Origin of the sequence: Kribbella yunnanensis, from assembly GCF_039529655.1 — a bacterium.
Classification (GTDB): domain Bacteria; phylum Actinomycetota; class Actinomycetes; order Propionibacteriales; family Kribbellaceae; genus Kribbella; species Kribbella yunnanensis.
In genome coordinates this window covers 1-51,804 of record NZ_BAAANF010000025.1, presented here as the reverse complement: position 1 = coordinate 51,804, position 51,804 = coordinate 1, and the positions used below count along the sequence as shown (strand labels likewise).

Annotated in this window: 50 protein-coding genes; 32 read left to right on the top strand and 18 right to left on the bottom strand. The window is 67.6% G+C overall.

The features are described from left to right. The first annotated feature begins 196 nt into the window (after nt 1–196). Nucleotides 197–3,094 carry a M36 family metallopeptidase gene (locus ABD231_RS36310; RefSeq protein WP_344162866.1) on the top strand — a complete coding sequence of 966 codons (2,898 nt, stop codon included), beginning with the start codon at nt 197–199 and terminating at the stop codon, nt 3,092–3,094. 275 nt (nt 3,095–3,369) lie between these two features. Here the strand turns inward: ABD231_RS36310 and ABD231_RS36305 are convergent, their stop codons facing one another. Beyond that, complete coding sequence (locus tag ABD231_RS36305) at nt 3,370–4,374, bottom strand: LacI family DNA-binding transcriptional regulator (RefSeq protein ID WP_344162863.1); 1,005 nt, start codon at nt 4,372–4,374, stop codon at nt 3,370–3,372. Nucleotides 4,375–4,493: 119 nt separating this feature from the next. Here ABD231_RS36305 and ABD231_RS36300 point away from each other — a divergent pair, with 119 nt between their 5' ends. Further along, a complete protein-coding gene (locus ABD231_RS36300) occupies nt 4,494–5,411 on the top strand; it encodes an amidohydrolase family protein (RefSeq protein ID WP_344162860.1) in 918 nt (305 codons plus the stop codon). Beyond that, nucleotides 5,408–5,968: a cysteine dioxygenase gene (locus ABD231_RS36295; RefSeq protein ID WP_132405787.1), complete on the top strand. Its 561-nt coding sequence runs from the start codon at nt 5,408–5,410 to the stop codon at nt 5,966–5,968. Before ABD231_RS36300 ends, ABD231_RS36295 begins: the two co-directional genes overlap by 4 nt. Here ABD231_RS36295 and ABD231_RS36290 read toward each other — a convergent pair. From ABD231_RS36290 to ABD231_RS36275, 4 genes are all read right to left on the bottom strand, one after another. After that, nucleotides 5,938–6,933, bottom strand: a complete 996-nt coding sequence (locus tag ABD231_RS36290) for a GlxA family transcriptional regulator (RefSeq protein ID WP_344162856.1) — start codon at nt 6,931–6,933, stop codon at nt 5,938–5,940. The two genes, ABD231_RS36295 and ABD231_RS36290, sit on opposite strands and share 31 nt — an antisense overlap. A 149-nt stretch (nt 6,934–7,082) precedes the next feature. Beyond that, nucleotides 7,083–7,712 (bottom strand): class I SAM-dependent methyltransferase, encoded by a 630-nt coding sequence (locus ABD231_RS36285; protein ID WP_344162854.1) that lies wholly within the window; start codon nt 7,710–7,712, stop codon nt 7,083–7,085. 55 nt (nt 7,713–7,767) lie between these two features. After that, entirely contained in the window at nt 7,768–8,454 is a 687-nt protein-coding gene (locus tag ABD231_RS36280) for a hypothetical protein (RefSeq protein ID WP_344162851.1), read from the bottom strand. A 66-nt stretch (nt 8,455–8,520) separates the two neighbouring features. Then, nucleotides 8,521–9,144 carry a hypothetical protein gene (locus tag ABD231_RS36275; RefSeq protein ID WP_344162848.1) on the bottom strand — a complete coding sequence of 208 codons (624 nt, stop codon included), beginning with the start codon at nt 9,142–9,144 and terminating at the stop codon, nt 8,521–8,523. 238 nt (nt 9,145–9,382) lie between these two features. Between ABD231_RS36275 and kdpF the strand changes: the two genes are divergently transcribed. From kdpF to ABD231_RS36235, 8 genes are read left to right on the top strand one after another with little or no spacing between them, the layout of a single operon-like run. Continuing rightward, nucleotides 9,383–9,472 (top strand): K(+)-transporting ATPase subunit F, encoded by a 90-nt coding sequence (kdpF, locus tag ABD231_RS36270; protein ID WP_131363646.1) that lies wholly within the window; start codon nt 9,383–9,385, stop codon nt 9,470–9,472. Continuing rightward, a complete protein-coding gene (gene kdpA, locus ABD231_RS36265) occupies nt 9,472–11,106 on the top strand; it encodes a potassium-transporting ATPase subunit KdpA (protein WP_344162839.1) in 1,635 nt (544 codons plus the stop codon). Before kdpF ends, kdpA begins: the two co-directional genes overlap by 1 nt. A gap of 5 nt (nt 11,107–11,111) precedes the next feature. Then, the gene (gene kdpB, locus ABD231_RS36260; protein WP_344162836.1) at nt 11,112–13,184 is read left to right on the top strand and encodes a potassium-transporting ATPase subunit KdpB; all 2,073 of its coding nucleotides are present in this window, start codon (nt 11,112–11,114) and stop codon (nt 13,182–13,184) included. An 8-nt stretch (nt 13,185–13,192) separates the two neighbouring features. After that, nucleotides 13,193–13,747, top strand: coding sequence for a potassium-transporting ATPase subunit KdpC (kdpC, locus tag ABD231_RS36255; protein WP_344162833.1), 555 nt, complete (start codon nt 13,193–13,195; stop codon nt 13,745–13,747). Nucleotides 13,748–13,754: 7 nt separating this feature from the next. Beyond that, complete coding sequence (locus ABD231_RS36250; protein WP_344162830.1) at nt 13,755–16,316, top strand: sensor histidine kinase; 2,562 nt, start codon at nt 13,755–13,757, stop codon at nt 16,314–16,316. Next, nucleotides 16,309–16,986, top strand: a complete 678-nt coding sequence (locus tag ABD231_RS36245) for a response regulator (RefSeq protein WP_344162827.1) — start codon at nt 16,309–16,311, stop codon at nt 16,984–16,986. Before ABD231_RS36250 ends, ABD231_RS36245 begins: the two co-directional genes overlap by 8 nt. After that, nucleotides 16,983–17,741, top strand: coding sequence for a class I SAM-dependent methyltransferase (locus tag ABD231_RS36240; protein ID WP_344162824.1), 759 nt, complete (start codon nt 16,983–16,985; stop codon nt 17,739–17,741). Before ABD231_RS36245 ends, ABD231_RS36240 begins: the two co-directional genes overlap by 4 nt. Before the next feature lie 52 nt (nt 17,742–17,793). Next, entirely contained in the window at nt 17,794–18,636 is an 843-nt protein-coding gene (locus ABD231_RS36235) for a hypothetical protein (RefSeq protein ID WP_344162821.1), read from the top strand. Here the strand turns inward: ABD231_RS36235 and ABD231_RS36230 are convergent. Continuing rightward, nucleotides 18,621–19,601, bottom strand: a complete 981-nt coding sequence (locus tag ABD231_RS36230) for an ArsR/SmtB family transcription factor (RefSeq protein ID WP_344162818.1) — start codon at nt 19,599–19,601, stop codon at nt 18,621–18,623. The two genes, ABD231_RS36235 and ABD231_RS36230, sit on opposite strands and share 16 nt — an antisense overlap. Before the next feature lie 57 nt (nt 19,602–19,658). Between ABD231_RS36230 and ABD231_RS36225 the strand changes: the two genes are divergently transcribed. Beyond that, nucleotides 19,659–20,633 (top strand): NADP-dependent oxidoreductase, encoded by a 975-nt coding sequence (locus ABD231_RS36225; protein ID WP_344162815.1) that lies wholly within the window; start codon nt 19,659–19,661, stop codon nt 20,631–20,633. Between the two features lie 85 nt (nt 20,634–20,718). On the opposite strand, the gene ABD231_RS36220 is transcribed toward ABD231_RS36225, so the two are convergent. From ABD231_RS36220 to ABD231_RS36210, 3 genes are all read right to left on the bottom strand, one after another. After that, nucleotides 20,719–22,140 (bottom strand): aromatic amino acid lyase, encoded by a 1,422-nt coding sequence (locus ABD231_RS36220; RefSeq protein WP_344162812.1) that lies wholly within the window; start codon nt 22,138–22,140, stop codon nt 20,719–20,721. Between the two features lie 135 nt (nt 22,141–22,275). Further along, nucleotides 22,276–22,521, bottom strand: a complete 246-nt coding sequence (locus tag ABD231_RS36215) for a type B 50S ribosomal protein L31 (protein WP_344162809.1) — start codon at nt 22,519–22,521, stop codon at nt 22,276–22,278. Further along, nucleotides 22,518–23,621, bottom strand: coding sequence for a CobW family GTP-binding protein (locus ABD231_RS36210; protein ID WP_344162806.1), 1,104 nt, complete (start codon nt 23,619–23,621; stop codon nt 22,518–22,520). The genes ABD231_RS36215 and ABD231_RS36210 overlap by 4 nt, the downstream gene beginning before the upstream one ends. 68 nt (nt 23,622–23,689) lie before the next feature. Between ABD231_RS36210 and rpmG the strand changes: the two genes are divergently transcribed. After that, nucleotides 23,690–23,857, top strand: coding sequence for a 50S ribosomal protein L33 (gene rpmG, locus ABD231_RS36205; RefSeq protein WP_132405751.1), 168 nt, complete (start codon nt 23,690–23,692; stop codon nt 23,855–23,857). Continuing rightward, entirely contained in the window at nt 23,857–24,162 is a 306-nt protein-coding gene (gene rpsN / locus ABD231_RS36200; protein ID WP_344162799.1) for a 30S ribosomal protein S14, read from the top strand. The genes rpmG and rpsN overlap by 1 nt, the downstream gene beginning before the upstream one ends. Nucleotides 24,163–24,345: 183 nt before the next feature. On the opposite strand, the gene ABD231_RS36195 is transcribed toward rpsN, so the two are convergent. The 3 genes from ABD231_RS36195 to ABD231_RS36185 are packed head-to-tail and all read right to left on the bottom strand — an operon-like array spanning nt 24,346 to nt 26,212. Then, nucleotides 24,346–25,104 carry an IclR family transcriptional regulator gene (locus ABD231_RS36195; RefSeq protein ID WP_344162797.1) on the bottom strand — a complete coding sequence of 253 codons (759 nt, stop codon included), beginning with the start codon at nt 25,102–25,104 and terminating at the stop codon, nt 24,346–24,348. A 23-nt stretch (nt 25,105–25,127) separates the two neighbouring features. Then, the gene (locus ABD231_RS36190; protein WP_344162794.1) at nt 25,128–25,325 is read right to left on the bottom strand and encodes a hypothetical protein; all 198 of its coding nucleotides are present in this window, start codon (nt 25,323–25,325) and stop codon (nt 25,128–25,130) included. Continuing rightward, nucleotides 25,322–26,212 (bottom strand): GNAT family N-acetyltransferase, encoded by an 891-nt coding sequence (locus ABD231_RS36185; RefSeq protein ID WP_344162791.1) that lies wholly within the window; start codon nt 26,210–26,212, stop codon nt 25,322–25,324. The genes ABD231_RS36190 and ABD231_RS36185 overlap by 4 nt, the downstream gene beginning before the upstream one ends. 252 nt (nt 26,213–26,464) lie before the next feature. On the opposite strand from ABD231_RS36185, the gene hutH reads away from it, so the two are divergent. From hutH to hutI, 9 genes are all read left to right on the top strand, one after another. Further along, nucleotides 26,465–28,015 (top strand): histidine ammonia-lyase, encoded by a 1,551-nt coding sequence (gene hutH, locus ABD231_RS36180; protein WP_344162788.1) that lies wholly within the window; start codon nt 26,465–26,467, stop codon nt 28,013–28,015. Between the two features lie 12 nt (nt 28,016–28,027). Further along, nucleotides 28,028–29,686: a urocanate hydratase gene (hutU, locus tag ABD231_RS36175; protein ID WP_344162785.1), complete on the top strand. Its 1,659-nt coding sequence runs from the start codon at nt 28,028–28,030 to the stop codon at nt 29,684–29,686. A gap of 138 nt (nt 29,687–29,824) precedes the next feature. After that, nucleotides 29,825–30,826 (top strand): ABC transporter ATP-binding protein, encoded by a 1,002-nt coding sequence (locus ABD231_RS36170; RefSeq protein ID WP_344162782.1) that lies wholly within the window; start codon nt 29,825–29,827, stop codon nt 30,824–30,826. Next, nucleotides 30,823–31,482, top strand: a complete 660-nt coding sequence (locus ABD231_RS36165) for an ABC transporter permease (RefSeq protein ID WP_344162779.1) — start codon at nt 30,823–30,825, stop codon at nt 31,480–31,482. The genes ABD231_RS36170 and ABD231_RS36165 overlap by 4 nt, the downstream gene beginning before the upstream one ends. Beyond that, nucleotides 31,479–32,189 carry an ABC transporter permease gene (locus ABD231_RS36160; RefSeq protein ID WP_344162776.1) on the top strand — a complete coding sequence of 237 codons (711 nt, stop codon included), beginning with the start codon at nt 31,479–31,481 and terminating at the stop codon, nt 32,187–32,189. The genes ABD231_RS36165 and ABD231_RS36160 overlap by 4 nt, the downstream gene beginning before the upstream one ends. A 19-nt stretch (nt 32,190–32,208) precedes the next feature. Then, a complete protein-coding gene (locus ABD231_RS36155; RefSeq protein WP_344162773.1) occupies nt 32,209–33,147 on the top strand; it encodes an ABC transporter substrate-binding protein in 939 nt (312 codons plus the stop codon). Continuing rightward, nucleotides 33,144–34,331, top strand: a complete 1,188-nt coding sequence (locus ABD231_RS36150) for an allantoate amidohydrolase (RefSeq protein WP_344162770.1) — start codon at nt 33,144–33,146, stop codon at nt 34,329–34,331. The genes ABD231_RS36155 and ABD231_RS36150 overlap by 4 nt, the downstream gene beginning before the upstream one ends. Next, a complete protein-coding gene (locus ABD231_RS36145; protein ID WP_344162768.1) occupies nt 34,328–35,638 on the top strand; it encodes a formimidoylglutamate deiminase in 1,311 nt (436 codons plus the stop codon). The genes ABD231_RS36150 and ABD231_RS36145 overlap by 4 nt, the downstream gene beginning before the upstream one ends. Nucleotides 35,639–35,687: 49 nt before the next feature. Beyond that, nucleotides 35,688–36,851, top strand: coding sequence for an imidazolonepropionase (gene hutI, locus ABD231_RS36140; RefSeq protein ID WP_344162765.1), 1,164 nt, complete (start codon nt 35,688–35,690; stop codon nt 36,849–36,851). A 62-nt stretch (nt 36,852–36,913) separates the two neighbouring features. On the opposite strand, the gene ABD231_RS36135 is transcribed toward hutI, so the two are convergent. Continuing rightward, entirely contained in the window at nt 36,914–37,786 is an 873-nt protein-coding gene (locus tag ABD231_RS36135) for a DUF559 domain-containing protein (protein ID WP_344162762.1), read from the bottom strand. A gap of 344 nt (nt 37,787–38,130) precedes the next feature. Between ABD231_RS36135 and ABD231_RS36130 the strand changes: the two genes are divergently transcribed. Continuing rightward, nucleotides 38,131–38,520 (top strand): phosphoribosyltransferase family protein, encoded by a 390-nt coding sequence (locus tag ABD231_RS36130; RefSeq protein WP_344162759.1) that lies wholly within the window; start codon nt 38,131–38,133, stop codon nt 38,518–38,520. A gap of 59 nt (nt 38,521–38,579) precedes the next feature. Here ABD231_RS36130 and ABD231_RS36125 read toward each other — a convergent pair whose 3' ends face one another. The 3 genes from ABD231_RS36125 to ABD231_RS36115 form a co-directional block, all read right to left on the bottom strand. Continuing rightward, entirely contained in the window at nt 38,580–39,215 is a 636-nt protein-coding gene (locus ABD231_RS36125) for a hypothetical protein (RefSeq protein ID WP_344162756.1), read from the bottom strand. Nucleotides 39,216–39,238: 23 nt separating this feature from the next. Next, a complete protein-coding gene (locus ABD231_RS36120; protein WP_344162753.1) occupies nt 39,239–39,775 on the bottom strand; it encodes a hypothetical protein in 537 nt (178 codons plus the stop codon). Nucleotides 39,776–39,903: 128 nt separating this feature from the next. Further along, complete coding sequence (locus ABD231_RS36115) at nt 39,904–40,383, bottom strand: GNAT family N-acetyltransferase (protein WP_344162750.1); 480 nt, start codon at nt 40,381–40,383, stop codon at nt 39,904–39,906. Nucleotides 40,384–40,597: 214 nt separating this feature from the next. Here ABD231_RS36115 and dnaK point away from each other — a divergent pair, with 214 nt between their 5' ends. The 5 genes from dnaK (at nt 40,598) to ABD231_RS36090 (ending at nt 45,563) form a co-directional block, all read left to right on the top strand. Then, nucleotides 40,598–42,466 carry a molecular chaperone DnaK gene (gene dnaK / locus ABD231_RS36110; protein WP_344162747.1) on the top strand — a complete coding sequence of 623 codons (1,869 nt, stop codon included), beginning with the start codon at nt 40,598–40,600 and terminating at the stop codon, nt 42,464–42,466. Then, entirely contained in the window at nt 42,463–43,116 is a 654-nt protein-coding gene (gene grpE / locus ABD231_RS36105; protein ID WP_344162744.1) for a nucleotide exchange factor GrpE, read from the top strand. The genes dnaK and grpE overlap by 4 nt, the downstream gene beginning before the upstream one ends. Nucleotides 43,117–43,134: 18 nt before the next feature. Next, nucleotides 43,135–44,313: a molecular chaperone DnaJ gene (gene dnaJ, locus ABD231_RS36100; RefSeq protein ID WP_344162742.1), complete on the top strand. Its 1,179-nt coding sequence runs from the start codon at nt 43,135–43,137 to the stop codon at nt 44,311–44,313. 1 nt (nt 44,314) lies between these two features. Next, nucleotides 44,315–44,770 carry a heat shock protein transcriptional repressor HspR gene (locus ABD231_RS36095; RefSeq protein ID WP_344162739.1) on the top strand — a complete coding sequence of 152 codons (456 nt, stop codon included), beginning with the start codon at nt 44,315–44,317 and terminating at the stop codon, nt 44,768–44,770. Between the two features lie 256 nt (nt 44,771–45,026). Then, nucleotides 45,027–45,563, top strand: a complete 537-nt coding sequence (locus ABD231_RS36090) for a GNAT family N-acetyltransferase (protein ID WP_344162736.1) — start codon at nt 45,027–45,029, stop codon at nt 45,561–45,563. On the opposite strand, the gene ABD231_RS36085 is transcribed toward ABD231_RS36090, so the two are convergent. Then, on the bottom strand, nt 45,509–46,651 hold the full coding sequence (locus ABD231_RS36085) for a glycosyltransferase 87 family protein (protein ID WP_344162734.1): 1,143 nt from the start codon (nt 46,649–46,651) through the stop codon (nt 45,509–45,511). The two genes, ABD231_RS36090 and ABD231_RS36085, sit on opposite strands and share 55 nt — an antisense overlap. Continuing rightward, entirely contained in the window at nt 46,648–47,838 is a 1,191-nt protein-coding gene (locus tag ABD231_RS36080; protein ID WP_344162731.1) for a glycosyltransferase 87 family protein, read from the bottom strand. The genes ABD231_RS36085 and ABD231_RS36080 overlap by 4 nt, the downstream gene beginning before the upstream one ends. Before the next feature lie 143 nt (nt 47,839–47,981). Here ABD231_RS36080 and ABD231_RS36075 point away from each other — a divergent pair, with 143 nt between their 5' ends. The 3 genes from ABD231_RS36075 to ABD231_RS36065 all read left to right on the top strand — a co-directional run bounded on the left by ABD231_RS36075 (nt 47,982) and on the right by ABD231_RS36065 (nt 51,783). Next, a complete protein-coding gene (locus tag ABD231_RS36075; protein ID WP_344162728.1) occupies nt 47,982–49,814 on the top strand; it encodes a sensor histidine kinase in 1,833 nt (610 codons plus the stop codon). After that, nucleotides 49,811–50,473 (top strand): response regulator, encoded by a 663-nt coding sequence (locus ABD231_RS36070; RefSeq protein ID WP_344162724.1) that lies wholly within the window; start codon nt 49,811–49,813, stop codon nt 50,471–50,473. Before ABD231_RS36075 ends, ABD231_RS36070 begins: the two co-directional genes overlap by 4 nt. 74 nt (nt 50,474–50,547) lie before the next feature. Then, a complete protein-coding gene (locus ABD231_RS36065) occupies nt 50,548–51,783 on the top strand; it encodes a right-handed parallel beta-helix repeat-containing protein (protein ID WP_344162722.1) in 1,236 nt (411 codons plus the stop codon). The last annotated feature ends 21 nt before the right edge of the window (nt 51,784–51,804 follow it).

The following is a 51,804-nucleotide window of genomic DNA, read 5'->3' as shown; positions in this document are numbered from 1 at the left end:
ACCGCGATGGGGACCCGGCCGCTCGGTTACGTCCCTTTGCGCGTTGCTTTTAGTAATGTGCCGAGCACGAAGGACAACCCTCGTCTCCGCGCCATTCCGGGGAGTTCTCTTCCCCGGCACCGCATCCAGGCTTAAGGTCGGGCGCGGACGGGTCGCGGAGGGCGATCCGCGCAGGTGACTTTTCTGGAGTATCGCTGTGACCACATCACGCAGGCGACGGGGGCTTCTCGCCATCTCCGCCGTCTCCGCCGTCAGTCTGCTGGCCGTCTCGATGGCCAACGGCGCGACGGCCGCCCAGACCGCCGGCCCCGGCGAAGGCAAGGCCGCGAAGTCCGAGGGCATCGCGAGCAAGGAGCGCAAGGGCAACTACGACGCCCGGACGCCGAACGCGAAGACGACGTACACGCGGGCCGCCAAGGTGGCCGGCAAGGAGTCGGACGCCTCGGAGAAGTTCCGCAACTCGCTCGGCACCCAGGGTGTCGTCGAGCTCGACGCGAACACCGGGACCCCGGCCCAGGTCACGAAGCTGGACGGCTTCCTGACCGGTCGCAGCGCCAAGAAGGCCCAGGACGTCGCGCTGAACTACGTGAAGGCGCACCCCGAGGTCTTCAAGCTCGCCGCCGCCGACCTGGCCACGCTGAAGCTCCGCAAGGACTACGTCGACGACCTCGGCACCCACCACATCTTCTGGTCCCAGGTGGTCGACGGGATCGAGGTCTTCGGCAACGGCCTGAAGGCCAACGTCACCAAGAACGGCCAGCTGATCTCGGTGATGGGCTCGCCCGTCGCCGGCCTCACCGCCCAGGCCGAGGCCCGCTCGGCCGCCCCGGCGGTCTCCGCCGACGACGCCCGGGCCAAGGCCGCGAAGGACCTCGACGGTACGGCGAAGTCCGCGACCACCAAGTCGGTCGGCTCGACCGTTGTGTGGAGCAACGGCGACCAGGCCAAGCCGGTCTGGTTCCACACCGCCGACGGCCTGCGCAAGGGCTGGATGACGTATGTCAACCTCGGCGGCACCAAGATCTACACGCACGTCATCGACGCGCAGTCCGGCGGCCTGCTCTACCGCCGCGACCTGTCCGCCGAGGGATCCGGTGACGCGCTCGTCATCGACAACTACCCGGGTGCGGCCGCCGGTGGCAAGCAGCGGGTCGAGAACCTGATCTACAACAAGTGGCTGCCGAAGAACGCCAAGACGCTGCTGGAGGGCACGTCGGTCCAGGCCTTCGCCGACGTCAACGACGACAACCAGCCGAACACCGGTGAGACCGTCAAGGTGCCCGGCACCAAGACCGGCGCGGAGTACAAGCTGACGACGTTCAACAGCAACCCGCTGTGTTCGGCGGCGTTCGTCTGCACCTGGGACCCGGCCAAGCCGGACTCCTGGAAGACGAACATGAACGAGGACGTCACCAACGCGTTCTACCTGGCCAGCAACTTCCACGACTGGCTGGCGAAGCCGCCGATCAGCTTCACCCCGGCGGCCGGCTCGTTCGACGCGGCCGGCGGCGACGCCGTGAAGCTGAACGCGCTGGACGGCGCCGCGACCGACCCGAACGGCGGCCCGGACGCGAACCACATCAACAACGCGAACATGAACACCCCGCCGGACGGCATCGCGCCGACCATGCAGATGTACCTGTTCGGTGAGCCGGGCGACGACAAGACGGTTCCGAGCAGCTCGTCGACGTCGGCCGAGATCCTGTACCACGAGTACACCCACGGTCTGTCGAACCGCCTGGTCGTCGACGCCGGCGGCAACTCGACGCTGAACAGCATCCAGGCCGGCTCGATGGGCGAGGCGTGGAGCGACTTCTACGCGCTGGACTACCTGGCCTCGCACGGTCTGGAGAAGGACACTGTCGCCAACGGCGAGATGCGGATCGGCAAGTACGACACCGCCGGTGGCTCGATCCGGACGATGCCGAACGACTGCCGCGTCAAGGCCAAGGAAGCGGCCTGCGTCGGTATCGACGGCTCGCAGGGCGGCTACACGTACGGCGACTTCCCGACCATCGGCGGCACCCCCGAGGTGCACTCGTCCGGTGAGGTCTGGGCCCAGACGCTCTGGGACCTGCGCGAGCGCTTCGGCCGCAGCTACGCGGTCAGCATCATCACCCGCGCGATGGAGCTGTCGCCGTCCGACCCGACCATGCTCGACATGCGCAACGCGATCGTGCAGGCCGACCTGGTCGCCAGCGGCGGCAAGAACGCCGGCATCATCTGGCAGGTCTTCGCCAACCGCGGCATGGGCTGGTACGCCGGTGTGATCGACGGCGGCGACGCCTTCCCGGCCGAGGACTTCCACAAGCCGCCGACAGGCAAGACCACCACGCTGTCCGGCACCGTTACCGACAAGGACACCGGCAAGCCGATCAAGGGCGCCCTCGTCTTCATCGGCGGCCACTCGTCCGGCTTCGCCGGTGATTACGCAGCCACCACCGACGCGGCCGGCAAGTACACCATCACCAAGGTCGCCCCCGGCACCTACCCGAAGTTCGTCGTCGCCTCCCCCGGCTATGAGCTCGCCGTCAACCCGGTCGTCGTCAAGGCCGGCGCCACCGCCAGCTTCGCCGTACGGCGCAACTGGGCCGCCGCCTCCGGTGGCGGTACCGTCACCGACTTCAACGGCCCGGACCTGAGCGACTTCGGCTGTGGCCCCGGCGGTGCGATCGACAACGCCCAGGGCACCGGCTGGGGCAGCACCACCGGCGACGACGACGGCACCCCGACGAACGTGATGATCCCCAAGCACATCGACATCAAGCTCCCGTCGAAGGTGACCATCGACTCGTTCAAGGTCGACCCGTCCAACGTCTGCGGTGACCCGGGCAGCGCCTCCACCGGCCAGTACCGGATCGAGACGTCGGTCGACGGCACCACCTGGGCCACCGCCCAGGAGGGCACCTTCACCGCCGCCAACCGCGGCAAGTACAACGTGGTCACCCCGACCGGCAACGCGACCGGCGTCCAGTACGTCCGGTTCGTCATGCTGGCCCCGCAGGTCCCGGGCTGGCCCGGGGCATGCCCCGGCCCGTTCGGCGGCTGCCAGTACACCGACATGACTGAGATCCAGGTCTTCGGCAAGCAGTAGTCCCTCGCACTACCCAGAACGGCCGGTCGGCCCCCCCGACCGGCCGTTCGCCATACCCGGCCCTCGCATCCGCCCCCACCACGGTGCCCCGGCCGCAACTGGTGGCCGGGGACAGGAAGTGATGGCCGGAGACCTATGGCAACAGGCCTCCGGCCATAACAAGCTGTCTCCGGCTCGCGGGCGCGGCATCCACATACTGGGACCGGTCCAGTAAGTCTACTGAGTTGGTTTAGTTTCAGAGGGTGGATGCAGGGAGCGGTCGGTCGGCGCTCCGCTCAGGTGGGCGGAGCGCTGACCGAGCCGCGCTCGATCAAGGTCGGTACGACGGTGGTGCGGCGGACCCGGCGGTTGGTGTCGACCGTGGCGGTGACGCGGGCGACGACGTCGGTGACGAGGTCGTCGAGGGGCCAGTGGAAGCTGGACAGGGGTGGCGTGAGCAGCTGGGAGAGCGGCTGGTCGTCGTAGCCGAGCAGCGACAGGTCCTCGGGGATGCGGAGGCCGAGCTCGCGGCTGGCGGCGTACACGCCGAAGGCCATCGAGTCGGCGAGGGCGAGGATGCCGGTCGGGCGCTCGGTGCCGCTCAGCAGGGCGCGGGCCACGTCGGTGGCGCCGGCCAGGTCGTGCGGGCACTGCAGGACGCGGATCTTGAGGTTGAGGTCGACCGCGATGCGGTGCGCGATCTCCTCGGCCGGGCGGTCGATCTCGGCGCGCAGGGTGGGGCTGAGGACCGCGACCTCGCGGTGACCGGCCTCGGCCAGGCGGCGCAGCGCCGTACTGACTCCCGTCTCGTTGTCGAAAACCACCTCGGACTTCGCCTTCGCACCGGGGAGGGCGTCGCCGATCGCGATCACCGGGGCCTGCTCGGCGATCGCGGACCAACCCGGCGCGGCCGGGTCGATCGGGATCACCACGATCGCGTCGGCGCGGTGGTCGACCAGGTGCTGGGCCAGCTCGAGCTGGCGGCCGGCGTCGCCGGCGGAGTCGATGATCCACGCGTTCCGGTCCGGGGCGAGGAGCTCGCGGCCGAGAGCGGCCGCGAGGCGCTGCTGCCAGAGGTCCTCGAGGGACGCGCACAGCACGCCGATGGAACCGCTTCGGCCCGAGGCGAGGGCGCGGGCCACCGGGTCGGCCTGGTAGCCGAGCCGCTCGGCCGCCTCCTGGACCCGCTGCCGGGTCTCCGGGGTGCCGTGCAGGCCGCGCAGTGCGTAGGACACCGCGGCCATCGACAGGCCGGTGTCGGCCGCGATGTCTTTGAGAGTCGGCCGTCGGCTTCCGGACATGCTCAGAACCCTAGCCCGAGGCTCGGACAGAAACTTGACAAGAGGGCCTTTGAAGCGCTTCACTCTCTAACTACTGAAGCGCTTCAATCTGATCAAAACGCGGGCTTGGAGGAGGAGCTGTGATCGACATCCACCAGCACCTCTGGCCGGCCGAGTTCATCGACCGCCTCCGGGCCCGGACCGAGCCGCCGTACCTGGACGGCTGGACGCTGCACACCGCGACCGAGACGCCGTACGAGGTGGATCCGGCCGCGCACGACGTCGACGCCCGGGTCGCGATCGAGCGCGAGCTCGGCACCGACCTCGCGGCGGTGTTGCTGTCGAGCCCGCTCGGGATCGAGTCGCTCGGCGACGATGCCCTGCTCGACGCGTGGCACACCGGTGCGGCTTTGCTGCCCGAGCCCTTCAGGGCCTGGGCCTCGGTGCGACTGCCCGAGCCGGATCTCGATGAGGCGAAAACCCTTCTGGACAAGGGATTCCTGGGTTTCCAGCTTCCCGCGCATGTGCTGACCACGCCGGCCGGCTGGTCGACGTACGGGTCGCTGCTTGAGATCGCGGAAGGCTGGGACCGGCCGGTGCTTGTGCACCCCGGGATCGCCGAGCCGGCCGGCGACGTACCCGGCTGGTGGGCCCCGGTGGTCGACTACAGCCAGCAGTTGCAGGCCGCTTGGTGGGCCTGGCACGCGTACGGCGGTCGTCGCGAGTTCCCGCGGTTGCGGATCTGCTTCGCCGCCGCGGCCGGCCTCGCGCCCGTGCACCACGAGCGGCTGACCGCCCGCGGCGGCCGCCTCGGCACCATCGACACCAACCTGTACGTCGACACCTCGAGCTACGGCCCGCAGGGAATCGACGCGGTCGCGCGCGTCCTGGGCATCGACCAGGTCGTCCACGGCACCGACCGGCCCTACGCCGGCATTACCGAGCTCCGCCAAGGCGCCGCCGCAACCGCGGTGATCCGCCACGACAATCCGAACCGGTTGCTGTTCGGGGGAGACCCCAGCGCCGGCCGTCCATCTCCTGAGAGGGGAGTGCAGTGACTGCTCAGCCCATCGACGCACCCGTCGTCCCGGCACGTCAACCCAGCCGGCTAGTGGATCTCAACAACTGTCTGTCGCTGGATGACCTTCCAGGTCGCGACCTCACCCCGCAGGAACTCGCCGAGCTGGCCTCGTCGATCGCCGCCCAGCCGCACCTGTGGGAGGACAAGGTTGCCTACAGCGATGACGAGCGTGTCTTCGCTTCCCTGCACCGCGATGCCAACGTCGACGTCTGGCTGATCTGCTGGACCCCCGTCAACGACACCGGCTGGCACGATCACGACACCTCCTCCGGTGCCGTCGCTGTCGCCAAGGGCACCCTCGTCGAACACAACCTGGCCATCGGCACCGAGTCGATCGAGACCGAGGTCCCGGCCGGCGCCGTCTACGGCTTCGGGCCCGACCACATCCACCGCATGGTCGGCCGCGACAAGGGCAGCGTCAGCGTCCACGCCTACAGTCCGCCGCTGTGGCGCATGGGTCAGTACTCCGTGAAGGACAACGTCCTGCGCCGGGTCTCGGTCTCCTACGCCGACGAGCTGCGCCCGATCGACTGAAACGCCCTGCGATAACCGATCGGCGAGGTCCGCACCTGGCGGGTGAAGTGCTGGCGCATGTTGATCGCCGTACCGAACCCGCAGTGCTGCGCGATCTCCTCGATCGGGATCGTCGTCGTCTCCAGAAGCTCCTGCGCGTGCTGGATGCGCTGCCGCAGGAGCCACTGGAGTGGCGTCGTACCGGTCTGTTCGCGGAACTTGCGGTTCAGGGTGCGCGGACTCACGGTCGCGTACGTCGCCATGTCGGCCAACGTGATCGGTTCGGCGAGGTGTTCCCGGATCCACCGCATCGTCGGCTCCAGCGAGCCGCAGTCCGGACCGGGCTCCGGGTGCACGATGAACTGCGCCTGCCCGCCGTCCCGCAACGGCGGTAACACGATGTGCCGGGCCACCTCGGCGGCGATGGCCGAGCCGAAGTCCTTGCGCACCATGTGCATGCACAGGTCGAACCCGGTCGCCGCCCCCGCCGAGGTGAGGACATTGCCGCAGTCGGCGAACAGAACACTCGCGTCCACCTGAACATGCGGGAACTGCTCACCTAGCGCCTCGGCCGACGTCCAGTGCGTCGCCGCGACCTTCCCGTCCAGCAGGTCGGCCGCGGCGAGCACCAACGCGCCACCACAGATCGACGCAATCCGCACACCGCGCGCATGCGCCTCCCGCAGCAGCGCCACCAGTTCGGCCGACGGATGGCTCACGTTGTGCCCACCCGGCACGATGATCGTGTCCGCCGTACGAGCGTCCTCCAGTGTGTAAGGCGCGTTGATCTGGAACAGCTCCAGCCCACCCGGCCCCCACATCGACGTCCCCGGACGCTCGGCACACACGATCACGTCGTACAGCCGCGGGCCCCACAGCTCACCCGCCGCCTTCTCCAACGACCGCGCCGTCCCGAACACCTGCGCCGGAATCGCCACATCCAGCACAGCCGACCGCTCCGCGACCACCACCGCCACCCGATGCATGACCACAATCTATCGAACAACGGCATTCTTGCCACTGTCTGATCCGATCACCAGACAGAACCATGAATCCATGCTGCTTGTCCGGATCGCTGTCTACGCCCTCGCACTCCTCCTCATCGTCCTCCTCGGCTACCTCGCCGACCGCCTCCTCAATCACGCTGCCCCACCCCGAAAAGCAACCCACTCGCCTGCACCATCTCAGGATGCCGATCAGCAAGCCGCGCACACTCAAGCGCAGTCTCCAGCGGATCCGGTTCGTCGTCAGGTAGGGCCAGTCCGTTGTAGTGACGGTCGACCATGATGCTCAGCCAGTCGCCGGCCACGGTCAGCCCGTAGATCGACACTGCGCGCAAACCAGCACCAGTGAGCTCGGACCGCAACTGCGCCACCGTGTGGTACGCGGTGTGTGCCCGTCGGCTCGCGGTTGGGTTGACTGCCACCGCCGCCACGAACCCGCCGCATTTCGTGACCCGAATCGCTTCCCGCAGTGCGGCGCGGCGGTCTGCCGCGTGCACCAGGTAGTGCATCAACCCAGACAGATAGGCCGCATCGAACTCCTCATCCCCAGTCTGCAGCGCGACCGGATTCAGCATCCGCACGTCGTACCCGTCCGCCAGCAACAGCTGCGCATGAACCCCTGGCCCACCCCCGATATCCGCCACCTTCGCAGGCGGCGCCGGCAGATACCGCCCCAACAGCTCCCGCACCCGCGCCAGCTCCAGCCGCCCCTCGACACCCGAGCCCAACACACTCTCCGCACGTTCGTCATGGATCGTCATGACGAACAAGCCTCACCACACTTCACCTCCCCAGGGAGGGCAGATCGCGGGGCATTCAGGGGCATCCAGGGGCAGATTGCCAATCCCCGTTCAGCATTCGGGCCGCCCTGCTGCTGAACGCCTGCTCTGCCTGCTCGATGATCCGCAGCCTGCCCAGCCGCCGACGGAGCAACGGCCGGGGCCAGACGATGCGTCGCCAGCCGATCCGGTACTGGATGAGGGTCGAGAACAGTTGGACGATCAGCCACTCGGCCGGGGTGATGCCGTCGGATCTTTCCGGGATCGCATTCGCCTCAGGTGGATCGCCGATGTTCATCGACAGCGCCGTCGACGCAGGCGGGTTGGCCCAGGCGAGTCGGGCGTGGACGGTGACCTCCGCGCGCAGCAGCTCGACCAGGACGTTGTAGACGTGGCCCAGCTCGGCACTCTCTCCGCTGACCCAGCCAGTTGAGTAGGCCAGCGCGCCTTTCAGTTCGGCTCCCATCGCCTCGAGGCGATGGAGTGTCTCCGGCGAGTCATCGATCCGCCGGTAGATGCGTTCGGGGTAGTGCCCCCACGCATTCAGAGCTTTGATCGCGTCGGCGTATCCGTCGCGGATGAGTTCGGTGCGGGCGCCGGTGCGGTCCAGCATCTTGCCGGCCAACGTTCCCAGCACCGACGATCCGAATGCGATCGGCACGATCGCCGTCCACCCGGTGACATCCGGCACCGATCCACCCCCGTCGCTCGACTGCCGACTCACCCACGATTCTCCGTGGTGGATGGTGAGCCGGCATCAGCGCGCGCGTCGCCCCAGGGCGACGTGAGGTCAGGCCCAGGATTCGGCGTGGGTGGGGATGCCGTTGGGGGCGGAGAGTTCGGTGGTGATGTCTTCGGCGTCGGGGTCGAGGGGGTCGAAGGGGGTTTCAGGGACTACGTAGGCGCGGGCACCGGCGAGCATTTCGATGCCGGGGAGTTCGAACCAGGCTTCGCCTACCTCGCGGCTGATTTCGAAGATGGCTTGTTCGGCTGTTTCGACGGGGTCGGGTTCGCCGCCTTCCTCGAGTTCGGCGGGGTGGCGTTCCTGGGCGGCGCGGCCGGCCTCGAGGAGGGTGTCCAGGTCTACGACGCGGAGGTCGAAGCGGGAGACCACGCTGATGATGTGGTCCTCGTCGGTGTCGTCCTCGGCGTCGGGGTCCTCGGTTTCGTCGAGGAGGAGGGGGGTGGTGCCGGTGTGGTCGAAGACGGCGTCGTTCCAGTCGGCGACGAGTTCTTCGAGGGCGGCGTTCTGCTCGTCGAGGGACTCGTGGTTCTCGGAGCCGGTCATCGCGAGCAGGGCCTCGGTGTGGGCCTGGAGGCGCTCGGCGAGCTTGCGGCTGGCCTCGGCGAGGGCCTCGCGGCTCTCGGTGGAAAAGAACTGCTCGGCGGGGGCGGTGATGTCCAAATCAGTCACTGGCGGTTCTTCCTCAAATCGGTGGGGCTACTGCTCACGCGTAAGTATGAGAGAGACGCGTGAGAGCTGTGTCGGCGGGTGTGAGAGAGCTGTGAGAAGCCTCCTGACCGGGCAGCGAGCGGTGTGCAGTGGAGCCATGAGCAATGTGAGGTGCAGTCGTGGCTGACGTGATCTATCTGGCCGTCGCTGCCGTCGTGTTCGCGGCCGTCTGGTTCGCGCTGCGTGGAGTGGAGAAGTTGTGAGCGCCGAGAACATCGCCGGGCTGGTGGTGGCCGTGGCTCTGGTCCTCTACCTGGTCGCCGCCCTGATCTTCCCCGAGAGGTTCTGATGTCCGACACCGCCGCCGGCCTGTTGCAGGTCGGCTTCCTGGTCGCGTGCCTGGCCGTGGTCTACCGGCCGCTGGGCGGGTACCTGGCCCGGGTCTACACCTCCGAATCCGACCTGCGGGTCGAGCGGGGAGCCTACCGGCTCTTCGGGGTGGACTCGAAGGCAGACCAGACCTGGGCCGTCTACGCCCGGTCGCTGATCGCGTTCTCCGCGGTCAGTCTGCTCTTGCTCTACATCCTGCAGCGGGTGCAGAGCCACCTGCCGCTGTCTCTAGGTCTGCCGAACGTCGAGTCCGGCCTGGCCTTCAACACGGCGGCGTCGTTCGTCGCCAACACGAACTGGCAGTCGTACTCGCCCGAGGCGACGATGGGCCATCTGGTCCAGTTCGCCGGCCTCGCCGTACAGAACTTCCTCTCCTCCGCCGTCGGTATCGCCGTCGCGGTCGCGGTCATCCGCGGGTTCGCCCGGTCCAAGACCGACCGGCTCGGCAACTTCTGGGTCGACCTGACCCGGACGGTACTGCGGGTTCTCCTCCCGATCGCCGTGATCGGGACACTCGCGCTGGTCGCGATGGGCGTCGTACAGAACTTCTCCGGTGGTCACGAGGTCACCTCGGTGGTCGGCCAGGCGCAGACCATCCCGGGCGGCCCGGTGGCCAGCCAGGAAGTCATCAAGGAGCTCGGTACGAACGGCGGTGGCTTCTACAACGCCAACTCCGCGCACCCGTTCGAGAACCCGAACGGCCTGTCCAACCTGTTCGAGATCTTCCTGCTGCTGCTGATCCCGGTCTGTCTGACCCGGACGTTCGGCCTGATGGTCAAGGACAAGCGCCAGGGCTACGCGATCCTCGGCGTGATGGGCACGCTCTGGGCGGCCTTCACATTCTCCGCGACCTTCTTCGAGGTGCGCGGCAACTCGCTGGAGGGTAAGGAAACCCGCTTCGGCGAGTGGGCCTCGGCGCTGTTCGCCAGTTCAACCACCGGTACGTCGACCGGCGCGGTCAACGCTGCGCACGACTCGTTCTCCCCACTCGGCGGCGGTACGACGCTCTTCCACATGATGCTCGGTGAAGTCTCGCCAGGCGGTACCGGAACCGGTCTCTACGGCATGCTGATCCTCGCCGTACTGACGGTGTTCATCGCCGGACTGATGGTCGGCCGAACCCCGGAGTACCTGAAGAAGAAGATCACCGCGCGCGAGATGAAGCTGGTTTCGCTCTACATCCTCACGACGCCGACCGTCGTACTGGTCGGGGCGTCGATCGCGATGGGTCTGGCGGTGGCGCGGGCGTCGATCTTCAACACCGACAGCCCGCACGGGTTCTCCGAGGTGCTTTATGCGTTCACCTCGGCGGGCAACAACAACGGGTCGGCGTTCGGTGGGCTCAGTGCGAACATCCCCTTCTACAACACGGCTCTCGGCATCGTGATGCTGCTCGGCCGCTTCGTACCGATCGTGTTCGCGCTCGCCCTGGCGGGTTCGCTCGCCAAGCAGCAGCCGGTCCCGGTCACCCAGGGCACGCTGCCCACCCACAAGGCTCTGTTCGTCACGATGCTGGTCGGTGTCGTCCTCATCGTGACCGGCCTGACCTACTTCCCAGCGTTGACCCTCGGACCGCTTGCGGAGGGACTGTGAGCACCATGACCAAGACCCCGGCTCCGACGACGGAGCGGGCGGTCGAGAAGAAGGCACCCTCGGGGCTGTTCGACCCGAAGATGCTGCTGACCTCCCTGCCGGACGCGCTGCGCAAGCTCGATCTGCGGGTGATGGTGAAGAACCCGGTGATGTTCGTGGTCGAGGTCGGTGCCGTTGCGTCGACGGTGATCGCCTTCACCGACTCCACTGTGTTCGTCTGGTGGATCGTGGTCTGGCTCTGGCTGACGGTGATCTTCGCCAACCTGGCCGAGGCCGTGGCCGAGGGCCGGGGCAAGGCCCAGGCCGAGACTCTGCGCCGGGCCAAGACCGAGACGACTGCTCGCCGGCTCACTGAAACTGGAGAGGAAGAGGTCCCGGCGGCCCAGCTGCAGCTCGGGGACCTCGTCGTGGTCGAGGCCGGACAGATCATCCCGGGTGACGGCGATGTCGTCGAGGGTGTGGCGAGTGTCGACGAGTCGGCGATCACCGGCGAATCGGCCCCGGTCATCCGTGAGTCCGGTGGCGACCGCAGTGCGGTCACCGGTGGGACGAAGGTGCTGTCGGACCGGATCGTCGTGAAGATCATGACCAAGCCCGGTGAGAGCTTCATCGACCGGATGATCGCGCTCGTCGAGGGCGCTGCCCGGCAGAAGACGCCGAACGAGATCGCGCTGAACATCCTGCTGGCCAGCCTCACGATCGTGTTCATGATCGCCACGATCACGCTGCCGACCTTCGCGAACTACGCCAACGTGCACCTCAGTGTGGTGATCCTGGTGGCCCTGCTGGTCTGCCTGATCCCGACCACGATCGGCGCGCTGCTGTCCGCGATCGGCATCGCCGGCATGGACCGGCTGGTGCAGCGCAACGTGCTGGCGATGTCCGGCCGTGCGGTCGAGGCGGCCGGTGATGTGAACACCTTGCTGCTGGACAAGACCGGAACCATCACCTTGGGCAACCGGCAGGCGGCCGAATTCATCCCGGTCGACGGGGTGACCGACACCGAGCTGGCCGATGCGGCTCAGCTGTCCAGCCTGGCCGACGAAACGCCGGAGGGCCGGTCGATCGTCGTACTGGCTAAGAACGGGTACGGACTGCGTGAGCGGCACACCGGAGAGTTGCCGCATGCAACGTTCGTCGAGTTCACCGCACAGACGCGGATGAGCGGTGTCGACATCGACGACCGGCAGGTCCGCAAGGGCGCGGCCGGAGCGGTCAACAACTGGATCAACGGCCACGGCGGTACGTCGGATCCGCGGCTCGGTGAGATTGTCGACGGCATCTCGGCCTCGGGCGGTACGCCGCTCGTCGTGGCCGAGGCGGTCGGCGGGACGGCTCGTGCGCTCGGCGTGATTCACCTGAAGGACGTGGTGAAGGCCGGGATGCGGGAGCGGTTCGACCAGATGCGTGCGATGGGCATCCGGACCGTGATGATCACCGGTGACAACGCGCTGACCGCGAAGGCGATCGCCGAGGAGGCCGGGGTCGACGACTTCCTGGCCGAGGCGACGCCCGAGGACAAGATGGCGCTGATCAAGAAGGAGCAGGAGGGCGGCCGGCTGGTCGCGATGACCGGTGACGGCACCAACGACGCGCCGGCGCTCGCGCAGGCCGATGTCGGGGTCGCGATGAACACCGGCACGTCGGCGGCCAAGGAGGCCGGCAACATGGTCGACCTGGACTCCAACCCGACCAAGCTGATCGAGATCGTTGAGATCGGCAAGCAGTTGCTGATCACCCGGGGTTCGCTGACCACGTTCTCGATCGCGAACGACGTGGCCAAGTACTTCGCGATCCTGCCGGCGCTGTTCGCGGCGGCGTACCCGGGACTCGACCGGCTGAACATCATGCAGCTGCACTCGCCGGAGACGGCGATCATCTCCGCGATCGTCTTCAACGCGCTGGTGATCGTTGCCCTGGTCCCGCTCGCGTTGCGCGGCGTGCGGTACAAGCCGTCCTCGGCCTCGGCGATGTTGCGCCGCAATCTGCTCGTGTACGGCGTCGGTGGGCTGATCACGCCGTTCGTCGGTATCAAGCTTCTCGACCTGGTGATCTCGTTGATCCCGGGTCTCCGGTGAAAGGTCGCATGATGAGGCAGTTCGGGGTTGCAGCGCGAGTGCTGCTGGTATTCACGGTGGTGCTCGGTGTCGCCTACCCGCTGGTGATGACCGGGGTTTCGCAGCTGTTGTTCCACGGCAACGCGAACGGTTCGATCGTGAAGGTGAACGGCAAGGAGGTCGCCTCCGACCTGATCGGCCAGTCCTATGAAGGCAAGGAGTGGTTCCACACCAGGCCGTCGGCGGCCAAGTACGACGGGAAGGCGAGCGCCGCCTCGCAGTACGGGCCGAACAACCCGGATCTGCTGAAGCTGATCAACGAGCGTCGGCAGGAGGTCGCGCAGCTGGAAGGAGTCGCCCCCTCGCAGGTGCCGGTGGATGCGGTGACCGCTAGTGGAAGTGGGCTCGATCCGGCGATCAGTCCGGCGTACGCCGCTCTACAGGTGAACCGGGTTGCGCGGGAGCGTGGGCTTTCGGTGGCGCAGGTGCAGCAGTTGGTGAAGGAGAACACGCACGGTCGCGCGCTGGGCTTCCTGGGAGAGCCTTACGTCAATGTCGTGACTCTCAACGCTGCGCTGGCATGATCAAGGTATGAAGCGCGGGCAGCTGCGGGTCTATCTCGGGGCCGCGCCTGGTGTCGGGAAGACGTACAAGATGCTGGGCGAGGGTCAGCGCAGGCTTGCCCGCGGCACCGATGTAGTGATCGGCTTCGTGGAGACGCACGGCCGCGAGCACACCGCGGAGATGCTCGAAGGACTCGAACTGGTACCGCGGCGGATCGTCGACTACCGCGGTGCCAGCTTCACCGAGATGGACCTGGACGCCGTACTGCGGCGGAAGCCCGAGGTCGCGCTGGTCGACGAGCTCGCGCACACGAATGTGCCGGGCAGCCGGAACGAGAAGCGCTGGCAGGACATCGAGGAGCTGCTGGCTGCCGGGATCGACGTGATCTCGGCGGTCAACATCCAGCACCTCGAGTCGATCAACGACGTGGTCGAGAAGATCACCGGCGTACCGCAGCAGGAGACCGTGCCGGACCGGGTGGTCCGGTCCGCGGATCAGATCGAGCTCGTCGACATGACTCCGGAGGCGTTGCGGCGCCGGATGGCCCACGGCAACGTTTACGCGGCCGACAAGATCGATGCTGCCTTGGGCAACTATTTCCGGGTCGGCAACCTGTCGGCACTGCGCGAGCTCGCACTGCTCTGGCTGGCAGATCGGGTGGATGCCGGGCTGCAGCAGTACCGGCAGCAGCACGACATCGATTCGACCTGGGAAGCCCGAGAGCGGGTCGTGGTTGCGCTCACCGGCGGTGCCGAGGGCGAAACGCTGATCCGCCGGGCGGCCCGGATCATGGCGCGTTCGTCCGGTGGGGATCTGCTGGCCGTCCATGTGGCTCGCTCCGATGGATTGACCGGAGCCGATCCGAAGCGGCTGGCCGAGCAACGCAGTCTGGTCGAATCGCTCGGCGGCACCTATCACCAGGTGGTCGGGGACGATGTCCCGGCCGCGCTGCTGACGTTCGCCAAGGCCGAGAACGCGACCCAGCTGGTGCTGGGCGGTTCGCGCCGGTCGCGGTGGTCGGCGATCACCGGGCCGGGGATCGGGTCGTCGACGATCCGGGATTCGGGCGATATCGACGTACATATCGTCACGCACTCGCAGATGGGGCGCGGGCGGTTGCCGCGGCTGCGCGGGAGTCTGTCGCGGCGACGCAAGATCCAGGGGTTCGTGCTGTCGATCGTGCTGCAGCCGATCCTGGCGCTCGCGCTCGATCTCGGCGGCGACCGGCTGAACCTGACCAGCGACGTACTGGCCTTCCTGCTTGCCGTGGTGGTCGTTGCGCTGGTCGGTGGGCTGTGGCCGGCGCTCGTCACCGCGATCGGTGGGTCACTGGTGATCAACTACTTCTTCACGCCACCGACCAGGACCTTCACGATCGCCGAGGTGAACAACGCGCTCGCGTTGGCAATCTTCGTGCTGGTCGCGGCGCTGGTGAGCTCAGTCGTGGACCGGGCAGCTCGTCGTACCAGACAGGCGGCCCGATCCGCCGCCGAGTCGGAGACTCTGTCGACCCTGGCCGGTTCCGTGCTGCGCGGTGAGACCGCGTTGCCTGCTTTGCTCGAGCGGGTTCGCGAGGCCTTCGGGATGACCGGGGCCTGCTTGATGGAGCGGGTGGACGAGGACGAGTTGACCGAGGTCTGGCGCCCGCTGGCCTCGGCCGGGACCATGACCTGCGGCCGACCCGAGGAAGGCGATGCCGAAGTACCGGCGCGCGACGACCTCGTCCTGGTGCTGCAAGGCCGCCAACTCGCCGCGGACGAGCGACGGCTGGTCGGTGCGATGGCTCTGTACGCCGCCGCGCTGGTCGATGGGGAGCGGTTGGAAGAGGCCGCCGCTGAGGCGAAGCCGCTTGCCGAGGCAGACAAGCTCCGTACGGCGTTGCTTCGTGCGGTCGGTCATGATCTGCGCTCGCCGTTGGCGTCGGCCAAGGCGTCGGTGACTTCGTTGCGCAGCGATGATGTCGAGTGGAGCGAGTCCGAGCGGGCCGAGTTGCTGGAGACCGCGGACGAGTCGCTCGACCGCCTGTCCCGACTGGTCGACAACCTGCTCGACCTGAGTCGCCTGCAGGCCGGCGTACTGCCTGTGTTCACTCGGCCGATGGCGCTGGACGAGGTGATTCCCGGCGTACTGACTGAGCTTGGTGACGACGGTGAACGGGTCGTCGTCGACATCCCGCACACGCTGCCGCTGATCGAGGCCGACCCGGCGCTGATCGAGCGCGTGATCGCGAACCTGGTGGCGAATGCGCTGCGGTACTCACCGCCCGAGCGCGGGCCGTTGGTGACCGGGAGTTCGCTGGGTGACACGGTGGAGATCCGGGTGATCGATCGAGGGCCGGGGATTCCGCGCGAGGATCGGGATCGGGTGTTCGCGCCGTTCCAGCGGCTGGGCGATACCGACAACACGGTCGGGGTGGGGCTTGGGTTGGCGTTGGCTCGGGGCTTGGCCGAGGCGATGCAGGGTTCGGTTCAGCCTGAGGACACGCCCGGTGGTGGGTTGACGATGGTGGTTTCGGTGCCGGCGGCCGTCACCGCCGACCTGCCGGTACCTGGAACGCGGGAACGAACGGGGACAACTTCTGATGACTAGAGTCTTGGTGGTCGACGACGAACCGCAGATTGTGCGGGCGTTGCAGATCAACCTGAAGGCACGTGGTTACGAGGTGCATCTGGCCGGCACCGGTACGGCGGCGCTGAAGGTGGCAGCGCAACATCCGCCGGAGCTGGTGATTCTCGATCTCGGGCTGCCGGACTTCGACGGCGTCGACGTGATTCGTGGGCTGCGCGGTTGGACCGAAGCGCCGATCCTGGTGCTGTCCGGGCGAACCGATCAGACCGACAAGGTCGAGGCGCTGGATGCCGGAGCGGACGACTACGTCACCAAGCCGTTCGGAATCGACGAGCTGCTGGCGCGGATGCGCGCCGTACTGCGGCGTAGCAATCTTGCACAGGATGAGCCTGTCGTCACTGTCGGTGGGATCCGCGTGGACCTTGCTGCGAAGCGAGTCACGCTGGAGACCGGTGAGGACATTCGGCTCACCCCGACCGAGTGGCATCTGCTCGAGGTCCTGGTCCGGCATCCGGGCAAGCTGATGGCACAACGCCAGTTGCTGACTGAAGTTTGGGGGCCTGGGTACGAGAACGCGAGTGGAAACCTTCGCTTCTACATGGGTCAGCTGCGCCGCAAGCTCGAGGATGATCCGGCCCGGCCAAAACATCTGCTGACCGAACCCGGGATGGGCTACCGTTTCGAGCCGTGACTACTACGGGGGACCCACGCCGGGCCAACTACGCCAAACGTACCGCCGATACGCACGCGGCCTTTTTCACAAGGCATTTACGACCGGGAATCAACCTGCTCGACCTCGGTTGCGGGCCGGGATCCATCACGGTCGGACTGGCCGAGCGAGTACATCCAGGCACGACGACAGGCTTCGATCTCAACCCAGGCCTGCCTGAAGGGGCAGACGCGATCACAGTGGTACAAGGCGATGTGACCAAGGGACTTCCCTTCGAGGACGGAACCTTCGACGCGATCTTCTCCAGCGCGATGCTGCAACACCTTCCGGATCCACTCGCTGTGATGCGTGAAGTACGCAGGGTGGCGCGTCCCGGTGCGGTCGTCGGTTTCGTCGACGCCGATTGGGACGGTCAGTTGCTCTACCCGACGAATCCGTTGCTAGAGGCATCTTTCGAGGTGATGCGCCGGTTGCGCGCCGGTACGTCGCCGTACGTCGGCAAGCAGTTGCGTTCGCTACTCGTCGAGGCCGGTTTCGTCGACTGCGAGAGTTACGCGCGGGTCGTGCACCACGGGACGCCGGAAGAGGTCGCCGGTGTCGGTACCTTCACCGCGAGCCTGATGTCCGGTCAGCGCGCCCAGATCATCGAGAACAACATCGCGACCGGCGCCGAGGTGGACGAGATGGACCTGGCTTGGCAGAACTGGTCCCAGGAACCTGGTGGATTCCTGGCCCGCTTCTGGATCGAAGCCGTCGGCTGGGCGCCGGAAGGCTAGAGCGTCCGATTCGTTCAAGACAGCCGGGTCGTGGGTGCGGGAAGCTCTGGGTATGGACATCTTCACCGCAGGTCGTGATTTCGTACGACGCGAGGCCCGGCTGGTCGAGAACCGGTTGTTCTCCGCTGTCTTCGACGGCGCCGATCCTGCTGGGGTCGTGGACGCTTTGCGTGGCTATCAGAACGCGGACGGTGGTTTCGGCCACGGTCTGGAACCGGACAAGCGGTGCCCGGACAGTCTCGGACTCGACGTCGAGACGGCGTTCGACATCCTGCTGGCGTCCGGTGCCCGGGACGAGACGATGGTTCGCCGGGCCGCTGACTGGCTGGCGTCGGTCGCCACGACCGAGGGCGCGGTGGCGTTGGCGGCGCCGGTGATCGAGAACTATCCGCGCGCCTCGCACATGAGCGAGTGGACCTACGAACCTGGTCTCAACCCGACCGCCGGACTCGTCGGCCGGCTGCACGAACTCGGCGTCGACCACCCTTGGCGCTCGTTGGCCGGTTCGTGGTGCGCTGCCGAGCTGGATCGCGGTCTGCCGACCGAAGCGCACTCGTTCCACGAGGCGCTGATATTCCTCGAGCACACCGGCGATGTGGATCTTGATCGGATCCGCGAGTGGCTGCCCAAGCTCTCGTTCTACCGTGCCGATGCGGACGATCCGTCGTACGGTGTGACGCCCTTGCACTTGGCCTCGACTCCGGACAGCCCTTGGCGTGCGTTGTTTTCCGAGGCGCAACTGGACGCGCACCTCGATCGGCTGATCGCGGATCAGCAGGACGATGGCGGGTGGGCGATCACTTGGGAGCCGCCTGGTCAGGCCGCGACCTTGGAGTACCGCGGCATCGTGACGGTTGGTGCACTGCGGACCTTGAAGGCCTACAACCGGTTGTGAATCAGGCGGTCCGCGAGTTCGGTGCGGGTGTAGAGGACGACGCGGCCGGCGCGGGCGCGGGCGACCAGGCCGTTCGCGTGCAGGGTGGCGAGGTGCTGGGAGATCGCGCTCGGGCTGACGTTGCGTCGGCGGGCGAGCTCGATGGTCGAGGTCGGGGCGTCGAGCGCCATCAAGAGGTCGGCGCGCGTCTTGCCGAGTAGGTCGGCCAGTGCGCCGGCGGCCGGTTCGGGTCGCGTCTCCCACAGCGTGCCGATTCCGCGCGCCGGGTAGGCGACCGTGGGCGGTTCGTCCGGGTTGAGTGGGGCGATCGTGTGTTTGGCGAACAGGGTCGGGACGAGCCAGAGGCCGCGGCCGCTGACGTCGGTCTCGTAGTCCAATTCGTACGACGAGATGCGCATCCGCAACGCGCCGTTGGACCACACCACGCTGGGATCCAGTCCGGTCAGTACGGCGGCCGCGCCGTCTCGGGCAAGCAATTGCGCGCGGTGGATCATGTCCGCTTCGAGCAGGGCGCGCATCCGCGGCCAATGCGGTTCGATCGCGAGTGTCCAGTACGCCGCGATCGCCGTACAGACTCGGTCGCGGAGTCGGCGCGGGTTGGCGCACAGGTCGACGAGGACGGGCGGAAGCGGGCGGCCGTCGTACGCGCGGATGATGTCGGCGACGGCTTGCCGGGGTGGGGTGGCGCGGATCTGGGCGAGTTCGTCGTGGACGTCGGGGAGTGGTGACGACGGGCGTGGGGTGAGGAAGTCCGGGAGCCAGTGGAGTTGCGGGGAGACCAGGGCCATCAGGAGGTCGCGGTCGGGCCAGTCGGCTCGGGCGGCCGTCTGCCGAACCCACGAGAGGTGCAGGACGTGCGCGGACGGCTCCGTCAGGGCCCACAGACTGGTCGCCGTCTCGAGCAACGGCGAGCACGCGAAGCGCATGTCGGCGATGTCGTCGACGCCGAGCTGGTAGGTGATCATTGAGGCATAGGCTAACTTTCTGGCGCTGCTCGGGCTTGCTGTCGTTCGCTGTCCGGCATGAAAGAGATCCGCCTGGTGTCCCGTCCGTCCGGCTTCCCGACCGCTTCGCAGTTCGAGCTCGTCGATTCACCTTCGCTTGAGTTGGTGCCGGGTTCGGCGCTGGTCGAGAACCTGTGGCTGTCGGTCGACCCCTATATGCGGCAGCTGATGGACTCCTTGTGGCCGGTCGGGGAGGTCGGCGAAGGTCGAGCACTCGGCCGGGTGCTGCAGAGCCTGACCCCGTCGTACGAACCCGGCCAGATCGTGTTCCACCGGCAGGGCTGGCGGACGCATGCGGTGGTCACTCCCGAGGACAGCCGGCGGATCGACCGGGTGCCTGGCGTCCCGTTGTCCGCGCATCTCGGGATCCTCGGCGGTACCGGGCTCAGCGCGTACGTCGGCCTGAAGCGGATCCTGCAGTTGCAACCGGGCGAGACGTTGTTCGTTTCGGCCGCGGCCGGTGGCGTCGGTACGGTGGCCGCCCGGCTCGCGCGGTTGCTGGGCGCCGGTCGGATCATCGGGAGTACTGGGTCGGCGGAGAAGGCGAAGTGGTTGACGACCGAGGTCGGGTTCGACGCCGCGCTGAACTATCGGGACGGGTCATTGGCCGAACAACTGGCCGCGGCAGCACCGGACGGAATCGACGCTTGCCTGGACAACGTGGGTGGTGAGCACCTCGCGGCGGCGATCGACGTGCTCAAGCCTGGTGGGCGAATCGCGTGGTGTGGCGCGGTGTCGACGTACAACGGGGAGGGGGATGTTGCGCCGCGCAACCTGTTTGACGTTGTGGAGAAGGGGTTGCGGCTGGAAGGGTTCCTGGTTCGCGACAACCTTGATCTGCGGCCCGAACTGATCGACTTCCTGACGCCGCACCTGCAGTCCGGCGCGGTGGTGTCGGACGAGACAGTCGTGCATGGCATCGAGCACACGGTCGACGCGTTCCTCGCGATGCTCCGCGGCGAGAACCTCGGCAAGATGCTGATCCAGCTCTAACGACAGGACGTATATGCCTGCAACGCCGTTCGCGCGGTGAGGTCAGGCGGGCGCGAGGCAGTACGTAGGCCTATACGTCCTGTTCTTAGGCGGATTCGGCGGGGTGTTCGACTTGGCGGTCGCCCCATTGGGTGAGGATGCCGCGGGCGATTTCCAGGTCTTCGCGGAGGGAGCGGTCGGTGAGGTCGTCGGGGAGGGCGGCCAGGGCGTCGGCGAGCCAGGGGGCGATGGCGGCGGGGGCGAGGTCGTCGGGGGTGAGGCCGGCCAGGCGGATGGCGCGGACGGCGGTGACTAGTTCGCTGGCGATGACTTCGCGGAGGGCGTCCAGGAGCTGAGCAGTCAGTACGGCGGCCTGGGGCGCGAAGCTGGCGTGGTGTTCGGCGCCGCGGGACAGGGTGGCGGTACCGAGGGTGGCCGGCTGGGCGGCGGAACGAACCGCGGCCAGGGCGTCGTGGGCGACGTACTCGATCATCATCACGCCGGAGCTGGCCTCAGCGCCGCTCGCCAGGAAGCGGCTCAGGCCGGTGAAGTCCGGGTCGACCAGGTTGGCGACGCGGGACGTCGAGAGGGTGGCGACGCTGTGCAGGCTCAAGCGGAGTGAGTCGAGAGCGAGCGCGATCGGCATCGCGTGCCAGTTGCCGTTGTGCAGCACAGTGTCGCCCGCCACCAGCGGGTTCTCCGCCGAGGCGTTGATGTCGATCCGCAGACTGTTGCCTAGGGCATCTACATGGTCGACGGCTGGACCGAGTACCTGGGCGAACGCACGGAGACCGAACGGGTCCTGGATCCGGGCCGGTGGGAGCGGGAGACCGTCGAGCAGGCCGCGCATCCGGCGGGCGACGCGGACCTGACCTGGTTGCGGGCGGGCCTCGTGGACGCGGATGTCGTAGACCTCGGCGTTGCCGCGCAGGGCGACATGCGAGAGCGCGCCGACCAGGGGTACGACGTTGATCAGGGTGGCCGCCTCGACGTACGCGAGGCAGCATTCCGCCAGCGTGATCGCGTTGCTCGACAGCAGTGGCAGCGCGCTGGTGCCGTCGATGACCGGGCCGAGGACGAGACCGAGCTCGGCGAGTGGGCCGAGGTCGCCGGTACCGATCGCGCCGCCGCGGTGCAGATCCGGGAGCACATCATCGTTGAGCAGGGCAACAATCGCGTCGGCGACCGCTGGTTCGAGACCAGAGCCGCCCGAGGCCAACTGGTTGACCCGGATCAGCAGACCGAGCCGTATGACGTCCTTCGGGTACGACGTCGTACCGGTCGTGGAGTGTGATCCCAACAGGCGCGCGCCGTGCTCGGGGTCCGAGGTGAGGACGTCGCGGTTGGCGCCGACGCCAGTGGTTCGCCCGTAGACCGGTCGGCGGCCGGCCACCTCGGCGACCGCCAGAGCCGACTCGTGCATCCGCTTCCGGGCGTCGTCACCCAGCCGCACCGCGGTCCGCCGCTGCGCCAACGCAACGGCCTCCAACGGCGCCAATCCACCCCCGGACAGCTCCACCGGCTCCATTGGCCCAGTGTGAGACCGCCCACGCCCCGCGAGTAAGCGCCGCGCCCGGATCGGTGTCTGAAATCCGAGACGTCTGCACGTGGACAAGCGAAAGGGCCCACCCCGCCCCGGGTGAGCCCTTCGCTGCTTGGTGGACTACTTCTTGCCGTAGCGCTTCTGGAACTTCTCCACGCGGCCCTGAGTGTCCATCACGCGCTGGTTACCCGTGTAGAACGGGTGACTGGCCGACGAGATCTCCACGTCGACGACGGGATAGGTGTTCCCGTCGGTCCAGACGATCGTCTCGGTGCTCGCGCTGGTCGAACCGGTGAGGAAGCTGAAGTTGCCGGACTTGTCCCGGAAGACGACCCGGCGGTAGTCGGGGTGAATGTCTTTCTTCATGCTGCACTACTTCCTTCCAGATAAGGGGCGAACGGGTCGGTCAGGTTGTGGACCGTTTCATCCGCACGAAGGACACAACCATCGAGGCGTGCCCGTAATTCCCGGGTGTCGAGACCGACTCCGGTGATGGACAGGTACGACGCCCGGTCGCCGTACTCGGGGTGCCATTCGAGGGCCGACCGGGCCTGGTGCTGCTGGCCGACGCCGGCCCAGCGATCGGCGGGCAGATCCGCCAGCCACGGACCCAGTACGCCGATCGAGATGTTCGTGCCGAAGCTGTCCCAGCTCAGGCGATTGCGGTGCTGGGTCGCGATCCAGACGGTTCCGCGACCGCGCGCCGTACCGGTCACGAGCTCCTCGAGCACCTCGTAGAGCCGCTCGGGGTGGAACGGTCTGGCGGACTGCCAGACGAGGGTTTGTGCTTTTTTGTCGTCCTGGAGTGGTGCAGTAATAGAGCCCGGCTCGGTGCGGGTCTCGGCCGCATCCGGATCATGCAGCCGTACGGCGAGGAGCCCGGCCGGCGTGGTCTGCACGCGCGCCTGCGGGTTGATTGCCTGGATGAGCGCGCTGGCGGTCGGGTCCGAGGCGCTCAGTACGACGGCGTCCGCGTACTCGAGCTGGCGCGCAACCACCTCCGCGATGACGCGACCGTCCTCGGCGGCGGTCGCGATCCCGCGGTCCTGGATGAACTGGTCGCCGGTGAGGTCGTCGACCACGGTCGCGGTGTCGACCGCCGTGATCACCGCATCGACCCGAAGCTCGTCCTCGCGGGCAATCTCCTCCGCCAGCGACTGTGTGTCCCCGGCACCGGGCACCGACACGATCGCAACGCCGTACCGGTCGACGGCGGCGATGCTGGTCAGCAACTGCACCAGCGATCCGCGCATCGCACACGACACACACGGGTGCCCCATCCGGATCGTCTCCTGGTCGATCACCCCGGTCGCCGTCCGCGCGATCCGCACGACAGAACCGCTCGGCAGGTCGCTCACGTCGTACTCGATCAGCACGCCCGTCGGGCCCGCGGCGGCCAGCAGGTTCGCACCCACGGCCCCTCGGAATCCCTCGTCGACACCGGTCAGCAGGGTCACCGGCAGCATCCGCACTCCCACCTTATTGAAAATGATTACCAGTACAATGTACACTCTCGGCAGAGGAAAGGAACAGCATGGCCAAGCACAACGAACTCCGGCCGATCGTCAAGCTCCGCAGCACGGCCGGCACCGGCTTCACCTATGTAACGCGGAAGAACCGCCGGAACAATCCCGACCGGCTCGTCATCCGCAAGTACGACCCCAAGCTCCGCCAGCACGTCGACTTCCGCGAAGAGCGCTGATGGCCAAGACCAGCAAGATCGCCAAGAACGAGCAGCGCAAACGCACCGTCGCCCTCTACGCCGACCGCCGCGCCGAGCTCAAACGCATCATCGCGTCGCCAACGTCGTCCTTCGACGAGCGCACTGCCGCCCAGTTGAAGCTCCAGAAGCTCCCCCGCGACGCCAGCCCCATCCGCATCCGCAACCGGGACGCCGCCGACGGCCGCCCCCGCGGCTACCTCCGCAAAGCCGGCATCTCCCGAGTCCGCTTCCGCACCATGGCCCACCGCGGCGAACTCCCCGGCATCACCAAGTCCTCCTGGTAAACCCCAGCCCGCCGCGACGTGGATGCCGCGGCCCCCGACGGCCCTCCGAGCTCAGGTGCTCGGAGGGCCGTCGTATGCGTACCGAAGGACTGTTAGTAGTCCCTGCCCGCCGATCCCCGCAACCGTCCGCCCACCTGAGCAGGCGCCGAGCGACGCACCTCTAACAGTCCGTCGGTACGTCGATCAGCCGTGGAGCCGGCGGGTGAGGGCGGTGGCGGCTTGGCGGAGGCGGTGGGTCAGGTGGAGGCGGTCGGCGGGGGTGAGGGTGTCGGTGCGGAAGGTTACTGAGATGGCGGCGGCTGGGTGGCCGGCGTGGTCGAGGGCTGCTGCGGCCAGGGAGGAGACGCCGGGGGTGATGTGGCCTTCTTCGTAGGCGTAGCCCTGGCGTTTTTCTTCGGCTAGCAGGCGGCGGAGTTGAGTGAGGGACTCGGGGCCTGTGTCGGTACGGCGGACGAAGGAGTCGGTGGTGGGGAAGAGGGCGCGGACCTGGGCCGGGGGGAGTTCGGCGAGGAGGGCTCGGCCGGAGGCGGTGAGGGTGGCGGGGAGGCGGACGCCTACGTCGGTGACGAGGGTGACGGGGCGTGGGGGTTGTTCTTTGAGCAGGTAGACGAGTTCTCGGCCGTGGAGGACGCCTAGGTGGGCGGTTTGGCCGATCTCGGCGACCAGTTGGCCCAAGAGCGGGCGCGCGAGGCGCTCCAGCGGGTCGTGGCGGAGGTAGGCGGAGCCGATTTCGAAGGCGGCTACGCCCAGGCCGTAGCGTTTCTCCTCGGGGAGGTGGACGACGAAGCTCTCGTCCATCATTGCCCGGAGCAAGTGGTACGTCGACGAGCGTGGCAGGCCGACCGCGGAGGCGATGCGCTCCATCGGTACCGGCCCGGGCTGGGTCGCCAGGAACGTCAGCACCCGCAGGGTGCGGGTCGAGGCGGGAACGTTGCCGCTCACAACGGCAGGGTAACCGGCCTGTCTCAGATTCCGGACGATTGGCGAGCCGAATTCTTTCCGGAACGTCGGCGTAGCCACGACCGCAGCAGTTCGCCGACCACTGCGAAGGCGAACAGAGCGGTCGCGATCGGCCAGTCGAAGTAGTCGTCGCCGGAGAGCAGGAAGCCGACGCCGACCGCCAACGCCAGGAAGAAGAGCAGCGACAGCACGAGCCGGGTCACAGTTCCTTCTCCGCGGTCCAGGCCGAGCCGGCGATCCGGTAGCCGAGCCATTCGTTGACCGCCAGCATCGGTTTGTTGCCCGAATCGTTGCCGGTGTACGCGCTCACCAGCCCGGCGTCACGGGCGCGCCCGAGGGCGACGGCCTTCACGAGCTTGGCGAGTCCTTGGCCGCGTGCAGCCGGGATGGTCCCGGTGAGTGCCGACCAGATCACCTTCCGCTGCGGATCGGCGGTCGTGGTGACGAACGACAACACCGAAGAGCCATCCAGTACGGCGATGCTCAGGTCGCGCCGCAGTTCCGGATGATTCCACTCGACGGCGAACCATTCGTCGTACGGCGGCGCTGACGACAATCCGCTCGGATCACCATGCGCGACCGCGACCGTGGCATGCCAGATCTGCTCGGGCTGTACGGCGTTGTAGTCGACCAACCGAAGTCCGTCGGGGACCGGGGGAGCAGCCGGTACGGCGCTCAATTCCGCATGCGAATGACTGAGCTCCCGACCGATCGTGAATCCGCGGTTGGCGGCGAAGTCCCGCGAGTCGTTCGACGCGACGACGAGCAGTCGCGCGGCGCCGGCCTCGATCGATCGTGCGGTGATGCGTTCGAGGATTGCGGAGCCGATGCCCTGTCCGCGGAACTCCGGCAGCACCTGCACGGTGATCCGCACCCGCGGCGCGACCGCGTCGGGAGCCGGCAGGTAGATGTTGCCGTAGCCCACGATCTCCGAACCGGTCGTCGCGACCAGCACCACCCGGTTCGGGTTGTTCCGCAACCCGGCCTCGACACCACGCGCTGTCATCACCAGATGCGGCATCGCCGCCGCCCAGACCGCCGCAATTCCAACCGCATCCTCCGGCACCGCCGTCCGGATCTCGAACACCATGTACCGACTGTAGTCGCGCGCGAGGTCCACCAATCGCCCTCGACCTTGGGCACGGATCAGTCATTCCAGCGCGCCCCAAGTGGTTGATGGATGCCCAAGGTGTCGCCGCCGGGACCACCTTGGGCGCGGGTCGGTCACTGGGGGTCGCGAAAAGTGGTTGAGGGGCGCTCAAGGTCGAGGTGTCTCGGGTTCGAGACAGATCCCGCGTGTCATCGGGTGTCCACGGGTCGATCCAGGGGGTCCAATGATCGGGTGGATGAGAGCAGCAGCACGGTGATCGTCGGAGTCGGGCCGTTGAGCGCGGCCGACGTCGTTGCGGTGGCGCGGTACGGCGCTCAGGTCCGGATCAGCGACGAGTCGCTCGAGGAGATCGCGAAGTCGCGGGCCGCGATCGAGGCCCTGGCGCACGCGGATACCCCGCACTACGGCGTGTCCACCGGGTTCGGAGCACTCGCGACCCGGCACATCGCGCCCGAACTGCGGGCCCAGTTGCAGCGCAGTCTGGTTCGCTCACACGCCGCCGGCTCGGGCCCCGAGGTCGAGACCGAGGTCGTCCGGGCGCTCGCACTGCTGAGGTTGTCCACGCTCTCCACCGGTCGTACCGGGGTGAAGGTCGAGACGGCTCAGGCGTACGCCGGTCTGTTGAACGCGAAGCTCACTCCGGTCGTGCACGAGTACGGCAGCCTCGGTTGTTCCGGCGACCTCGCGCCGCTGAGCCATGTCGCCCTCGCGGTGATGGGTGAAGGCCAGGTCCGCGATGCCGACGGCAACCTTCGCGACGCCGCCGAGGCACTACAAACAAACGGCCTGCAGCCAGTAGTGCTCGCCGAGAAGGAAGGTCTGGCGCTGATCAACGGCACCGACGGCATGCTCGGCATGCTGGTGCTCGCGCTCGCTGACCTCGACCGGCTGGTGAAGACCGCCGACATCGCCGCCGCGATGAGCGTCGAAGGTCAGCTCGCCACCGACCGCGTCTTCGCCGCCGAACTGCAGGCCCTGCGTCCGCAGCTCGGTCAGGCATCAGCCGCGGCCAACCTCCGCACGATCCTCAAAGACAGCGGCATCGTCGCCAGCCATCGCGGCCCGGACTGCAACCGCGTCCAGGATGCCTACTCCCTCAGGTGTTCTCCCCAGGTCCACGGTGCTGTCCGCGACACGGCCGCCCACGCCGCGACCGTCGCCGACCGCGAACTCGCCTCCGCGATCGACAACCCCGTCGTACTGCCTGATGGTCGAGTCGAGTCGAACGGCAACTTCCACGGCGCCCCGGTCGGATACGTTCTCGACTTCCTCGCGATTGCCGTGGCCGACCTGGCCAGCATCAGCGAACGCCGTACCGATCGCTTCCTCGACGTTGCCCGCAACCACGGCCTGAACGCCTTCCTGGCCGACGATCCCGGGGTCGACAGCGGCCACATGATCGCGCAGTACACGCAGGCCGCGATCGTCTCCGAGCTGAAGCGGCTCGCCGTACCGGCCAGTGTCGACTCGATCCCGAGCAGCGCGATGCAGGAGGACCACGTCTCGATGGGCTGGTCGGCCGCACGCAAGCTGCGCAGGTCGATCGACGGGCTGCAGCGGGTGCTCGCGATCGAGATCCTGACCGCCGCCCGCGCGCTCGACCTGCGTGCGCCACTCACTCCCTCCCCGGCCACGGCCGCCGTACGGGATGCCCTGAGGCAGTACGTCGAGGGGCCGGGGACCGACCGTCATCTGGCACCGGAGATCGAGCACTCGGTCCGTCTGGTTGCCGATGGCACCTACCTCACCGACGTCGAGGCCGTCACCGGCCCGCTCCACTAGAAGGGATCACCCATGTCCTCCGGACCCCGTCCTGTACGCGCCGCCCGCGGTACCACCCTGACCGCGCAAGGCTGGCAGCAGGAAGCCGCGCTGCGGATGCTGCAGAACAACCTCGACCCCGAGGTTGCCGAGCACCCCGACGAGCTCGTCGTGTACGGCGGTTCCGGTAAGGCGGCCCGGGACTGGAACTCGTTCGACGCGATGGTCCGCACCCTGACCAACCTGAAGGCCGACGAGACCATGCTGGTCCAGTCCGGCCGTCCGGTCGGGGTCATGCAGACCCACGAATGGGCGCCGCGGGTGCTGATCGCGAACTCGAACCTGGTCGGCGACTGGGCCACCTGGGAGGAGTTCCGCAAGCTCGAGGCGATGGGCCTGACGATGTACGGCCAGATGACGGCCGGCTCGTGGATCTACATCGGGACCCAGGGCATCCTGCAGGGCACGTACGAGACGTTCGCAGCGGTCGCCGCGAAGAAGTTCGGTGGCACCCTGGCCGGGACGATCACGCTGACTGCGGGACTCGGTGGCATGGGTGGCGCGCAACCGCTGGCTGTCACGATGAACGACGGCGTCGCGATCTGCATCGACGTCGACTCCACGCGCATCGACCGACGGATCGAGCACCGTTACCTCGACGTACGGGCGTCTTCTGTCGACGAGGCGCTGACGCTCGCCGAAGAGGCGCGTAAAGCAAGGCGTCCGCTGTCGATCGGTGTCCTCGGCAACGCGGCCACGATCGTGCCGGACCTGCTGCAGCGTGGCGCGCCGATCGACATCGTCACCGACCAGACCTCGGCGCACGACCCGCTGATGTACCTGCCGGTGGGGATCGAGTTCGGCGACTGGGTGACCGCTCGCGAGAAGGACCCGGCCGGATTCACCGAGCGCGCGCAGGAGTCGATGGCGCGGCACGTCGAGGCGATGGTCGGATTCCAGGACGCCGGTGCCGAGGTGTTCGACTACGGCAACTCGATCCGCGACGAGGCCCGCAAGGCCGGGTACTCGCGGGCGTTCGAGTTCCCCGGATTCGTGCCGGCGTACATCCGGCCGTTGTTCTGTGAGGGCAAGGGCCCGTTCCGGTGGGCGGCGCTGTCGGGCAACCCGGCGGACATCGCCAAGACGGATCAGGCGATTCTCGATCTGTTCCCGGACAACGAACACCTGACTCGCTGGATCAAGATGGCGGGTGAGCGGGTCGCGTTCCAGGGCCTGCCGGCGCGCATCTGCTGGCTGGGTCAGGGCGAGCGGGACAAGGCGGGTGTGCGGTTCAACGACATGGTCGCCTCGGGGGAACTCGAGGCGCCGATCGTGATCGGCCGGGACCACCTGGACACCGGCAGTGTGGCCTCGCCGTACCGCGAGACCGAAGGAATGCTCGACGGCTCGGACGCGATCGCGGACTGGCCGTTGCTGAACGCGATGGTGAACGTCTCGTCCGGCGCGTCGTGGGTGTCGATCCACCATGGCGGCGGCGTCGGCATCGGCCGGTCCATCCATGCCGGTCAGGTGTCGGTTGCCGATGGCACCGATCTGGCCCGGCAGAAGCTGGAGCGAGTGCTCACGAACGACCCGGCCATGGGCGTGATCCGCCATGTCGACGCCGGATACGACATAGCAGAACGAGTCGCCGCCGAACGTGGGGTGCGGGTCCCGATGCGGGAGTCCTGAACACCGGCTGCGACCGGCTAAATCCCTACCGTTATGGTGCACTTTCCCGCGGACCGAGATTCCCCCAGATCACGTGGCAAGACGATCTCGGTCCGCTAGGGTCAATCGGGCGACCGACGACAAGCGCGAAAGGGCGCCATGATCGAGTTCAAGGACGTCACCAAGAGGTATCCGGACGGCACCGTCGCCGTCGACAACCTGTCTCTGCGGATCCCGAGCCACGAGATCACCGTGTTCGTCGGACCCTCCGGCTGCGGCAAGACCACCTCGCTCCGGATGATCAACCGCACTATCGAGCGCACCAGCGGCACGATCTCGATCGACGGCGAGGACATCAACAGCAAGGACCCCGTCACGTTGCGGCGCGGCATCGGCTACGTGATCCAGAACGCCGGCCTGTTCCCGCACAAGACCGTGGTGGAGAACGTCGCCACCGTGCCGAAGCTGCTCGGCTGGGACAAACGCAAAGCACGCAGTACGGCGATGGAGCTGCTCGAGCGGGTCGGTCTCGACCTCAAACTCGCCGAGCGGTACCCCGCCCAGCTGTCCGGTGGTCAGCAGCAACGAGTCGGCGTGGCCCGGGCGCTCGCGGCCGACCCGCTGGTGATGCTGATGGACGAGCCGTTCAGCGCCGTCGACCCGATCGTCCGCAACCAGCTGCAGGAGGAGTTGCTGCGGCTGCAACGCGACATCGGCAAGACGATCGTGTTCGTCACCCACGACATCGACGAAGCGATCAAGCTCGGTGACAACGTCGCCGTACTGCGCGTCGGTGGCAAGCTCGCCCAGTTCGCCCCGCCGGCGGAGTTGCTCGCCAACCCGGTCGACGACTTCGTCGAGAGCTTCATCGGCAAGGACCGCGGCTACCGCGCACTGACGTTCGTGACCGCCGACGAGCTGCGACTGGCCGACGTACCGGCTGAGCTTGCGCGGGCCGAGGACGGGTCGCCGGTGGGTTGGCAGAACGGTTCGGGCAAGGTCGAGCCGATCGGCGCGACCTTCCAGAAGGGCGACTCGCTGCGAGCTGCGCTGGACGCCGTACTGACGTCGCCGGTCGGCAAGGGTGTCTGCGTCGACGAAGCAGGCAAGGCGGTCGGCGTGATCGAGTACGCCGCTTTGGCTGAGGCGTTCCGCGCATGAAGTGGGTCGGCGACAACTGGCCGCTGATCTGGGAACAGTTGCGCGAGCACCTCTATCTGGCGCTGGTGCCGATGGTCCTCGGGCTGCTCATCTCGCTGCCTCTCGGGTACGTCGCCACTCGCTATGCGCGGTTGGCGAACCCGCTGATCGCGATCGGTGGCGTGCTGTATTCGCTGCCGTCGATCGCGTTGTTCATCGCGATGCCGGCGGTGATCGGGACCCAGATCCTGTCGCCGCTGAACATCATCATCGCGCTGACCATTTATGCGGTCGCCCTGTTGATCCGGAACGTGATCGACGGACTCCGCTCCGTACCCGAAGATGTTCGACAGGCCGCAGTGTCGGTGGGCTATGGCACGCTGCGAAGAGTGCTGACCATCGACCTGCCGATCGCGATCCCGGTGATCTTCACCGGCCTGCGCGTCGTCACGGTCGCGAACATCTCGATGGTCAGCGTCGGCGCGATCATCGGTATCGGCGGGCTGGGCGAGCTGTTCACCCAGGGCTTCCAGAACAGCTTCCTGACGCCGATCGTGGTCGGCATCGTCGCGTCCTTGGCGCTGGCGCTGCTCTGTGACGTGTTGCTGGTCGGGTTGCAGCGGGTGCTCACACCGTGGGCTCGCGCGACGTCCCCGCTGAAGGATGCGATCTCATGATCCAGGGCCTCTTCGACTTCCTCGGCACCGCGGCGAACTGGTCGGGCTCCGAAGGCATCCCCACCCGGCTCGCAGAGCACATCTACTACACGTTGCTGTCGCTGCTGATCTCCGGCGTCATCGCGTTCCCGGTCGGGCTGCTGATCGGGCACACCCGGCGTGGAGCGTTCCTCGCGATCAACCTGGTCAACGCCTGGCGGGCGCTGCCGACCCTCGGTCTGCTCACGCTGATCGTGCTGCTGATCGGGATCGGGCAGGTGCCGGTGATCATCGCGCTGGTGGTGCTCGGCATTCCGCCGATCCTCGCCTCGACGTACGCCGGTGTGTCCGGCGTCGACCGGAACACCATCGACGCGGCCCGTGGGATGGGCATGACCGGACGCGAGATCCTCACCAAGGTGGAGATCCCGATCGCGCTGCCGCTGATCATCTCGGGGCTGCGCAGTGCGACCTTGCAGATCGTCTCGACCGCGACCGTGGCGGCCTTCGTCGCACTCGGCGGGCTGGGGCGCTACGTGATCGACGGGCTCGGTGTCCGGGACTTCCCGCAGATGCTGGCCGGCGCCGTACTGGTCGCGCTGCTCGCGATCGTGCTCGACCTGCTCTTCGCCCTGATCGCCCGCTACGCGGTCTCGGCCGGACTCACCGGCCGGCTGCGCCGCAACACCAAGACTTCCACTGCACCGGCACCGGCCGGCGCGAACTGAACGGACCCTGGAGGATCCCGTGTTCAGAAGAACCTTCATCCGCAGTGCCATCGCCGCGTCGGCCGTGTTCGCCCTCGCGGCCTGCGGAGGAAACGGCGGCGGCGACCCGCTGTCCCCCGGTGGCGACGCCGGCGGCGGCAAGGCGCCGGACAAGGTCGACTCGATCACGGTCGGGTCGGCCAACTTCCCGGAGAGCCAGCTGCTCGCCGAGATCTACGGCCAGGCGCTGGCCGCCAAGGGCATCAAGGTGACCAAGAAGCTCAACATCGGCGCCCGCGAGGTCTACATGGCCGCCATCCAGGACAAGTCGATCGACCTGCTCCCGGAGTACACCGGCGCGACCCTGGTCTACTTCAAGAAGGACGCCACCGAGAACGAGGCCGAGGCCGTCTACAAGGCGATCCCCGGTGTCCTGCCGTCCGGTCTCGAGGTGCTGGACAAGTCCCCGGCCACCGACGAGGACGCGGTCGTGGTCACCAAGGCGACCGCCGACAAGTACTCGCTGAAGTCGATCGCCGACCTGAAGCCGGTCGCCAAGGACCTGGTCGCCGGCGGCGGACCCGAGTTCAAGACCCGCAAGGCGGGCGTGGCCGGGATGAAGGACGTCTACGGCATCGAGTTCAAGGAGTTCAAGTCGCTCGACCCGGGCGGCCCGCTGAGCCTCGACGCGCTGCTGAAGAACCAGATCCAGGTCACCCAGTTCTTCACCACCCAGTCGGCGATCAAGGACAACAACCTGGTCGTCCTCGACGACCCGCAGCACATCCACCTGCCGAACAACGTCGTCCCGCTGATCCGCACCGACCACAAGAGCCCCGACGTAGCCACCACCCTGAACGCCATCCAGGCCAAGCTCACCACCGAAAGCCTGACCGACATGGTGAAGCGCATCGGCGGCGGCTCCGAAAGCGCCGACGCGGTAGCCAAGGACTGGCTGTCGAAGAACCCGCTGTCTTGAGTTTCGAAACCCTGTGGGCGGACCAGTCCGCCATCGGCCGTAACCCCGAAACCGGCGGCTACACCCGAGGCGGCTGGACCCCCACCGAACGCGAAGCCACCGCTTGGTTCCTGGACCAGTGCACCCGCCGGGATCTGAAGGTCGAGTCGGACGGTATCGGCAACCTCGTTGCCTGGTGGGGTCCGGCGGATCAGCCTGGTGTGGTGACCGGCAGCCACCTCGATTCGGTCATCGACGGCGGCGCCTTCGACGGACCGCTGGGAGTAGTGTCCGCGCTCGCGGCTGTAGATCAGTTGCGGCGTGACGGCTTCACTCCGCGGGTGCCCATCGGGGTCGGGGCCTTCGTGGAGGAGGAGGGGTCCCGGTTCGGGATGCCTTGTCTTGGATCGCGTGTTGCCGCTGGGGTTCTGCCTGCTGACAAGGCCCTGGCGTTGACGGATCGGCAGGGTGTGACGCTGTCGGCCGCGCTGGAAGCGGCCGGCGTCGATCCGGCCGGGGTCGGGCCTTCGCCGTTGCTCGAGCGGATGGGGACGTTTGTCGAACTGCACGTCGAGCAAGGGCGTGGTCTGACGGCACCTGTGGGTGTGGCGAGTTCGATTTGGCCGCATGGGCGGTACCGGTTCACATTCGAGGGCGAGGCGAACCATGCCGGCACCACGTTGATGGAGGATCGGCACGACCCGATGCTCACCTATGCGATGACCGCCCTCGCCGCCAACAAACAAGCCCGTCTCGCCGGCGCCCGCGCCACGTTCGGCCGACTCTCGATCGAGCCGAACGGGACGAACGCCGTACCGTCCCGCGTGATCGCCTGGCTGGATGCCCGGGCCGCTGACGATGCGACACTCGAGTCGTTGCTGGAAGCAATCACTCGGCAGGCCGTCGAGCGGGCCGAACGCGACGGTACGACGGTGGCCGTCGTACCGGAGTCGGTTTCCCCGATCGTCGACTTCCCGGCCGGTCTGCGGGACCGCCTGGTCGGCGTACTGGATGGTGCCCCGGTCCTCCCGACCGGCGCCGGCCACGACGCCGGGGTGTTCTCGGCGGCCGGGATTCCGACCGCCATGCTCTTCGTTCGGAACCCGACCGGCATCTCGCATTCGCCGGCCGAGTTCGCCGAAGAGGACGACTGTCTGGCCGGTGTCGAGGCGCTGGCCGCCGTACTGAAGGATCTCGCGCAGTGACGTCGTACTGGTGCTCAACCGCACTCCTCCCCACCGGCGTCGCGTCGGGCGTCCTGGTGACCGTGGCCGACGGCCGCATCACCGCGGTCTTGGTCGACGCGCAGCCCGGTGATGCCGTGAGGCTGAACGGCCTCGTGATCCCCGGCCTCGCAAACTGCCACAGCCACGCGTTCCACCGCGCGCTCCGCGGCCGCACGCAGACCGAGCGCGGCACCTTCTGGACCTGGCGCGAGCAGATGTACGCCGTCGCATCCGCGCTGACCCCGGATTCGTACTACGACCTCGCCCGCGCCGTGTACGGCGAGATGCTCCTCACCGGGATCACCGCCGTCGGCGAGTTCCACTACCTGCATCACGCACCCGGCGGCCGCCGATACGACGACCCGAACGCCATGGGCGCGGCCCTGATCGCCGCCGCACGCGATGTCGGCCTGCGCATCACCCTGCTCGACACCTGCTACATCGCGGGCGGAATCGACCAACCGCTCAACGAGGTGCAGCAGCGATTCAGCGACGGCGATGCCGCCTCCTGGGCCGCTCGCGTCTCGGCGCTGAAGGGCGCCGACGATGTGGTCATCGGTGCGGCGGCACATTCGATCCGCGGCGTTCCGCAGGATCAGCTCGGGGCGGTCGCGTCCGCGTTCCCCGATGTACCGCTGCATATTCACCTGTCCGAACAGGTCGCCGAGAACGCAGCCTGCCTCGAGGCCTACGGGCGAACGCCGTCGCAGGTGCTCGACGAGGCCGGGTTCCTGAGCGGCCGGACGAGCGCGGTCCACGCGACTCACCTGACCGGCGTCGACATCGGCGTGCTCGGGAGCTCCGCGACGTACTCATGCTTCTGCCCCACCACCGAACGCGACCTCGCCGACGGCATCGGCCCTTCCGTGGCGCTGCGCGATGCCGGGTCGCGGCTGACGCTCGGTTCGGACAGTCACGCCGTTATCGACCTTTTCGAAGAGATGCGCGCGGTCGAGCTCGACGAGCGGTTGTCATCGCAAGAACGCGGACACTGGTCAGCGCCTGAGCTTCTCACCGCCGCAACCGTGGACGGTCACCGCTCAATCGGTTACGCCGACGTCGGCGTGATCGAGGTGGGCGCTCGCGCCGACCTGGTCGCGGTCCGGCTCGACAGCATCCGTACGGCGGGAACCGGTGGAACCGTGGAGACCGCAGTCTTCGCCGCGTCGGCCGCCGACGTCACCGACGTGGTGTCGGACGGACGCCACTTGGTTGCTGATGGCAAGCACGTTGCGTTGGATGTCGCCGCTGAGTTGGCCTCCTCGATCGCTGCGGTGACCACGTGACGCCGCGGGGCGCTTTCAACTCGATCGGCGCGATTGGACTGATGACCTCATGACCTCCCTTCTCGTGACCGGGATCGGTTCGCTCGTGACCAACGACCCGTCCCATGGCGGGCTGCTCGGCGAGATTCTCGATGCAGCGCTGGTGATCGAGGGCAGCACGGTCGCGTGGGTCGGCCCGCGTACCGCCGCACCCGTTGCTGACAACGCGATCGACGTCGCCGGGCGAGCCGTGATTCCCGGGTTCGTCGACTCGCACTCGCACCTCGTTTTCGCGGGCGACCGGGCCGAGGAATTCGCGGCCCGGATGACAGGAACGCCGTACTCGGCAGGTGGCATCCGGACCACGGTCGCGGCCACTCGGCAGGCAACCGATGAGCAGTTGACCGCGAATGTCGCTCGGCTTGTGACCGAGATGCGCCGGCAGGGGACGACGACGGTCGAGATCAAGTCCGGGTACGGGCTGACGGTTGCGGACGAGGCGCGGGCGCTGGAGATCGCGCGTCAGTTCACGGACGAAACGACGTACTTGGGTGCGCACGTCGTACCGGCCGATTACGCCGACGACCCGGCGGGCTACGTCGACCTGGTGACCGGGTCGATGCTGGATGCCGTTGCAGCACACGCGAAATGGATCGACGTCTTCGTCGAACGCGGCGCCTTCGACGAGGACCAGGCCCGCACGATCCTGCAGGCCGGCATCGCCCGCGGCCTCCAACCGCGAGTTCACGCCAACCAGCTCGGCGAAGGCCCCGGTGTCCAACTAGCCTGCGAACTCGGCGCCGCTGCAGCCGACCACTGCACCTACCTCACCGACGCCGACATCGACGCCCTAGCCCAAACAGGCGTAGTCGCCGGCCTCCTCCCGGCCATCGAGTTCTCCACCCGATCGCCGTACCCCAACGCTCGCCGCCTCATCGACGCCGGCGTCACCGTAGCCCTGGCCACCGACTGCAACCCCGGCTCCGGCTACTCCTCCTCAATCCCCTTCTGCATCGCCCTGGCAGTCCGCGAAATGCACATGACCCCCGCCGAAGCCCTCTGGTCCGCCACCGCCGGAGGCGCCAAGTCCCTCCGCCGTACCGACGTAGGCCACCTGACCCCCGGCGCCCAAGCCAACCTAGCCATCCTCGACGCCCCCACTTACCTACACCTCGCCTACCGCCCCGGCGTACCGCTGGTGGCGCAGACCTACGTGGCTGGGCGGCCGGTGTAGGCCCGGACCGCCATCACCCAATAACCTCACGCGACGCCCCTACCTCGCGCTCAGCGCAGCGCTCACGCCGCCTGCCGGAGGGAGTTAGTGGGTGATGGGAGTCCGGCCGCCTGTCTCACCACGTCAACCACCCACTCGCCGTCGTACAAAATGTCCTCCCAGCTGAAGCGGAGAATCCGCCAGCCGCGGATCGTCAGGTTCACCTGCCTGCGGCAGTCCCGCACGAGTGCACTTCGGGTGCTGTGATGCTCGAACCCATCGGCCTCCAGACCGAGCCGCAGGAGGCGGTTGCCCAGGTCGATCCGGGCTGAGAAGCCGTCGCTCTGGACGAGCACCTGGGGAACGAAGCCGTCGATTCCTGCCTCGATGAGCAGGGCGCGATGGGCCGATTCGAGCACCGACTCCGCGCGGGCGTCGGCCAGTGCGACGGTTCGCTGGATGCGTCGCCGATGCGGACCGCGAAGCCGTGATGCGGTGTGCAGAAGGTCGTCGTGGTCCATCCCCATCCGAAGGGCAGAGTCCGTGATGGCCAGTCCATCGCGCAGCGGCAGGATGCGGATGCAATCCAGGACCGTGCGGATGGGCGTGGTCACGTCGTCGAGGGCGGGCGCGTCGCCCCAGTGCAGGGTGCAAGGCAGTCCGGCTCGACGCCTGGCCCGGTCCAGCGGGAGGGTGACGTGCGGCAAGTGTGGCGGATCGATGACGCCGAATCCCCAGTGCTGGGCTGCGCTCAGATGGGACACCACCCCGCCTTGGCTGCGCGCCGCTGCCAACGCCGGCGGAGCCTCCGGCAGCGCATAGACCCCTTTCGCGATCCGCCGGATCTGTCCGCCGGCCAACGCCGTCCGGACCGCGCGAGCGGACACGAGCGTGCGCAGTTGGGCCAACGTCGCGGTTCCGCCGCGTCTCCCGACCACCTCAACGACATCAGGCATTTCTCCATGGTGGCGGCAACGGCGATCCGGCGTCGGACGTTATCCACAGGCGGACCGCCACCACCGTCCAACCTCCTGAGATGCCGTCGCCACAGGCGGGCCTGAGCGTGCGCGCCGCGCCGCGTCCGCGGTTAGTGGGTGGTGGCGGTCCGGATAACCACCTGCAGATCCGAGCTGCGTCCGCCACGCTTGGAGGTATGGACATTCAGAGGCGGTTGAAGATGGCGTTTCGGTGGCGGGCTGATCGGGGGGTTTGAAGGTGTTCGGCTGACGTCACTGGGTGGTGGCGGGATGCTGGGTTGTTGCGGGAGATCGGGCCGGCGTTGGCAGGGTTGTACGGGGAAGTGCCGACGGTTGTGGTCGGGCCGGTCTCTCGGGGGTCGTTGGTGGGGGCGGTGACTGCGGTGGCGTTGGGCGTGGGGTTCGTGGAGATGCGGAAGAACGCGGCGCCGGCCATGGACAGCGATCGGTGGGTACGGCGGACTGCCGGGCCCGACTACCGGGATCGGCAGCTGGAGTTCGGGTTTCGGCGGGCTTTGGTTCGGCCGGCCGATCGGGTGTTGATGGTGGACGACTGGGCGGAAACCGGGATGACCGCTCGGGTGGCTCGAGAACTGGTGGTCGACTGCGGGGCGCGGTGGATCGGGGCGGCGTGCATTGTCGACGGGTTGTCGGATCCGCGGTTGCGGCATGACCTGCCGTTGAAGGGGCTGCTAGATGTGCGGCAGCTGTAGGACGAGGGGCCTGCCGCCCTGGTGTGCCCTGCTGAGTCGCGGGGCGGCAGGCCTGGTCGTCAGCCGGCGGAGCGGAGCTCGGTGAGTACCTGCTCGGCGGTGCGGAGGGACTCGGTCTGCTTCGAGACCGGGGAGGAGTCCTCCAGGCCGGAGGCGACGGTGCCGTTCTTGTTCACGACCAGGAGGCCGCTCTGGTTGGTGAGGACGTAGCCGTCGTGGTTGAACTCGGGGGCGATCTTGGTCAGGACCAGGATCACGTCCGAGCCGACGCGCGGCGTCTGCCGTTGTTCGACGACGATGGGAGAGCCGCTGATCTCGGTCAGCAGTGCGAAGTCGACTTCCTTCGCCTGTACGCCGCGGACGTGGTCGGTGACCTGGGTGGTGAAGACCGTGTACTTCGCGGTCGGGTCGCCCTTGGCGAGCAGGACGTCCTTCTTCGCCTTGGTGATCTTGCCGCGGACGACCAGGTCGGAGGCGGTGGCGAGTTGCTTGAGGTCGGCGCCGGCCAGGTTGTCGTCGGTGTCCGTGTTCGCCTCCGTTCCGTCGGTGTGCTGGTAGAGGGAGCGGTCGTTGTGCTGGTGGGTGGCGTGGTCGTGGTCCGCGGCCGCGGGGGTCGCGTCAGAGCCACAGCCGACCAGGGCTGCGGACAGTGCGAGGGCACCGAGCGCAGCGGCGATCTTCGAATGGGTGTTCATCGGAGTTCTCCTTTCCGCCGGGCTCAGTAGTTCGCGTTGATGGAGTCTTTGTCGTGCTGGTCGAAGTACGTGACGATCGGCGGCGCGGCGCCGGACGCCATACAGGTCGAGTTGACGCCGTCGCGGTGGCCGAGGCCGGCCACGTGACCGAACTCGTGGGTCGCGGTCTTGCGCCACTGGGTCGTGGTGCCGATCGTGCGGCCGTTGAGCTTGACCGACTTCGACGCGCAGCGCGATCCGGACCAGGCGTTGCAGGAGGTCAGGCCGTACCAGCTGTCCGGATAGCTGGTGGCGTACGACGAGACGTTGTAGGAGCCAGGGCAGTGGACACTGCTGGCGTTGACCTCGGTGGCACTGACTTGGCTGATCGCGTAGTGCGAGCCGTTCTGGCCGTCGGTCCATCCGGAGACGCAGACGCTCCAGGTGCGGGTGTTCAGGATTCCACTAGCCGCGCCACGGCCGTGGCCGGCCATGGCAGCGGGTGCGGTGAGCACCGTCGTACTGATCAGGATGACCGAGCCGACGGCGATCGAGCGCAGGGTGAAGTGGCGGAAGTTCATGCGGGACTACCCCCTTCGAGGTGCCGAGATTGGGCGTTCAGGGCACGTCGCAAAAGCCTCCTGGGGCAGCCGTGAGGCGTCAATGGGAAACGGAGGTCTTTCCCGGTTTTCCGCAGATTTTCGGGGGTCTACAGCTCCTTGACCAGGAGGGCCATGGTGCCGCCGCTCGGGTTCGGGCGGGTGCCTACCTGGGTGTAGCCGCGGGCGGTGTGGAAGGCGAGGCCGGAGGTGTCGGCCAGGTCGGAACGGACCCGGGTGACCACTCGGGCGAAGGGTTGGGCGGCGCGTTCGATGGCACGGTAGACGGTGGAGGCGACGCCCTGGCGGCGCCGGTCGGCATCGATGACGATGCGGTCGACGAACAGGAACTGGTCGGCGTAGTTCGTGGTGAACCAGCCGTACTCCAGGCCGTCGTAGGCCGATCCCGGGGTGAAGGTGAGGACGAAGCCGATCGGGCGGCCGTCGTCCTCGACGACCACGGCATGGGCCGCGATCAGTCGGAGCCAGTCGAGGCGGTCGAGGCCCAGGGGGTCGACCAGTCCGTCCGCGGTGGCGTTGAGGGCGAGCACCGACGCGTAATCGGCAGGAACGAGCGGGCGGAGTTTCACCTGGTCAGCGTCCCATGGAAGGCCCATTCCAGGGAGGGGTTCCCCTGGCCGGACCCCGGCCGGGACCCCGAAATCCGGGATCGCCCTTGGGAATGACCTGGAGCCTGTGCAATGTTGAGTCCAGTGAACTCAAGTTTGTTCAGTCACGGATTTGAATACCGGGCGACCGAACGGCAACATTGAGTCTGTATCACTCAACTCGTGGAGGTAAAGCATGGCCCGCGCGGTCGGTATCGATCTCGGTACGACGAACTCCGTCATCGCCGTACTGGAAGGTGGCGAGCCCACCGTCATCCCCAACGCCGAGGGAGCGCGCACGACGCCCTCGGTGGTCGCCTTCGCCAAGAACGGCGAGGTCCTGGTCGGCGAGGTGGCCAAGCGCCAGGCCACCACGAACGTGGATCGCACCATCCGCTCCGTCAAGCGTCACATGGGCGAGGACTGGAGCGTGGACATCGACGGCAAGAAGTTCAACCCGCAGCAGATCAGCGCCTTCGTGCTGCAGAAGCTGAAGCGGGACGCCGAGGCGTACCTCGGGGAGCAGGTCACGGACGCGGTCATCACCGTGCCGGCCTACTTCTCCGACGCGCAGCGCCAGGCGACCAAGGAGGCCGGCGAGATCGCGGGCCTGAAGGTGCACCGGATCGTCAACGAGCCGACCGCCGCCGCGCTGGCCTACGGCCTGGACAAGGGCACCGAGCAGACCATCCTGGTCTTCGACCTCGGTGGTGGCACGTTCGACGTGTCGCTGCTGGAGATCGGTGACGGCGTCTTCGAGGTGAAGGCGACCAGCGGTGACAACCACCTCGGTGGTGACGACTGGGACGCGCGGATCGTGCAGTGGCTGGTGACCCAGTTCAAGAACAAGAACGGCACCGACCTGTCCGGCGACAAGATGGCCATGCAGCGCCTCACCGAGGCCGCCGAGAAGGCCAAGATCGAGCTGTCGTCCGCGGCCGAGACGAGCATCCACCTGCCGTACCTGAGCCTGACCGACTCCGGCCCGCTGCACCTGGAGGAGAAGCTCTCCCGGGCCGAGTTCCAGAAGCTCACCACCGACCTGCTCGAGCGCGCCCGCGCGCCGTTCAAGGCCGTCATCAAGGACGCCGGCGTGGACGTGTCGAAGGTCGACCACGTCATCCTCGTCGGTGGCTCCACCCGGATGCCCGCCGTGGCCGAGCTGGTCAAGGAGCTGACCGGTGGCAAGGACCCGAACAAGGGTGTGAACCCGGACGAGGTCGTCGCCGTCGGCGCCTCCCTGCAGGCCGGTGTGCTGAAGGGTGAGGTCAAGGACGTCCTGCTGCTCGACGTGACCCCGCTGAGCCTGGGCATCGAGACCAAGGGCGGCGTGTTCACCAAGATCATCGAGCGCAACACCACGATCCCGACCAAGGGTTCGGAGATCTTCACCACCGCCGAGGACAACCAGCCGTCGGTGATGATCCAGGTCTACCAGGGTGAGCGCGAGATGGCCCGCGACAACAAGTCGCTCGGCAACTTCGAGCTGACCGGCCTGCCGCCGGCGCCGCGGAACGTGCCGCAGATCGAGGTCACCTTCGACATCGACGCGAACGGCATCGTGCACGTGAACGCCAAGGACCTGGCCACCGGCAAGGAGCAGCGGATGACGGTGACCGGTGGCTCCGCGCTGCCGAAGACCGACATCGACCAGATGGTCCGCGACGCCGAGCAGTACGCCGAGGAGGACCGCAAGCGCCGCGAGGCCGTCGAGTCCCGCAACCAGTCCGAGGGCCTGGTCTACCAGACCGAGAAGTTCCTGTCCGAGAACGAGGACAAGGTCCCGGACGACGTCAAGACCGAGGTCAAGGACGGCGTCGCGGAGCTGAAGAAGGCGCTCGAGGGCACCGACGACGAGGCCATCAAGGCCGCGTCGGAGAAGCTGTCGCAGTCCAGCCAGAAGATGGGCGCCGCGATGTACGCGAACGCCCAGGCCGCGGGCGGGTCCGAGGACGGCGCGCCGGCTGATGACCAGGCCAAGGCGGACAACAACGACGACGATGTCGTCGACGCCGAGATCGTGGACGAGGACCGGCCGCAGGACAAGAAGGCGGAGGACAAGTGACGGATCGACCCACAGGCGGCGAGTTCGGCGACGGTGACCCCGTCGTCCGGGACAAGCGCCGGATCGACCCGGAGACCGGTGACGTGCGGGAGCCTGCTGACCAGGCTCCCGCGGGAGTTCCGGACGACGTGTCGTCGCTGACCGGTCCGTCGGCCCAGGAAGCCCTGCTCACCGAGGCCCTCTCGGAGCGTACGGCGGACCTGCAGCGACTGCAGGCGGAGTACGTGAACTACAAGCGCCGGGTGGACCGGGACCGCGAGGCGAGCCGTGAGCTCGTCATCGGCACCGTGCTCACCGAGCTGCTCGGGATCCTGGACGACGTCGGCCGCGCCCGCGAGGCGGGCGAGCTCGAAGGCGCGTTCAAGGCGGTCTCGGAATCGCTGGAGCGGGTCACCGAGAAGCTCGGCCTGGTGAAGTTCGGCGAGCCCGGCGACGCGTTCGACCCACGCATCCACGAGGCGCTGCTGCACAACTACTCCGACGAGGTCGACGGCCCGACCGCGACCATGGTGATGCAGCCGGGCTACCGGCACGGCGAGCGGATCCTGCGGGCGGCCCGGGTGGCCGTCTCGGAGCCGACCGAGAAGCTGCCGGAAGCCCCGGCAGAGAGCACGGCAGATGACGAACAGGCTGCGGACAAGTCCGAGTAGCGGGAGGGGAGGCGTCGAGTGAGCACGAAGGACTGGATAGAGAAGGATTTCTACAAGGTCCTCGGCGTCTCCAAGACCGCCGAGCAGGACGAGATCAAGAAGTCGTACCGCAAGCTGGCGCGGAAGTACCACCCGGACTCCAACCAGGGTGACGCTGGAGCGGAGGCGAAGTTCAAGGAGGTCTCCGAGGCGTACGACGTGGTCGGGGACACCAAGAAGCGCAAGGAGTACGACGAGGCGCGGCGGCTGTTCGGCAGCGGCGGCTTCCGGATGCCGGGCGGTGGTCAGCAGGGCGGCGGGTTCAACTTCGACGTCGGCGACCTGTTCAACCGTGGTGGCAGCGGTGGCGCAGCCGGGGCCGGTGGCGGTCTGGGCGACATCCTGGGCGGCATGTTCGGTGGTGGTGGGCGGTCCTCGACCTCCACGACGACCGCACGGCCGCGGCGTGGGCAGGACATCGAGACCGAGGCGACGATCGAGTTCGCCGAGGCCGTGAACGGTGTCACGGTCGCGCTGCGGATGACCAGTGACGAGCCCTGCAAGACCTGTCGCGGTACCGGAGCGAAGTACGGGACGGTGCCCAAGGTCTGCCTGAAGTGCGAAGGCACGGGCATGCAGACCTCGGTCCAGGGCGGCGTGTTCGCCATGACCGAGCCGTGCACCGAGTGCAAGGGACGCGGTCTGGTCGTCGACCAGCCGTGCGAGACCTGCCACGGCTCCGGCCGCGGCCAGTCGAGCCGGACCATGCAGGTCCGGATCCCGGCGGGTGTCCAGGACAACCAGCGGATCCGGCTGAAGGGCAAGGGCGCGGCCGGCGAGCGGGGTGGTCCTTCGGGCGACCTCTACGTCACCGTGCACGTCACGCCGCACCGGATCTTCGGCCGGCAGGGCGAGCACCTGACACTGAGCGTCCCGGTGAGTTTCACCGAGGCGGCCCTCGGCGCCGAGATCAAGGTGCCGACACTCGACGGCCTGCCGGTCACCGTTCGGATTCCGGCCGGTACGGCGAATGGCAGCAAGCTCCGGGTTCGCGGCAAGGGCTCGGTGCGCCGGGACGGCACCAAGGGCGACATGTTGCTGACCCTGGAGGTCCAGGTCCCGCACGAGCTGACCGACGAGCAGCGCACCAAGCTGCAGGAGTTCAGCTCGGCCTCGGACCAGCCTGATCTACGCGCCGGGTTGTTCGGGAGCGCCTGAGATGGGCATCCCGTTCAGCCAGGTACCGACCTGGGACGACCGCACCCCGATCTACGTGATCTCGGTGGCGGCCCAGCTGGCCGGTATGCATCCGCAGACCCTGCGGCAGTACGACCGGCTCGGCCTGGTGGTGCCGAGCCGGGCGTCCGGCCGCGGGCGACGCTATTCGGCGTACGACGTGGCGCGGTTGCGGTATGTGCAGCACCTGTCCCAGGACGAGGGTGTGAACCTGGCGGGAATTCGGCACATCCTCGCGCTACAGTCGGAAGTAGAGGATCTGCGTTCCCGGGTGAACCAGCTCCTGGCAGAGGTTCAGCGGGGGGTCGGCGTCTCGCGACGCAGCACCTCCAGCAGGGTCTTCTCGGCCGGTCCCGCCGGCGACGTGATCGCCATGGGCCGCCAGCAGACCACGACACGCTGGATCCGCACCCAGCCGCTGGAGCTCGGACCGCGCTGATCCTCGAGCGCTGAGAACCTCGGCGTGCACAACAGAACCACCGGAGGTTCCCCGAACCCCACCCCTCGGGGCCTCCGATCCGGTGGAAGTCGTCGAATCCCCCCTCGACACTTCCACAGCCGGAGTCGCACCCTCCCCCGGGTGTTCTTCGGCCCCCGCGGGGTGGTCCGCTCTACCGGGCCACCCTGCGGCTCTCATCTCTGCTCGTTCATTTGCCGGACACTTGCCTGGTTGGACCGCGACGTACGCTGGCCAGGTGACGCTGAGCCTGCAGACGGACCGGCTGTTGATCCGGGACTGGCAAGAAGACGACGCCGAGGCCGCGCTGGAGATCTACGGTTCGCCCGAGGTGGCGCCGTGGCTCTCGCCGGCTATCGACAAGGTGACCGACGTGGCCACCATGGGGATGATCCTGACCGCCTGGATCGAGGCCCAGCCCAACTTCGTCGTACCGGCCGGCCGCTGGGCCGTGGTCCGGCAGGAGGACGGCGAGGTGATCGGCGGGCTGTTGATCCGGCTGCTCCCGCCATATGAGGAGGATCTCGAGATCGGCTGGCAGCTGCGGCCGTCGGCCTGGGGCAACGGGTTCGCGTCCGAGGCGAGTAAGGCGTTGATGGGTTGGGCGTTCGAGACCCACGACGTCGACGAGCTCTTCGCCGTCGCGCGGCCGAACAACAAACGCGCGATCGGCACCGCCCGTCGGCTCGGTATGGAGTGGGTCGGCGAGACGGACAAGTACTACGACCTCAACCTGCAGGTGTACCGGATCCGCGCCTCGGAGTTCAGTCGGTAGCCGAAGGCAACCAACGCCAGCGCGCAGAGCAGATACGAGTTCACGAGCACGCTCTGTACGGCGGTGTAGTGCAGCTCGCGGTCGTTGCCGAACGGCATCCACCACGGCAGTCCGATCAGGAAGATCGTGATCCAGGTGGCGGAGAATGCTGTCCGCAGGGACCGCAGCTTGCCGCGGTTCTGCCAGGCGAGTGCCGCGGCCGGGATCGCCCAGACCCAGTGGTTCGTCCACGAGATCGGGGAGACCGCGAGCCCGGTGAATCCGGTCACCACGACGGCCTCGAAACCCAGACCGCGCTCGTGGAGCCGGCGCGCGACGTACAGGCCGGTGACGGCCACGATGATTGCCGCGAGCAACCATGCGGGTGAGTCCCCGGTGAGTCGTACGAGCGCGCCGCGCAGCGACTGGTTGCTGAAGTAGTGCGGCGGGCCCACGCGGCTCGGGTCGAAGATGTACTTCGTCCAGAAGTCGATCGTCGAGGTGGGAGACACCAGGAACGCGATCACCATGGTGAGTGCCGTGGTCAGATTCGCAACCAGGGCCTCGCGGTACCGCTTGGTGATCAGCAGGAAGACGATGAAGATGCCCGGTGTCAGTTTGATGCCGGTGGCAACGCCGACCAGGATGCCGCGGTAGCGCCGAGGGATCAGTCCGAGTAGATCCACCATCAGCATCGCCAGCAGGACCAGGTTGATCTGGCCTTGCCTGAAGGTCGACTGCACCGGCTCGAAAAGCAAGGCGGCCCACGCGATCAGTACGCCGGTCGACCAGCCGAGCTTCTTCGCCGTGGCCCACCCGATCACCAGCAGCGACAGCGCCGACGCGATCGTGACCAATGTGCGGGCGAAGGGAAGACCGATCGCGAACGGCGAGAACACCAGCGCGGCGAACGGCGGGTAGGTGAAACCGAGACCGATGTGGGGGTAGTAGGTGAGATGCGCGGTGTAGATGTCCTGGCCGTTGACGAGCCCGCGGGCCCCCGCGTAGTAGATGCCGAGATCGCTCATGTCAGCCGACCAGGGATGCCAGCGCAGGAGACACAGGATCGGCAGAATTATTGCCAGCAGCACCAATCGTCGCTTACTCATGCGCGACGCCGCCAAGCTGCGATCAGCAGCACCGCCGCGCAGATTGCGTAGGAGTTGCCGAGATACAGCTCGAAGCCGTGGTGATGCAGTTCCCGATCGTCCAGGTACGGCGCCAGCCAGGGAAGCCCGATCCCGAAGGTGACCGTGGTGAGCGCTGCAAGTCCGACGCGGGAGACCGTGGTCGCGCGCGACCAGAGCAGTGCGCAGGCCGGGAGCGCCCAGACCCAGTGAGCGCTCCACGAGATCGGCGAGATGAGCAGCCCGACGGCGGCGGTCAGCAGGACGGATTCCAACAATCTGCCGCGGTCGAAGGCACGCCGTACCGTCCAGAAGCCGATGGCCAAGGTGGCGAGGATCGCGAGGATCCAGAACGGCTCGACTCCCTGGGGGCCGCCGTTCAGTCGGCCGAGGACGCCACGCCAGGCCTGGTTCGTGACCAGGGTGCTGGAGCCGGGGCGGGTCGGGTCGAAGACGTACGTGCTCCAGAACTTCCAGGCCGCGTCCGGCATCGCCAGGAAGCCGACCAGCATCGTGGCGGCGGTCGTAGCCGCGGCCGTGGCCGCCTCGCGATAGCGACGGGTCACCAGGAGATAGACGATGAAGATGCCGGGGGTGAGTTTGATCCCGGTCGCGATCCCGATCAGTACGCCGCGGAACCGGTGCGGTAGGTGTCCGAAGAGGTCGATCATCAGGATCGCGAGCAGCATCAGGTTGATCTGGCCGTAGTGGAACGTCATCCGCACCGGCTCGAGCGCGAGACCGGCTGCGCCTAAGGCGATTCCGGCCGCCAGCACCTGGTGGGTCGACCAATTCGGCTTCAGTGCGCGGAAGGTGACCGACCCGATCACCAGCAGGGCAAGGGCGGAGAGCGCGGTCATGAGCGCTCGGCCTGCACCTGTGGGGAGGAAGCCGAGCGGTGCCATCAGAAGCGCGGCGAACGGCGGGTAGGTGTAGCCGAGCAGATCCGGGGATGCGTGATGCGCGGTGTAGATGTCCTGGCCGTGCAGGACGGCCTTCGCAGCGGCGACGTAGACGCGGAGGTCGTACAGATCCTTCGTCGGCGGCCAGATCGCCACACAAACGGCCACGAACGCTGCCGCGGCCAGACTCAGCGCGAGGACCGGGCGGGTGATCCGGCCGTTGCCAACGGCCCCTTCATGGGCGGGGCGAACAGGACTGATCGTCATGCCTTCGACAATCCCGGCGAGACCCGGGTCGCCACATCGCCGCCAGGTATGGACCGTGCTCACCGCGGGGTATGGGCCGCCATGGCCGAGTGTCACTCCTGAGAGTGACGGCTTCCGGCCCGTCCCGCCGCCACAATGGTCAGGTGAAAGAACTCCTGACCGGCCGGCGCGCGCTCAGGATCGACTCCGCGATCGCGTTCGCCGCCATGGTCAGCCTGCAGTCGCGTCCCCACTGGCAGGCGGGCGACTGGCTGTGGCTGCGGGTGATCCTCATCCTGTTTCCGCTGCTGATCGCGATCCGCCGGATCGAGCCTGCGCTCGCACTGCCCGGCCTGGTCGTCGGTGCGTACCTGGCCGTCGCACTCGGCCAGGCGCCCTGGCTCCTGTACGTCGGCATCGTCCTCGCGCTGTGGTCGTTGGCCGGCCGGTGCCGGCAGCGGACCGTGATCGCCGTCACGGCGGGATCGGTGTTGATCCCGATCGTGCTGGACGTGGCCCGGGTCGCCGTCGCAGAAATCCTGCGTCCGTACGATTCCTTCGGCGGCAACCTGTCCCAGCTCTTCGAGAACATCGTGGCCGCCGGTGCGCCTGCTGTGGTGCCCTGGCCGCGGGTGGCCCTGATCGCCGTCGTGGCCATGGCGTTCCTGCTCGTACGGCGGGATCGAGCGCACGTCGTACCGGCTCGTCAGCGCTGGGCCGACCTGCGTGCGTACCTCGTCGATCCGGTCGACTCCTGGGTCCGATACGCCTTGCTGGCCGGCGCGCTCGCGGGCATGACGCTGGTCGAGGTCCGCACGGACTTGCTGTACGGCGGATGGTGGAGCGCGCCGAGCTGGATGCCGTGGGGTGTCGCAGCGGCCGCATTGGTGCTGGTGTTCCGACGTCGGCCGGTGGTTCCGGTGGTGGTGCTGACCGCGGCGAGCCTGATCGCGAACTGGCAGTCGTACACCCACTACGTCCCGCTGTACGCCGCGCTCGGGGTGGCGTTGTACTGGCTCGTCGTCACCCCGAAGAAGTCCCGGAGCTTGCGCTGGACGTTGCCGGTGGCAATCGGCGTACTGATCCTGCTGCCGCTGATCACGCGGGTGATGCGGGTCAGGTACCTGCAGTTGATCTTCCCCGAGATCAAGCGCCGCGGCTGGGACTACACGTGGAACACCGTGCTGCACAACTCGACGTACGACGGGATCGCGCAGAACATCTGGCCGGTCACACTCTCGTTGATCCTGCTGCTGCCGGTGCTCGCCGCGATCGCGGTTCGGCAGTTGCGGCGGAATCGTGAGGCGGCGCGGCGTGAGGCTGAGCTGGAGCGGGCGGCTGAGGAGCTCGAGGCTGAGCAGGTTGTTCTCACCGAGCGCGCGATCATCGCTCGTGATCTGCATGACGTGGTCGCGCATGCGGTGAACCTGATGGTGATCCAGGCCGAGACCGGGCCGGATCTCGTACGGCGCGGGGAGGCCGACGTACTGGCGGGGTTCCAGCGGATCGGGGATGCCGGGCGGCGGGCGTTGAGCGAGCTGGACCGGTTGTTGTCGACGTTGCGCGATGAGGACGGGATCGCCGATCCGCAACTGGCTCCGCAGCCCGGGATCTCCGACCTGTCACAGTTGGTCGCGGACGTTTCCGACGACCACCTGCCGATCGAACTCGACCTGCAGGGTGATCTCGAGACACCACCTGAGGGTCAGCAGGTGACGGCGTACCGGCTGGTGCAGGAGGCGCTGACCAACGTGGTCAAGCATGCGCGGGCGACCGGGGTCCGGGTGGCGGTGCGGAGCGAGGAGACGGGGGTGCGGGTCGAGGTGACCGATGACGGGGTCGGGTTCGACGTCGCCGCGGCGCGTCGGGGGAACCGGCACGGGCTGGCGGGGATGCGGGAGCGGGTCCGGATCGAGGGCGGCACGCTGGACATCCGCAGTACGCCGGGCGCGGGCACGACTGTGGATGCGTGGATGCCGGTCGGTGGTCGTCGGTGAACGATCGGCCGATCAAGGTGATGGTGGTCGACGACCAGGATCTGGTCCGGGACGGGATCGCGATGATCCTCGACGGGCAGCCCGATATCGAGGTGGTCGCCCAGGCGGTCGACGGCGCGGACGCGATCCGGCAGGCGGCTGCGATCCTCGACCTGGCCGTCGTACTGATGGATGTCCGGATGCCGGTGATGGACGGGCTCGAGGCCACTCGGCAGCTCGCCGGGGGACCGCGGGTGCTGATCCTGACCACCTTCGACCTCGACGAGTACGTGTACGACGCCCTGCGCGCCGGGGCCAGCGGGTTCCTGCTGAAGCGTTCCTCGCGGGATGAGCTGATCAACGCCGTCCGGGTGATCGCGGCCGGCGATGCGTTGCTGGCGCCGCCGGTGACCCGGCGGCTGATCGACCGGTTCGCCGACACCCGCCTGGATCCAGCGGTGGCGGCGCGGATCGACGTACTGACTGCTCGGGAGCGGGAGGTGCTGGTGCTGGTTGCCAAGGGCAACTCGAACGCCGAGGTCGCGGACGAACTGCACCTGACCGAGCACACCGTGAAGACCCATGTCAGCCGGATGCTGGCCAAACTCGGTCTGCGGGACCGGGTACAGGCGGTCATCCTGGCGTACGACGCGGGACTGGTGACGGCGGGCCAGAGGTAAGAAGTGGACAACGGTGAGAACTGGCCAAGACGACTCGTTGACGGGGGTCGACAGTCGCCCGAAAACTGGCTGACGTGCTCACTTTCGCCGCCCTCCTGAGTCCTGTCCTCCTCTCCGCCTCCCTCCTCACGGCACCCGCTGCGGAGCCGACCATCTTCTACATCGACTCGGTCGCGGGGAACGACGCCGCTTCCGGGACGAGCGAGACCACACCCTGGAAGAGCCTGGCCAAGGTCAACGGCTACGCCTTCGATCCGGGTCAGCAGATCCTGTTCAAGCGAGGTTCGTCCTGGACCGGGTCGCTCAACCTGTCGCGCAACGGCATCACCGTCGGCGCCTACGGTTCCGGCGCGCTACCGAAGATCGGTGGTCCGGTGCTGAACTGTGTGAACGTCACCGGCGACGACATCTTCATCGGTGATCTCCGCGCCAGCGGCTGCAACTGGGCCGGGTTCGAACTGTTCGGCGACAGCATCGTGCTGGACACCGTGCAGGCCGACAATAACGTCGCCGGGATCTCCATCACCGACGGTTCGGACTGGAACGACATCCGCTGGAGCACGCTCGTCAACAACAACAAGATGAGCGTCGACGACGACACGCACCCCGACGACGACTCGGGTGCCTTCGGCATCCTCGTGCACGGCGACGACAACAAGATCCGCCACAACACCATCAGCGGCAGCTTCCACACCAGCCACGACTACGGGTACGACGGTGCCGCGGTCGAGATCTTCAACGGCGACCGGAACCACATCGAGTACAACAAGACCGCCGACAACGACACCTTCACCGAGCTCGGTCACGAGGCCGGTCAGACGTCCGACGACAACGTCTTCGCCTACAACTCGGTCACCTCGACCAAGCCGTCCGGCACCTTCCTGATCACCCGCGGTGCCCAGAGCCACATCGGCCCGGTACGCCGGACGCTCGCGATCAACAACTCCGTCAACCTGCCGAACGGCGACGGCTGGAGCTGCGACCAGGGTTGCGGCCCCGGCATCCTCAAGCTGCGCAACAACATCGTCAAGGTCGGCAAGAAGGTCGGCTACGACGACTCCTTCGACACCCACAACCCGGCGGACGCGGCCGACGAGGACCGCGGCGTCTACCAGGGTGCCGTCTACCAGTTCACCCTCGGCGCCCGCTCTGTCAAAGCCGACCCCCTCTACACCAGCGCCACCGACCTCCGCCTGAAAGCCGGCAGCCCCGCCATCGGCCGCGCCGAAAACTCCGGCTACCCCGAAGACCTAGCCGGCAAGCCCCTCACCGGCCTGACCTCCTGGGACGCCGGCGCCTACCAACGCTGACCCACCCACCCACCCACCCCC

Coding starts and splice junctions, on each gene's coding strand:
- dnaK (WP_344162747.1), top strand. CDS start 40,598: ATGGCCCGCGCGGTCGGTATCGATCTCGGTACGACGAACTCCGTCATC.
- ABD231_RS36120 (WP_344162753.1), bottom strand. CDS start 39,775: ATGAACTTCCGCCACTTCACCCTGCGCTCGATCGCCGTCGGCTCGGTC.
- kdpB (WP_344162836.1), top strand. CDS start 11,112: ATGACCAAGACCCCGGCTCCGACGACGGAGCGGGCGGTCGAGAAGAAG.
- ABD231_RS36160 (WP_344162776.1), top strand. CDS start 31,479: ATGATCCAGGGCCTCTTCGACTTCCTCGGCACCGCGGCGAACTGGTCG.
- ABD231_RS36135 (WP_344162762.1), bottom strand. CDS start 37,786: ATGCCTGATGTCGTTGAGGTGGTCGGGAGACGCGGCGGAACCGCGACG.
- ABD231_RS36185 (WP_344162791.1), bottom strand. CDS start 26,212: ATGGTGTTCGAGATCCGGACGGCGGTGCCGGAGGATGCGGTTGGAATT.
- ABD231_RS36305 (WP_344162863.1), bottom strand. CDS start 4,374: ATGTCCGGAAGCCGACGGCCGACTCTCAAAGACATCGCGGCCGACACC.
- ABD231_RS36245 (WP_344162827.1), top strand. CDS start 16,309: ATGACTAGAGTCTTGGTGGTCGACGACGAACCGCAGATTGTGCGGGCG.
- ABD231_RS36235 (WP_344162821.1), top strand. CDS start 17,794: ATGGACATCTTCACCGCAGGTCGTGATTTCGTACGACGCGAGGCCCGG.
- ABD231_RS36285 (WP_344162854.1), bottom strand. CDS start 7,712: ATGACGATCCATGACGAACGTGCGGAGAGTGTGTTGGGCTCGGGTGTC.
- kdpC (WP_344162833.1), top strand. CDS start 13,193: ATGATGAGGCAGTTCGGGGTTGCAGCGCGAGTGCTGCTGGTATTCACG.
- ABD231_RS36165 (WP_344162779.1), top strand. CDS start 30,823: ATGAAGTGGGTCGGCGACAACTGGCCGCTGATCTGGGAACAGTTGCGC.
- ABD231_RS36170 (WP_344162782.1), top strand. CDS start 29,825: ATGATCGAGTTCAAGGACGTCACCAAGAGGTATCCGGACGGCACCGTC.
- ABD231_RS36085 (WP_344162734.1), bottom strand. CDS start 46,651: ATGAGTAAGCGACGATTGGTGCTGCTGGCAATAATTCTGCCGATCCTG.
- rpsN (WP_344162799.1), top strand. CDS start 23,857: ATGGCCAAGACCAGCAAGATCGCCAAGAACGAGCAGCGCAAACGCACC.
- rpmG (WP_132405751.1), top strand. CDS start 23,690: ATGGCCAAGCACAACGAACTCCGGCCGATCGTCAAGCTCCGCAGCACG.
- hutI (WP_344162765.1), top strand. CDS start 35,688: ATGACCTCCCTTCTCGTGACCGGGATCGGTTCGCTCGTGACCAACGAC.
- ABD231_RS36230 (WP_344162818.1), bottom strand. CDS start 19,601: ATGATCACCTACCAGCTCGGCGTCGACGACATCGCCGACATGCGCTTC.
- hutU (WP_344162785.1), top strand. CDS start 28,028: ATGTCCTCCGGACCCCGTCCTGTACGCGCCGCCCGCGGTACCACCCTG.
- ABD231_RS36080 (WP_344162731.1), bottom strand. CDS start 47,838: ATGACGATCAGTCCTGTTCGCCCCGCCCATGAAGGGGCCGTTGGCAAC.
- ABD231_RS36290 (WP_344162856.1), bottom strand. CDS start 6,933: ATGCATCGGGTGGCGGTGGTGGTCGCGGAGCGGTCGGCTGTGCTGGAT.
- kdpA (WP_344162839.1), top strand. CDS start 9,472: ATGTCCGACACCGCCGCCGGCCTGTTGCAGGTCGGCTTCCTGGTCGCG.
- ABD231_RS36225 (WP_344162815.1), top strand. CDS start 19,659: ATGAAAGAGATCCGCCTGGTGTCCCGTCCGTCCGGCTTCCCGACCGCT.
- ABD231_RS36250 (WP_344162830.1), top strand. CDS start 13,755: ATGAAGCGCGGGCAGCTGCGGGTCTATCTCGGGGCCGCGCCTGGTGTC.
- ABD231_RS36125 (WP_344162756.1), bottom strand. CDS start 39,215: ATGAACACCCATTCGAAGATCGCCGCTGCGCTCGGTGCCCTCGCACTG.
- ABD231_RS36215 (WP_344162809.1), bottom strand. CDS start 22,521: ATGAAGAAAGACATTCACCCCGACTACCGCCGGGTCGTCTTCCGGGAC.
- ABD231_RS36095 (WP_344162739.1), top strand. CDS start 44,315: ATGGGCATCCCGTTCAGCCAGGTACCGACCTGGGACGACCGCACCCCG.
- ABD231_RS36220 (WP_344162812.1), bottom strand. CDS start 22,140: ATGGAGCCGGTGGAGCTGTCCGGGGGTGGATTGGCGCCGTTGGAGGCC.
- ABD231_RS36210 (WP_344162806.1), bottom strand. CDS start 23,621: ATGCTGCCGGTGACCCTGCTGACCGGTGTCGACGAGGGATTCCGAGGG.